37 protein-coding genes and 1 other RNA gene are annotated in these 41,358 nt (G+C 36.2%); 26 read left to right on the top strand and 12 right to left on the bottom strand.

The genetic code is table 11. The features are described 5' to 3' along the window. The first annotated feature begins 22 nt into the window (after positions 1–22). The 15 genes from PHP31_04585 to PHP31_04655 all read left to right on the top strand — a co-directional run bounded on the left by PHP31_04585 (position 23) and on the right by PHP31_04655 (position 16,931). On the top strand, positions 23–856 hold the full coding sequence (locus PHP31_04585; GenBank protein ID MDD3738551.1) for a ParB/RepB/Spo0J family partition protein: 834 nt from the start codon (positions 23–25) through the stop codon (positions 854–856). A 35-nt stretch (positions 857–891) separates the two neighbouring features. Next, a complete protein-coding gene (locus PHP31_04590) occupies positions 892–1,599 on the top strand; it encodes a DUF5683 domain-containing protein (protein ID MDD3738552.1) in 708 nt (235 codons plus the stop codon). A 32-nt stretch (positions 1,600–1,631) separates the two neighbouring features. Beyond that, on the top strand, positions 1,632–2,363 hold the full coding sequence (gene dapB, locus PHP31_04595; GenBank protein ID MDD3738553.1) for a 4-hydroxy-tetrahydrodipicolinate reductase: 732 nt from the start codon (positions 1,632–1,634) through the stop codon (positions 2,361–2,363). A 101-nt stretch (positions 2,364–2,464) separates the two neighbouring features. Continuing rightward, positions 2,465–3,973 (top strand): signal peptidase I, encoded by a 1,509-nt coding sequence (gene lepB / locus PHP31_04600; GenBank protein ID MDD3738554.1) that lies wholly within the window; start codon positions 2,465–2,467, stop codon positions 3,971–3,973. A 34-nt stretch (positions 3,974–4,007) separates the two neighbouring features. Further along, complete coding sequence (locus tag PHP31_04605) at positions 4,008–4,694, top strand: hypothetical protein (protein MDD3738555.1); 687 nt, start codon at positions 4,008–4,010, stop codon at positions 4,692–4,694. Between the two features lie 331 nt (positions 4,695–5,025). Beyond that, entirely contained in the window at positions 5,026–7,755 is a 2,730-nt protein-coding gene (locus PHP31_04610) for a DNA translocase FtsK (protein ID MDD3738556.1), read from the top strand. A 30-nt stretch (positions 7,756–7,785) separates the two neighbouring features. After that, positions 7,786–8,412 carry an outer membrane lipoprotein carrier protein LolA gene (locus PHP31_04615; GenBank protein MDD3738557.1) on the top strand — a complete coding sequence of 209 codons (627 nt, stop codon included), beginning with the start codon at positions 7,786–7,788 and terminating at the stop codon, positions 8,410–8,412. 113 nt (positions 8,413–8,525) lie between these two features. Next, positions 8,526–9,986, top strand: a complete 1,461-nt coding sequence (locus tag PHP31_04620; GenBank protein ID MDD3738558.1) for a S41 family peptidase — start codon at positions 8,526–8,528, stop codon at positions 9,984–9,986. A 25-nt stretch (positions 9,987–10,011) separates the two neighbouring features. After that, the gene (locus tag PHP31_04625; protein MDD3738559.1) at positions 10,012–10,551 is read left to right on the top strand and encodes a CPBP family intramembrane metalloprotease; all 540 of its coding nucleotides are present in this window, start codon (positions 10,012–10,014) and stop codon (positions 10,549–10,551) included. A gap of 366 nt (positions 10,552–10,917) precedes the next feature. Continuing rightward, a complete protein-coding gene (locus tag PHP31_04630; GenBank protein ID MDD3738560.1) occupies positions 10,918–11,958 on the top strand; it encodes an endonuclease/exonuclease/phosphatase family protein in 1,041 nt (346 codons plus the stop codon). A gap of 88 nt (positions 11,959–12,046) precedes the next feature. Further along, positions 12,047–13,345 carry an MATE family efflux transporter gene (locus PHP31_04635; protein MDD3738561.1) on the top strand — a complete coding sequence of 433 codons (1,299 nt, stop codon included), beginning with the start codon at positions 12,047–12,049 and terminating at the stop codon, positions 13,343–13,345. An 898-nt stretch (positions 13,346–14,243) separates the two neighbouring features. Next, complete coding sequence (locus PHP31_04640; GenBank protein MDD3738562.1) at positions 14,244–14,471, top strand: 4Fe-4S binding protein; 228 nt, start codon at positions 14,244–14,246, stop codon at positions 14,469–14,471. Positions 14,472–14,483: 12 nt separating this feature from the next. Further along, positions 14,484–15,566 (top strand): 3-methyl-2-oxobutanoate dehydrogenase subunit VorB, encoded by a 1,083-nt coding sequence (locus PHP31_04645; GenBank protein MDD3738563.1) that lies wholly within the window; start codon positions 14,484–14,486, stop codon positions 15,564–15,566. A 4-nt stretch (positions 15,567–15,570) separates the two neighbouring features. Beyond that, a complete protein-coding gene (locus PHP31_04650; GenBank protein MDD3738564.1) occupies positions 15,571–16,347 on the top strand; it encodes a thiamine pyrophosphate-dependent enzyme in 777 nt (258 codons plus the stop codon). Positions 16,348–16,376: 29 nt separating this feature from the next. Beyond that, entirely contained in the window at positions 16,377–16,931 is a 555-nt protein-coding gene (locus PHP31_04655) for a 2-oxoacid:acceptor oxidoreductase family protein (GenBank protein ID MDD3738565.1), read from the top strand. Positions 16,932–16,988: 57 nt separating this feature from the next. On the opposite strand, the gene PHP31_04660 is transcribed toward PHP31_04655, so the two are convergent. The 4 genes from PHP31_04660 to dapF are packed head-to-tail and all read right to left on the bottom strand — an operon-like array spanning position 16,989 to position 20,361. Continuing rightward, a complete protein-coding gene (locus PHP31_04660) occupies positions 16,989–17,915 on the bottom strand; it encodes a DUF2279 domain-containing protein (GenBank protein MDD3738566.1) in 927 nt (308 codons plus the stop codon). A gap of 25 nt (positions 17,916–17,940) precedes the next feature. Beyond that, on the bottom strand, positions 17,941–19,023 hold the full coding sequence (gene mltG, locus PHP31_04665; protein MDD3738567.1) for an endolytic transglycosylase MltG: 1,083 nt from the start codon (positions 19,021–19,023) through the stop codon (positions 17,941–17,943). A gap of 4 nt (positions 19,024–19,027) precedes the next feature. Then, positions 19,028–19,567, bottom strand: a complete 540-nt coding sequence (locus PHP31_04670) for a GNAT family protein (GenBank protein ID MDD3738568.1) — start codon at positions 19,565–19,567, stop codon at positions 19,028–19,030. Positions 19,568–19,572: 5 nt separating this feature from the next. Beyond that, positions 19,573–20,361 (bottom strand): diaminopimelate epimerase, encoded by a 789-nt coding sequence (dapF, locus tag PHP31_04675; protein ID MDD3738569.1) that lies wholly within the window; start codon positions 20,359–20,361, stop codon positions 19,573–19,575. A 301-nt stretch (positions 20,362–20,662) separates the two neighbouring features. On the opposite strand from dapF, the gene PHP31_04680 reads away from it, so the two are divergent. From PHP31_04680 to PHP31_04695, 4 genes are all read left to right on the top strand, one after another. Continuing rightward, positions 20,663–22,129, top strand: coding sequence for a Do family serine endopeptidase (locus PHP31_04680; protein ID MDD3738570.1), 1,467 nt, complete (start codon positions 20,663–20,665; stop codon positions 22,127–22,129). A gap of 185 nt (positions 22,130–22,314) precedes the next feature. Continuing rightward, complete coding sequence (locus tag PHP31_04685; protein MDD3738571.1) at positions 22,315–23,181, top strand: RNA polymerase sigma factor RpoD/SigA; 867 nt, start codon at positions 22,315–22,317, stop codon at positions 23,179–23,181. A 108-nt stretch (positions 23,182–23,289) separates the two neighbouring features. Beyond that, positions 23,290–24,105: a 2,3,4,5-tetrahydropyridine-2,6-dicarboxylate N-succinyltransferase gene (locus PHP31_04690; protein MDD3738572.1), complete on the top strand. Its 816-nt coding sequence runs from the start codon at positions 23,290–23,292 to the stop codon at positions 24,103–24,105. A gap of 25 nt (positions 24,106–24,130) precedes the next feature. Next, complete coding sequence (locus tag PHP31_04695; protein MDD3738573.1) at positions 24,131–24,697, top strand: L-threonylcarbamoyladenylate synthase; 567 nt, start codon at positions 24,131–24,133, stop codon at positions 24,695–24,697. Positions 24,698–25,375: 678 nt separating this feature from the next. Here the strand turns inward: PHP31_04695 and PHP31_04700 are convergent. From PHP31_04700 to ffs, 6 genes are all read right to left on the bottom strand, one after another. After that, complete coding sequence (locus PHP31_04700) at positions 25,376–26,023, bottom strand: hypothetical protein (GenBank protein MDD3738574.1); 648 nt, start codon at positions 26,021–26,023, stop codon at positions 25,376–25,378. Between the two features lie 77 nt (positions 26,024–26,100). Further along, positions 26,101–27,120 (bottom strand): 23S rRNA (adenine(2503)-C(2))-methyltransferase RlmN, encoded by a 1,020-nt coding sequence (rlmN, locus tag PHP31_04705; protein ID MDD3738575.1) that lies wholly within the window; start codon positions 27,118–27,120, stop codon positions 26,101–26,103. A 120-nt stretch (positions 27,121–27,240) separates the two neighbouring features. Further along, positions 27,241–27,789 (bottom strand): hypothetical protein, encoded by a 549-nt coding sequence (locus PHP31_04710; GenBank protein MDD3738576.1) that lies wholly within the window; start codon positions 27,787–27,789, stop codon positions 27,241–27,243. A 42-nt stretch (positions 27,790–27,831) separates the two neighbouring features. Continuing rightward, positions 27,832–28,446, bottom strand: coding sequence for an L-threonylcarbamoyladenylate synthase (locus PHP31_04715; protein ID MDD3738577.1), 615 nt, complete (start codon positions 28,444–28,446; stop codon positions 27,832–27,834). 7 nt (positions 28,447–28,453) lie between these two features. Next, positions 28,454–29,110 carry a fructose-6-phosphate aldolase gene (fsa, locus tag PHP31_04720; GenBank protein MDD3738578.1) on the bottom strand — a complete coding sequence of 219 codons (657 nt, stop codon included), beginning with the start codon at positions 29,108–29,110 and terminating at the stop codon, positions 28,454–28,456. A gap of 36 nt (positions 29,111–29,146) precedes the next feature. Continuing rightward, positions 29,147–29,246, bottom strand: an RNA gene (gene ffs, locus PHP31_04725) — signal recognition particle sRNA small type. 101 nt (positions 29,247–29,347) lie between these two features. Between ffs and PHP31_04730 the strand changes: the two genes are divergently transcribed. From PHP31_04730 to PHP31_04740, 3 genes are read left to right on the top strand one after another with little or no spacing between them, the layout of a single operon-like run. Then, positions 29,348–29,881 (top strand): DUF4199 domain-containing protein, encoded by a 534-nt coding sequence (locus PHP31_04730; GenBank protein ID MDD3738579.1) that lies wholly within the window; start codon positions 29,348–29,350, stop codon positions 29,879–29,881. Between the two features lie 5 nt (positions 29,882–29,886). Then, positions 29,887–30,828: a glycosyltransferase gene (locus PHP31_04735; GenBank protein MDD3738580.1), complete on the top strand. Its 942-nt coding sequence runs from the start codon at positions 29,887–29,889 to the stop codon at positions 30,826–30,828. A gap of 8 nt (positions 30,829–30,836) precedes the next feature. Next, positions 30,837–31,970, top strand: a complete 1,134-nt coding sequence (locus PHP31_04740) for a glycosyltransferase (protein ID MDD3738581.1) — start codon at positions 30,837–30,839, stop codon at positions 31,968–31,970. 180 nt (positions 31,971–32,150) lie between these two features. Here PHP31_04740 and PHP31_04745 read toward each other — a convergent pair whose 3' ends face one another. Beyond that, positions 32,151–33,371 carry an ABC transporter permease gene (locus PHP31_04745; protein MDD3738582.1) on the bottom strand — a complete coding sequence of 407 codons (1,221 nt, stop codon included), beginning with the start codon at positions 33,369–33,371 and terminating at the stop codon, positions 32,151–32,153. A gap of 76 nt (positions 33,372–33,447) precedes the next feature. Here PHP31_04745 and PHP31_04750 point away from each other — a divergent pair, with 76 nt between their 5' ends. After that, on the top strand, positions 33,448–34,620 hold the full coding sequence (locus PHP31_04750) for a DUF1343 domain-containing protein (protein ID MDD3738583.1): 1,173 nt from the start codon (positions 33,448–33,450) through the stop codon (positions 34,618–34,620). A 93-nt stretch (positions 34,621–34,713) separates the two neighbouring features. On the opposite strand, the gene uvrA is transcribed toward PHP31_04750, so the two are convergent. Beyond that, on the bottom strand, positions 34,714–37,542 hold the full coding sequence (gene uvrA, locus PHP31_04755) for an excinuclease ABC subunit UvrA (GenBank protein MDD3738584.1): 2,829 nt from the start codon (positions 37,540–37,542) through the stop codon (positions 34,714–34,716). 247 nt (positions 37,543–37,789) lie between these two features. On the opposite strand from uvrA, the gene PHP31_04760 reads away from it, so the two are divergent. Genes PHP31_04760 through clpX form a run of 3 tightly spaced genes read left to right on the top strand, consistent with a single transcriptional unit; the run spans position 37,790 to position 41,093 of the window. Further along, a complete protein-coding gene (locus tag PHP31_04760) occupies positions 37,790–39,157 on the top strand; it encodes a trigger factor (GenBank protein MDD3738585.1) in 1,368 nt (455 codons plus the stop codon). A gap of 3 nt (positions 39,158–39,160) precedes the next feature. After that, positions 39,161–39,835, top strand: coding sequence for an ATP-dependent Clp endopeptidase proteolytic subunit ClpP (clpP, locus tag PHP31_04765; GenBank protein ID MDD3738586.1), 675 nt, complete (start codon positions 39,161–39,163; stop codon positions 39,833–39,835). Between the two features lies 1 nt (position 39,836). Then, on the top strand, positions 39,837–41,093 hold the full coding sequence (gene clpX, locus PHP31_04770) for an ATP-dependent Clp protease ATP-binding subunit ClpX (GenBank protein ID MDD3738587.1): 1,257 nt from the start codon (positions 39,837–39,839) through the stop codon (positions 41,091–41,093). Positions 41,094–41,358 lie beyond the last annotated feature (265 nt).

A 41,358-nucleotide genomic window follows, 5' to 3' on the forward strand; every position in this document is an offset into this window, starting at 1 on the left:
ACTTAGAAGTCCCGAAACTGATATTACATCAAAAGACATATCGGGGAATTACGTAGTAGGAGCTATTGCCGAGATAGAGCTGTATAAAATTAGTACAAACCCGTTTCAGCCCCGCGAAAACTTTGAAGATGAAACTCTTACCGAATTAGCCGAGTCTATCAAAAGTCAGGGTATTATACAGCCACTTACCGTTCGGAAAATGGGTTTCGACAAATATCAACTTATTTCGGGCGAAAGAAGATACAGAGCCGCTAAAATGGCAGGATTGGAAACTGTACCGTGTTTTATCAGAGTTGCCAACGATGAGCAAATGTTAGAATGGGCTTTGATTGAAAATATTCAAAGAGAAAACCTTAACGCTATTGAGATTGCTATAAGCTACAATCGACTTATTGAAGAAGTAAACATTACTCAAGAAGAACTTAGCAAAAGAGTTGGTAAAAAAAGAGCTACCGTTACCAATTATTTGCGTTTGCTCAAACTTCCCGCCGAAGTTCAGGCAGCTATCATCAACGATGATATTACCATGGGACACGCCAGAACCCTTATCACCCTTGAGGATCAAAAGCAGCAATTGGAAATTTTAAACGAAATACTAAAAAAACAATTGTCGGTCAGAGAAACCGAAAACTTGGTTAAAAGCATTAAAGAAGGCAAATCTGAGCGAAGCGAAAAAAAGACTAAACCACAAGCCAATAAGCTTTATTCGGATATGGAAGATAAACTGCAGAAACATTTTATGCGCAAAATAAAATTTAGTGCAAAAAGTAAGGGTGGGGGAACTATTAGTATTCCGTTTACTTCCGAAGAAGATTTGAAAAAGTTGCTTAAAGCTCTCGGAATAGAAGAGAAGTAATATCTTTGTACTTTTGCGTACCGATAATTTTTTCAATGAGTAAAATGAAGGGATGTTATTTTTGCCAAAGGTTAAAGTTTATCGTATTAGTTTGTTCAGTTTTATTTACAACTTATTTAAATTCGCAAACTTATTCGGACAGCTTGGTATTAGAGCAACCCCAAGTAATAATAGATACAACCTATAATACTCTTGATGCCGAAACACTTAGCCCACAAAAAACTATAAAACCACATTCGCCGCACAAAGCAACAATTTTGGCAGCGCTTTTACCAGGCTCAGGGCAGATATATAACCAAAAATATTGGAAAGTTCCTATTGTTTACGCAGGTTTTGGTGCTATAACATATTACATAATTAGTCAAACCAAACAGTATAATTCGTTTAAAGATGCCTACGAGTGGTCGGCTTTTACGCAATATACAATTTATCCGCCTTCGCCTAACAATATTTTTACACCTGTACCGGCACCGCCAAACGAATTGGCTAAAAAATACAATGCTAATCAGTTGCTTACAGGCAGAGAATATTACAGACGCAACGTTGAGCTTGGCTACATAGTTGCAGGGTTTTGGTACATTTTAACCATAGTCGATGCCGTTGTTGATGCTCACTTTTTCGACTACGATATCAGCAACGACCTTACTCTAAACGTGAAACCCGCCACTTTTACAGCTCCTTTTGCTCATTCTGTAGATGCATACCAATACCCATTGGGATTGAACGTTACACTTAATTTTTGAAACAAAAAACCTTAACATAAAAACTCGCACAAATGAATATTGCAATTTTAGGATACGGAAAAATGGGAAAAATGATTTCTCAGTACGTCGAAAATGAGACAAATGATACTATTGCTCTAATTATCGACAATACCGACGATTGGAAAAACAAAGGAGCGGAATTGAAAAACTGTGATGTGGCAATAGATTTTTCGGAGCCTGCCGTAGCAATAGATAATATTATTACTTGTTTTAAAAATAATGTTCCAGTTGTGTGCGGAACTACAGGTTGGTACGACAAATTAGAATATGTAAGGCAAATGTGCGAAAAGTACGACGGAAGTTTGGTTTATGCATCTAATTTTAGCATTGGTGTTAATATTTTTAGCGAAATTAATAAACGATTGTCTAAAATTATGGAAAAATACGCTCAATACGAGGTGAAAGTAGCAGAAACTCATCATACAGCTAAGCTCGATAAGCCAAGCGGAACGGCAATAACTTTGGCAAACCAGATAATTGAAAATAACGCGACATACTCCGATTGGGAACTCACCGACGACAACGGCAATACAAAAAAACAACACAGTATTCCTGTAATTTCATATCGCGAAGGCAACGAAGTTGGCACACACGAAATAACTTGGCAAAGTGCCGAAGATTTGATAAGCATAAAACATAAAGCCTTTTCCAGATTGGGTTTTGTAAAAGGAGCCTTGCTTTCGGCAAAATGGATTTTGGATAAAAAAGGCGTTTTTACTGTAAATGACGTAGTTAACTCGTAGAAATAAAGTCTTTGTTTATGTTAAAAATCAATAAATGCATATTAGTTGTAATTAACATTATCGGCTTTTAATTACTTTTACAAAAATTATAAAAAAATATTATGGTACTCGAAATCATTTTAACCCTGATAATTCTGTTCTTTCCGGCTGTAAATTATTGGATATTTAAAGATGGCGGCGTAAAAGGCTACAAATCTCTAATACCAATATACAACTACTTTGCTTGGATACGATTGATAAAAAAACCATTGTGGTGGCTGATTTTTATGTTGATACCGTTCCTAAACATATTCATGGTATTGCTTATGCTTGTCAGCACTGCCGTGTTATACAAAAAATACAAACTTTGGGAACAGGGTTTGGCAGCCATATTTCCACTTATTTATATGCCGTATTTGGGATTATCGAAAAAGGAGAAGTTCCACGATCGCTCTGAATTACCTAAGGTAAAAAAGACAGTCGTCCGCGAATGGGTCGATGCCATCATTTTTGCTGTTGTTGCTGCATCGTTGATACGCATGTTTATTTTCGAAGCATATACAATTCCAACATCCTCAATGGAAAAGTCTTTGCTAGTGGGCGATTTCCTTTTTGTTAGCAAAATGGCATACGGACCTAAAATTCCTAATACGCCAATAGCTTTTCCTTTTGTGCATCACACAATGCCACTAACGAAGACTACCAAGTCATACAGCGAAATTGTGAAGTTCCCGTACTATCGTTTTTTCGATTGCAGAGAAGTTAAAAGAAATGATGCAGTCGTCTTTAATTATCCCGATGGCGATACTGTGGCGCTTAATGCTCAAAATCAGAGTTATTATTCACTTTTAAGGCATTACGGACGTCAGCGTGTTGAAAACGATAAATTTACTTTCGGAAAAATTGTGGCTCGCCCTGTCGATAAAAGAGAAAACTACGTAAAACGATGCATAGCAGTTGCAGGCGATACTTTGCAAATTATCAATCAGCAAGTTTATATCAACGGAAAACTCACCGAAAATCCTAAAAATGTTCAGTATATTCATAAAGTTGTTACTGATGGAAGTCCGTTAAACAGAAGAGTCTTACAAAAATTCGATATAACCGAAGAAGTATTTTCTCACAGCGACGGAAGTTTGCTAATGACACTAACTGACAAGTCTGCCGAAAGTTTGAGAGCATTGCCAACTGTTAAAAGCGTTGAAAAAGTTGTAGATCCGCCAATGTTCGACAACGGCGATATTTTTCCATTCGATAGAAATTTGAATTGGAGCGTCGATAATTACGGTCCTATTTACATACCGCAAAAAGGCATTACAGTTGAGATAAACAAACAAAACTTGCCTTTATATTCTCGAATAATCAAAAATTACGAAAACAACGACCTTAAAGTCGAAGGCGACAATATTTTGATCAACGGCAAAGTTGCTACGACCTACACGTTCAAATACGATTACTATTGGATGATGGGCGATAACAGGCACAATTCAGCCGATTCAAGATTTTGGGGGTTTGTTCCCGAAGACCATGTTGTTGGTAAAGCTTCATTTGTGTGGCTTTCGTTAGATAAAAACAAGAGCCTTTTCCAAGGAAAAATCCGTTGGAGCAAAATGTTTAGAGTTGTTAAATAATAAAAAGAAATAATTTAAAAAAGGAATAAATAATATGATTAAACGGTTTTTATATCTATTAGTCTTTGTTTTAGCAGGCAGTACTTTGTTTGCTCAAACCGATGCAAAACTATTTACAGGTAAAATTAAGTACAATGTTACTTATTTGCAAAACATACCCAACATTATAGGCGGACAGGAATTGCCTAAAGAATTGGAAATGATTATAAAAGGCAATAAAGCTTACATAAAAACCAATTTGCCCGATGGTACAACCGCTTTTTTGATTGACGGCGAAGAATTTGCCATTTATAGATTTTATAACATCGAAAAGAGTAAGGTATACACTAAAGAAACCCTTAAAGACTTCGCTCTTAAATCACCTCCAACTATTATGAAACAAACTAAAACCAAAGTAATTGCCGATCAGTTTTGCAGAGTTGTTACAGTTTATCAGCAAGGAGCAAAGGGCTATCAAGATAATATAGAAGTTTATTATTCAGACGAATTGGGCGAAAATAATTTGTACTTCAATACGCCGCTTATGACCAATAAAGGAATCTACTTAGATTTTATTTACAATTTCTCGGATATTTCGGTGCAATTAGAAGCGACCAAAGTAACTAAAGCCAAAAGAGTTAAAAACAAATATTTTAAAATACCCAAAAAGTACGTCGAAGTCGATAAAGAAGAGCTACGCCGCCTGCAATCGGCGATGTATAGAAAACTTATGAGTAAGTAGCGTGTTTCGGGTTGCGTGTTTCGGGGGAGTTCTGAGTATCGAGTTCCGAGTATTGAGTGTCGCACTCGTAACTCAGGACTCATAACTCAAAACTAACCCGTAACCCGCAACTCCATCAATCACTCATCACCCATCACCCATCACTCATCACTCATCACTCATCACCACCCACCAAAAAATATTTACATTTTAAGATAATAATCCTAAACAAATTCTGTTTCTTATTTTACAAGGTATTAATTAGCAAACAATTTTTTCACAATTCAACTAAAACTTGTATTTTTGTACCGTAAAGATTATCATCATATTGTATTTATTTAATTAAACACAAATGTCAACCACAAAAAATCAGTTGCCGAAAAATGTTTTAAAAAATCCTGTTGTCAAGGAAGCGGATTCTGACGAGGACTTGAAAAATGGCAAACAGACCAAAACAGACGGTAAAAAAACTTCGAGGAAAACTAAAAAAGCCGATAAGTCGGATGATAAGCACGTTAAAAAAAACGAACTCAAAAAATTTAATCCTACAGCTTTAGAAAAATTTTCGCAAATTGTAGGAGTAATTTCCATTGTTATAGCAATATATCTTACCGTAATATGTATTTCGTTCTTAGTCAATTGGTTTAGCAACAGCAACGATATTGTCGGTGCAAACCAGTCTGTTCAAAGTGTGTTAACAGAGCCGATAGAACATACCGAAGGCGCTGAGGCAGAGTTTAAAGCCAATTTAGATACAGGCACTAAAAACGTTGGAGGCAGTTTAGGAGCCTATCTTTCCAATTTTTTCATCAAATCAGGTTTCGGAATAGGATTTTTCTTCATAATACTTTGGTTGTACAGCGTTGGCTTGCAGTTTGCTTTTAAAAACAAATTGATGCCGTTTTTCGGAGGATTTGCCGTCAGCACCTTGCTCATGGCTTGGTTGTCGCTACTGATGGCTTTTGTTTTTGTAAATACAAAATACTCAATTTTGGGTGGTATTGTCGGTTTTGAGATGTACCAATATCTATATTATTTGACGGGCAACATTGGCGTTGTATTGCTACTCACTGTGGTTTTTGTACTGTTTTTAATTATTATTTACAATTTTTCACTAATAACATTTAAAAACAAGCTTAGCAAGGTTAAGGATAAGGTTGTGGACACTACCCAATCCATTGTAGGTAGTGCCAACTTCAAGAAAACCCAAAATCAAGAAACTAATACCGAAGAACCCGACATCGATGACGAAAATGAAGAAGGTAATAATGAAAACGTTTTTGTAAAAAATGAATTCATTTCCGATACTGCAGGAACCGCAGAGCAACCGGAAGATGAAGTTGAGGATGACGAAGTCCCCGAAAACACCTTTTTCAAAGATTCCGACGATGATGACGATATAGCTTGGGATGTAAACCAAAAGTCTAATCAACAAGGAGTTAAAAGTTCTACTGATGTTGATTTTATTATCGAAGATACTACAGGGAAATCAGCTAGTACCGTTCAACCCGATGAAGACATAGATGATGAATTTGAAGAAGAAAATCGCATTGGCAGCATCAACACTCCCTACGACCCGCGTTTGGATTTATCTGACTTTAAATTTCCTACACCCGATTTGCTGAAAGACTACGGCAGCGGTGTCGTTCAAGTTAGCCAAGAAGAATTGGAAGCTAATAAGGATAGAATAGTCGAAACCTTAGGCAATTACGGGATAGGAATCGACAAGATTAGAGCAACCATAGGTCCTACCGTTACCTTATACGAAATAGTTCCGGCTCCCGGTGTAAGAATTTCTAAAATCAAAAACTTAGAAGATGATATTGCTTTAAGTTTGGCAGCTTTAGGAATTAGAATTATTGCGCCTATTCCTGGAAAAGGAACGGTTGGTATTGAAGTGCCTAATCAGAAACCTGAAATTGTAAGTTTAAAAACAGTTGTTTCTTCCGATGCGTTTGTCAATTCGAAATACCAATTACCTATTGCCTTCGGCAAAACAATCGCAAACGAAGATTTTATCGTCGATTTAGCCAAAATGCCGCATATATTGATGGCAGGAGCTACAGGACAAGGTAAATCTGTCGGACTTAATGTTATTATTGCTTCGTTGCTGTTTTGCAAACATCCAGCCGAGCTTAAGTTTGTTATGGTTGACCCCAAAAAGGTTGAATTGCCTTTGTTTACAAAAATAGAGCGTCATTATTTAGCCAAACTTCCCGATTCCGAAGAAGCCATTATTACCGATACTACTAAGGTAGTTTATACCCTAAATTCGCTTAATATAGAAATGGATTCTCGATACGATTTGCTTAGCGATGCCATGGTTAAAGACATAAAACAATATAATGCTAAATTTATTTCTCGTAGGCTTAATCCTAATGACGGACATAGATTTTTGCCTTACATAGTAGTTGTTATCGACGAGTTTGCCGATTTAATTCTAACAGCAGGCAAAGAAATTGAGAAACCTATTACAAGATTGGCACAATTGGCTCGTGCTGTGGGTATTCACCTTGTTATAGCTACACAGCGACCGAGTACCAACATTATTACAGGTATTATAAAAGCCAATTTCCCTGCACGTATTGCTTTCAGGGTTATTTCTTCAACCGATTCTCGTATTATTTTAGATAGCACAGGAGCCGACCAACTAATAGGTAGGGGCGATATGCTTTTCTCGCAAGGTGGCGCTATGCAAAGAATTCAATGTGCATTTATCGATACACCCGAAATAGAAGAGCTTACCGAGTTTATTGGCAGTCAGCGTGGCTATCCGTATGCTATGGCACTACCCGAATACGACGGCGAGAACGGCGATGCAGCGAAAATGTCGTCGGAAAACCTTGACGAAAGAGACGAGTTGTTTGAAGACGCTGCCAGAATTATTGTTAGCACACAACAAGGCTCAGCATCTCTACTGCAACGTAGGCTTAAATTAGGATACAACCGAGCCGGCAGAATTATAGATCAATTGGAAGCCGCAGGTATAGTTGGTCCTTACGAAAGCGGAAAAACAAGAGAAGTTAAAGTTGCTAACGAATTTGCTTTGGAACAGTTTTTGAAAGATTTAGATAGTAAATAGAAATCTACCGGACTGAAAAAACATGTGTATATGAAGAAAATCCTTTTAGCTATTTGTTTGCTACTGACAACTTTTGCGTTTGCTCAAAACGATAAAAAAGCGACTAATCTTATCGACGCTGTGAGCAATAAGTTGCAGAGCATGCAACCTATTGTAGTTGATTTTACTTATAAAATAAGCGGCACTTCATCAACCGAAGATAAAAGCTATTCGGGAACTCTTTACAGCATGGAAAGCATGTACAAACTTTCCATGTCGAACCAAATTATTTATTGCAATGGCGGTAATGTTTGGACGTACTTTGAAGATGTCAACGAAGTTGAAATTTCAGAATTCGACGACAGCTCTCAATCGCTTATGCCATTTGATATAATAAAAAACTACAAAAACGATTACAAAGCACGATTTATAGGTGAGCAAGGAAACACCGCCACCGTTGAATTGTATCCTACCAAAAAGAACAGCTTTTTTATAAAGGCAAATTTAGTTGTTGATGTTCCTAAAAAACTTGTTAAAACTATCACACTCTCCGACCGCGACGGAAACAAATTCGTTTACATGGTAAAAAGCATAAAAACGGATAACAAATTAAACAAAAAACACTTCACCTTCCAATCATCCGATTACCCGGGAGTTGAAGTGATTGATATGAGATAATATTCGGTATTGTCCATACAGATAACGGAACAATAATCGGCACAAAGTATTTTTTTATTGCGAAAAGATTAAATTTGTTGTTGATAAAACTATTGAACAGCTAATAATTAGTTATGGTACATACTAAGATAAAATACTTTTTCTTTCTCTTTCTGTTTCTGTTTCTGTTTATGTGCAGTTTTACTTCTCCAGTATCGGAAGGTTCAAACGATATAAACAAAATCAGCAAAGAGCAAAAAGCGTATGAATTATCCGTAGTTTGGAAAGAGTTGTCATATAATTTTGGCAATATCGATAATTGTCCCGATTTGAATATTGACAGCTTGTATCGAGAGTATCTGCCTTTGATTACGGAAACCGAAAATGATTTCGAGTATTACAAAATGATGCAAAGGTTTATGGCACATTTCAACAACGGACACACGCTTGTATATGGAGTACCCGACCATTTGGTAGAGCATCTTGCGTATCCAATGTTGCAAACATCTTATCAGGACGGACATATAATTGTTGAAAATTTCGGCTCTCGCTACAAAGATGCACTTTCGGTTGGCGATACTATTGTCAGAATTAACGGCTTAAATGCAGTCGATTACTTTTATCAAGAACATGTTCCGTATGTTTGTGCATCAAATCAATCTTATAAAATTCATTATGCAATGTTCGATTTTAACAATACTTGTAATCTGACATGGCGGGACAAAGAATTTTATTTGGAAATCAAAAACGGAGAAAAGATTAAAAAGGTAACTGTTGTTTCCGATTATTATCTCGATAAAAAGAGTGCTAACAATCAGGATACATGGTTTTTTAACGACAATATTAATTTATTTGTAAACGGATTTGAAATAGATACAGTCAATAGCTTTGCCTATATTGATTTACACCGTTGCGATGAGTCTTTTCAGCAAGATTTTGAGCGACATTATCCACAAATTCAAAAATGTGAAAATTTAATTATCGATATTTCCAATAACATTGGCGGTTACAGCAATTACACCGACACCGTTTCAGGTTACCTTATCAATAGTGATAGTATCAAAACCGCCGAATATTTGTATAGGTACAATAATGCTTGGTGGAAATCGTACTATGTTTTTGTTCCTGATGCTGATAAGCAAAAGGAAATTGATATTAGCGAAGATGTTTCATACTATTTAAATCATACTTTTCAATCTTTTAACAACTGTTTTAAATCCAAACTATCGCAAATTAGCATTGGAAAAAATCCCATACCCAAAGATAAACGCTATAAGGGTAATGTTTTTGTTATTATTGGTAAAAACACTGTTTCGGCTGCAGAAACATTTGCAATTCAAGTCTCGCAGCATAAAAACATAGTCTTTTTAGGCGAGAAAACAGCAGGTGCAAACTCGCAACCTTTAAGGTTTACGTTACCTTCGGGACTGAAAGTTATGATAAACGGCGGAAAAGTTTATGATTTCGACCTTAACGATGTCTCTTCAGGTTTCACTCCCTATTATAACGTCAATCTTTCTTCATATTATAAAACCCATTCAAGAAAAATTTTGTTGGAAAATTTGATAGACGTAATAAAAGAACTACACTTGTAAGGTAAATGTACCACAATACCGACTTATGAAACCAAAACGAAAATTAGTCCTTTTGCGAAATAGAATAGAACAGATTACATATAAAAAAACTGTTCTACTTTCTGTGGTATTAGCGGTAATAATAAGTCTTATTTTTATTGGTTTTATTTTATTGGTCAACGTATTTGTTGACATACAATTAGAAAATCTCGTAAAAGAGTTAGATTTTTCCACAAAACGTAAAATTCTTTTTGTTCTAAGTGCCTTGGTTTTGGCTCCAATGGTTGAAACTTTCATATTTCAGCACTTAATATTTCATTTTTTCAAAGAAATTAGAAGAAAAGGCATTCCGATAAGATTTATTGTTATAAGTTCCTTGTTGTTTGGTTTGGCACATCAAGTAACTTGGACATCAGGAGTGTTTTTGGGAATAACTTTCTTTATTCAAAAATTAGCAGTTGGCGTAATATTAGCTATTTGCTATTATTTATTTTATCGCAAAAGAAAACATGCCTTGCTCTCCACTGCCTTAATTCATAGTGTCCATAATTTATTCGTTATTACTGTGATTCTGTGGTTCCAATGATAATTTCCTAATTTTGTAAAACGAACATGACGAAAAAAAACAACATTTTTTATAACATATAAATCAACAATTAATGTTTTCAAAACATCTTTGTAGCAGAAATTTAGTTTAATCTTCAAACTTTACTTTTTTATCTTTTGCTGTAACAATGGAAAGTGTTTGCGTTTGCGGTATATTTTTATTGCTAACTATTTGATGCTAATTAAATTAATCAGATTTTTTGTTCTATGTTAAAAAAAAGATTTATAATTTTGTAAAATAGAATTTATGCACTATTGTTCTCTTGGATAAACTAAGTCTTCTATGAGTTTTTACAAAAACCTTTAAATATATAATTACTTGTTTAATCCTTTAATTTTAAAAACTATGATTTACACATCCATTAAAAGAGTAAGAAACAAAGAGGAAAGAAAGAGAATAGTAGAACGATTGTTGGTTTTGCGTAAGCAGCTTGATGAAGAGATTCCTGAAAAAACAGCTGCTTCATCTTTAATTTTAGCAACGTGGAATATCAGAGAATTTGGTAGCGATAAACGCACGCTCGAAGACTATTTCTACATTGCAGAAATTATTAGCCGTTTCGATCTGATTGCGCTTCAGGAAGTGCTGGGGAATAAAAAAGCACTTGAAAAATTGATGCCTATTTTGGGCAGGAATTGGAGTTACATTGCCACCGATGCTACCGAAGGAACGGCAGGAGGTTCGGAATGTATGGCTTTTTTGTACGATACCAATAAAGTTACTTTTAAAAATGTGGCAGGTGAAATCGTCTTGCCTAAGGATAAACTTTTAAATGGGTTGCAATTTGCTAGAACCCCATTTTCTGTGATGTTTCAGGTGGGTTGGTTTAAGTTTTATTTAACCACTGTGCACATAATTTTTGGAAAATCTACCAAAGTAAACCTCGAACGTCTGGCAGAAATAAAATGTATAGCCGAGTTTTTGACAAAACGTCAAAAGAAAGAAAAAACAAACTATGTTTTATTAGGCGATTTTAATGTTCCAAAAGTTGATGACGATTACATGAAAGCATTGGAAAAAGGGGGATTTTACATACCGAATGCTATTAAAAAACACCCGACAGATTTAGGTGGTACAAAGCACTACGATCAAATAGCTTTTAACCTGAAATTGACTAAAACAATGACTCTTTTCAAAGAAAAGATACAAAAGGCAGGTGCTTTTAATTTTACGAAATCAGTTCACAAACCCGACGACTGGCGTATTTATATGTCAGATTTTGACAAGAAATATGTAGAAGGTAAATCTGATAAAGAAATTAAAAAATACTATCTAAAATATCGTACTTTCAGAATGTCCGACCATTTGCCTTTGTGGGTAGAGTTGAATGTTGATTTTAGCGAGCAGTACTTAAAGGAACTAAAAGAAAGCTGCGAGGATAATTAAATCGCATTTGTAAAATTGTATGTTTAGCACATCAGAAGTAAGATTTTTTTAGCTTTGCAAGCTGAAAAAATACTTTATTGAGCAAAAATTGACGTTAAACAGGCAAATACTAAGGTTAGCAGTCCCAAACATTGTTACCAACATAACCATTCCCATATTGGCAAGTGTTGATATAGGATTAATGGGTCATACCGGTTTCGTAAAATTTATCGGTGCTATTTCCTTAGGTAACATGATATTCAGCTTGTTGTTTTGGATATTTAGCTTTTTGCGTATGGGTACAAGCGGATTTGTTGCTCAATCTTATGGCAAACGCGACTTATCCGAAAGTGTACACATATTGTTGCGCTCGGTAATAATGGGTTTTTCTGCAGGAATTTTACTTATTGCCTTGCAATTTCCTATAGAAGCCTTGTCTTTCAAATTATTAAAAGCATCAGAAGGAGTCGAAGAATTAGCAAAACAATATTTTAGAATTAGAATTTACGCAGCACCAGCCACACTGCTTATTTACGTAGCAACAGGTTGGTTTATTGGTATGCAAAACGCCAAGTTTCCAATGATATTGGCTATAAGCGTAAATAGCTTAAATGTAGTTTTGAGCATAGTTTTTATACGTGTTTTAAACTTAGGTAGCAATGGAGTTGCTTACGCCAATTTGATAAGTCAGTGGTTCGGCTTTCTGTTGATTTTGGTTTTACTGAGACCTTATTTATTTAAACTCAAAAAACACATAAATACTCGTCAGCTGTTTGATAAAAGGAAGTTTATCGCTTTTATTAATGTAAATAGAGATATTTTCATTCGCACTTTGTGCTTAATATCTGTGCTGACCTTTTACACAGCCGAATCAGCACGCATGGGTGATGAACTGCTTGCCGTAAACACGATATTGTTTCAGTTCTTTTACTTCTTCTCATACTTCATCGACGGTTTTGGATATGCAGCCGAAGCATTAGTAGGCAAGCATTACGGAGCAAAAAATAAACTCATGTTAAAAATTACAATAAAACGACTTTTTGTTTGGGGTGTAGGAATAGCTTTAGTCTTTACGCTTGCATATTTTATTTTTTACGACAATATTTTGCATTTGCTCACCGACCAAGAAGAAATTGTACAATTAGCACATAAATACATATTTTGGATATGGTTAGTACCTGCCGTTTCGTTTTCTGCCTTTTTGTGGGACGGCATTTATGTAGGAGCAACCGCATCGGCTCCAATGCGAAACAGCATGATAATCGCTTCCATAGTACTGTTTTTCCCTATTTATTTCATATTTAAAGGCAGTTTAAACAACCATGCACTTTGGTTAGCAATGACTATTTTCTTATTAGCCAGAGGAGTTTTGTTGGGATTGGTTTCGAGGAAATATATTATTGTGTAGATGTTGCGTGGTTTCACGGCTTTTAGCCATTAGCCATTGGCTCTTAGCTATTTGCCGGGTTTAGCCAAAAGCTAACAGCTAACGGCTACTTACTTCCGTCTCCTAACTTCTGACTCCTAACTCGAAATTTCACGGCTTTTAGCCATTAGCCATTGGCTCTTAGCTATTTGCCGGGTTTAGCCAAAAGCTAATAGCAAACGGTAACTCCAATTAAGCTGTTTAGCAATAAACGAACTTCACTCTTTTCGTATTAATTATCTATCATGAGAAGAAATTACAATAGCCAATAATTTTACTTTGAAAAGGACGGCATACATTTCTTCTGAATGTAGTTCGAAATAAATCCTTAGTGAGAACGGGAAGCTCCGAGCTTGCGAGGAGATCACCCGCACGAACTTAGGATTTATGAGAACGCAATTCAGAAATGAAATGTCAGCCTTGATTTTTTGTTACTTTTTTATCAAGAAAAAAGTAAGAAAGAAAGATTAGAACCTTTTGAGTCAATGTTCACAACAAATACCACCAAACAACTAACGGCTACTTACTCCCAACTCCCATCTCCCAACTCCTGACTCATAACTCATAACTCATAACTCATAACTCGAAACTCGGAACACTCATCACCCATCACCCATCACCAAAAGCCAACGGCTAACAGCTAACGGCTAACGGCAACTTAGGCTTACAGAACAAAAAAACCTTTTAAAAAACGAACAATCTTAAGAGAAAAAACAGCCTTTCTCCACTAATTATTGTTAATCAAATATTTAGATAAAACCTCTTATTTATAACTATTCTAAAAACACATATTTAGCTAAAAAAATCTTAAAAAAGAATTATTATTCGACAATTAATGGTTAATTTTGTAGAAAACTTAAAAATTAAAAATTATAATATTATGGCAAAAATTAGAGGAGAAATAGTAGTTGATAAAGAACGCTGTAAAGGCTGTCAGGTATGCGTAGTAAACTGTCCCGAAGGTGTAATAACCATGTCAGTTGAAGTAAACTCAAAAGGATATCATTATGCACAACCATCAACCGATGGGTGCATAGGATGTGCAAATTGTGCAGTTGTATGTCCTGATGGTGCAATTACAGTTTATAGAAAAAAATTTACCGAATAAAAACAAAATAACATGAGAGAATTACATTTAATGAAAGGAAACGAAGCCTTTGCAGAGGCTTTAATCAGAGCTGGCGCAGACGGTTATTTTGGCTATCCCATTACTCCACAATCGGAAGTTATGGAGTACTTGATGGCAGAAAAGCCATACGAACGTACAGGTATGGTTGTGTTACAAGCCGAAAGTGAAATTGCGGCAATTAACATGGTGTACGGCGGTGCTGCATGCGGCAAAAGAGTAGTTACATCATCTTCAAGTCCGGGAATCAGCTTAAAACAAGAAGGAATAACATATATGTGCGGGGCAGAATTGCCTTGTGTTATCATGAATGCCGTTCGTGGAGGTCCAGGTTTAGGAACCATTCAGCCGGCACAGTCCGATTATTTTCAAAGTACTAAAGGTGGTGGACACGGCGACTACAAGCTGTTGGTCTTAGCTCCTGCATCAGTACAAGAAATGGCAGATTTTGCAAAATTAGGTTTTGAATTAGCTTTTAAATACAGAAACCCTGTATTGATTCTATCAGACGGTGCTATAGGTCAGATGATGGAAAAAGTTGAACTTGACCCGCAAGTGCCACGTTGGACTAACGAAGAAATTATTAAAATGCATCCTTGGGCTACTACAGGTAAGCCTCCAACACGAGAAAGAAACATTATTACTTCACTCGATTTGCAATCGGCAACCAATGAAATCCACAACCATCATTTGCAAGCAAAATACCGCAAAATGGAAGAAGAGGAAGTACGTTACGAACTAGTTAACTGCGATGATGCTGAATATATTATCGTTGCTTACGGAACAAGTGCTCGTATTTCCCTTAAAGCTGTTCAGCTTGCCAGAGAAGAAGGAATTAAAGTGGGTTTATTACGTCCGATTACACTTTTCCCATTCCCTAAAAAAATTGTTAGAGAATTGAGAGAAAGAGTAAAAGGATTTTTGAGTGTTGAAATGAGTGCCGGTCAGATGGTCGAAGATATAAGACTTGAAGTTGAAGGTAAAGTTAAAGTTGAACACTTTGGCAGATACGGTGGTATTGTTCACACACCAACAGAGATAGTTGAACAATTAAAATCAAAATTAATAGGAGGTTAATATAATGGCAGAATTTAAACATAATCCAGAAATTACTCAAGAAGAGAATTTAGTATATAAGCGTACCGATTTATTAACACCTGCTACGTTGAGTTATTGTCCGGGCTGCGGTCACGGAACAGCACATAGAATAGTAATGGAGGTTGTTGAAGAAATGGGTATTCAACAAGATACAATAGGTGTTGCTCCTGTAGGCTGTTCGGTGTTGGCATACGAATTTATGGATATTGATATGCAGCAGGCAGCACACGGACGTGCTCCGGCATTGGCTACAGCTATAAAAAGACTTATGCCCGAAAAATTTGTTTTCACCTACCAAGGCGACGGCGACTTAGCAGCTATTGGTACTGCCGAAACAATACATACGGTTAATAGAGGCGAAAACATTACAATTATTTTTATAAATAATGGTATTTACGGAATGACAGGTGGTCAGATGGCTCCTACAACCCTTGCAGGCATGAAGTCTAGTACATCGCCATACGGAAGAGATGTTGAAATTATGGGTAATCCGATTAAAATTACCGAATTGGTTGCTCAATTAGACGGTGCCCTATATGTTACACGTCAATCGGTTCATACAGCAAACGCTGTTAGAAGAGCCAAAAGAGCTATCAGAAAAGCGTTTGAAAATCAAAAATTGAATAAAGGGACTTCTTTTGTCGAAATAGTTTCAAACTGTAACTCAGGTTGGAAAATGACGCCAAATGATGCTAATCAGTGGATGGTTGACAATATGTTTCCTTTTTATCCTATTGGCGATATTAAAGACAACAAGTAAATTATTAATAACAGAAAATATTAAAGATTATGACAGAAGAGTTAATTATAGCAGGTTTTGGTGGTCAAGGCGTTTTATCTATGGGTAAAATCTTGGCTTACTCAGGAGTTATGCAAAATAAAGAGGTAAGTTGGATGCCATCCTACGGACCCGAAATGAGAGGTGGTACGGCTAATGTTACTGTTATTATTAGTGACGAAAGAATCAACTCTCCCATATTGAATCAATATGATACGGTTATTGCTCTGAATCAGCAGTCGTTAGATAAGTTCGAGAGTACAGTAAAACCAGGCGGCGTGCTTTTGTTCGACCCCAATGGTATTACACGTATGCCAACTCGCAAAGATATTAATATCTATTCTATAGAAGCTGCCGAAACAGCAGGCAAGTTAGGAATATCAAAGGTGTTTAACATGGTTGTTTTAGGAGGTTTCTTAAAATTGAAACCGGTTGTTAGTAAGGAGTTTCTCGAAAAAGGTTTGGAAAAATCTTTACCCGAAAGACACCATAAGCTAATACCCGAAAACCTTAAAGCCGTTGATGTTGGTGCCGGCTTAGTTAAAGAATTTCATGTTTTGAAATAAAAGCATGCCTTTATTATGCACGACTTTAGAAAAACCGTCCTTGGGGCGGTTTTTTTATTAAAAATAAAAAGCCGAAAACTTTACGCCATCTTTATCCATAACCACGGCAGGCATTGGAACTTTTATAAAATTAACCAATTTTAAAATTGTATTTAAGGTTTTTGATGAAGTATTTATTTTTTCCAAGTCAACATCGAGAGATAAGACGAACTGACGTTTTCTGTCAAGCATTTTTGGGTCAACATTCAAATTTGGCGGATTTTCGTAACCGCCTAATAAACCTTTTGCACTATAACCAAAAGCAACGTTAAGCCAATCGGGCAGTACGGATTTATTGTTGCAAAACGAGTTAATATTAATCGAAACCCAACTTGTTTGTCCGTTGTAGTCTTTCAGTAAACGAAGTAGTGCATTATTTCCAAGCACATCAGGTCGATGTTGAGCATAAGGAGTTAAATGAGCCGATATTTTAAACTTTATGCGTTGCTCTTCCCAAATCATTTGCTGAAGCCCAAAAGCAGCGGTTCCGGAAGCATTGGCGATAATATCGCCCCACGAAGCACCCCATTCGGCTGAGAGCCCATCAAAAAACTCAATTGTCGACATGGTTAAAAAACTACCTACACAGCTGTAAATAACCGATTTTTTATTATCCAAACCTGTCCATCTGTAACTATTATAAAGCACGTTGCTAATAGCGTAGCTACTTACCAAATGACCGCATTTGTCCATTTGCAACCATTCTTTATTGTCGTTTATGAAATGAAAACTAGTTAACTCGTAATTTTTGTACCATGCGTGGTAGAGCAAAAATGCCGAAGAAGTTCCAACAGTAACAATTGCAGAATTTAATATTATAAATTTCGTTTTGTCAAGTGTACTACTGCAAAGTGTGTCTTCTTTATTAATGTTAGTTTGAGCATAACTGTTTAAACTTAGTATTATTGAAGTTGTTAAAAGCAGAACGACAAACCTACGTACCATTGCAATTGTTTTATGCTATTACTAACTATTGATTAAGGTTAATTTTGTCTAAGGCAGTCCTATACTTGTATGCGTTTTTGTTGTGTTCTTCAATACTTGACGCAAAATTATGGTATCCCGAAAAATCTTCGCGAGCACAAAAGAACATGTAATTGTGTTTGTTATAGTTAAGAACCGCATCAATAGAGCTTATTGACGGAATACATATTGGTCCGGGTGGCAATCCCCAATATCTGTATGTGTTATAAGGCGAATCTATGGTTTTATAAACGTTTAAAACTCTTTTTATAGAAAAATCACCCAAAGCATAAACCAAAGTAGGGTCGGCTTGTAGTAGCCAACCTTGTTTCAGTCTATTAATATACACACCTGCAATATCTGCTTTTTCGGAGTTTTGGTTAGTCTCTTTTTCAACAATAGATGCCAATGTATATGCTTCTTCTTTTGTAAATCTTATTTCTTCTAATTTTGCGGTTCGATTTTCGTTCCAAAAAATATTATTTTCTTTGAGCATTCTTTCAAAAAATGCGTCTGTCGAAATAGTCCAATAAACTTCGTAAGTGTTGGGGATAAACATACACAAAGCGGTATATTTGTTGTATCCGTTTTGTTTCAAGAAGTCTTCGTCGTTAAGTTTATTGATAATACTAATCGAGTCAATTTCAAGCTGCGACGAAATGCTATGTGCAAACTCTTCGGCAGTCCGTATATTATTAAAAATAACATTTATAGGGTCTTGATTTCCCGAGCGCAACTTGCTAATAATGCTTTTGTTGCTCATGTTGCTATTAATAAAGTAGTTTCCTTTTTTAACAGAAGTAGGATATTTAAAGAGTTCGGCGACCATCTCAAAACTGCTGCGGTTTATAATAGTACCGTTTTCGTACAATTTGTTTTTCACGTCGTCCCAAGTGTCGGTTTCGTATATCTTCAGAGCATAAGGTTTATCATCTTGCGTCCAAACATTGGGCTTAAGCAGATATTTATATCCTGTATAAAAGGTGAATGCACACAAAATCAGCAGCATTATGGTAAGAAATGACAAAACTCTGTTTCGTTTGCGTCTTTTCGCCTTTTTTTTATATAGTTTTTGATAGTAGTTTCCCATAATTTTATAATTTTTCGTTTAAAAATAATTGCATAACAACAGTATCGTGTGGTTTTGAGTTAATAATATTCCATTTTTTTAGTAATCCCGATTCGCTGAAACCTACGCTTTTAAATAGGTTTATGCTACTTTCGTTATCCGAAATAATATAGCAGTACATCTGAACAAGATTGAGCACGTCTTTGCAGTACTTTATAGTAATACTAAGAGCTTGCTTTGCAAAACCTTTATTTCGGTATTTTTTGTCGATTAAAATTCCAACACCTACACGACGATTAATCGCATCTAAGTCGTACAAATCGATAGTACCTATTGTTTTTGGAGGCATACCCGTAGCATAAAGGTCTATCATAAAGCGATGCTGTTTTTCTGCAAAAATATCGTTATTGAAGTTGCGAATAAAATCTTCAATTTTGCTCAACGAAACATGAGCAAAGGAGCTGCCGTACTGCCAATTCTCGGTATTGTTTTCCCACTTGTAAATGGTTTTGGCATCTTTAGGTTCCGGCGACCTTAAACGAACAACTTCATCAATTTTGCTCATAATATTCAGATTGAAATTTCACCTTTAAAAACCAATGTAGCACCGCCTGTTAAAAAAATATCGGTGTATCCTTTGTCGGAAATCTTAAAGCTAACCTGCAAACTTCCGCCTTTGGTGTTTACCGTTAGGTTGGTTTTATTTATATAGTTGTACGATGTCAGAGCGGTTGCTACCGCACCTGTTCCACACGAAAGAGTTTCGTCAAAAACGCCTTTTTCGTATGTTCTCACGTTTACTTGACTATTGTTGTCTATTTCGGCAATATTAATATTTGCACCCTTGCTTCCCATTGCAGGATTGTTGTGCATTGAAGAGCCGAATCCTTTTAAATCGAAGTCGTTTATATTTTCAATGTACTTTACAAAATGCTCGGTTCCGGTGTTCAACAAAAAACCATCTTCAACTTTTTTTTCTTTCAAAACATCGTTCATGCTTAATTTTACGACTGCCGTATTGGCATCATTTTCAATTATTTCGGCGAAGTGAGTTCCGTCGTCGGCAATAAATGTACATTTGTCTTTTATTACACCTAACTTTTGAGCAAAAGCCGCAATACATCTACCACCATTGCCACAAAACGTCGCTCTGCTTCCATCAGGATTATAAAATATCATACGAAAATCTGCATCTTTGCTATCTTCAAGTATTAATAAGCCATCAGAGCCTATGCCAAAATGTCGCTCGCATAAAGCATTTATTTGGTGCGAATTTAGTTGTAGCGAAATATTTCTGCCATCTACGATAATAAAATCATTTCCACAACCGTGATACTTATAAAAAACAATCTTATTCACTATTAGTCGGCTTAAATTATGTACAACAATTTAACAAAAATACATAATTTTTTTAAACAAGGTGAATTATTACCGTTTCGATTGAACCGTTAGAAAAAATAGCTTAACAATATTTAACACGCCTGTATGGCTGAATGGTACGTAACTTGCCGAATTGAGTATAATAATTACAATAAAATAAACGTTACAAAAATATTATAATAAATAAATATGAAATTAACATACTGCCCAATATTTAGGAACGGAATTACCTTAAAAGTATGTAAATTTCATAGTGCATTAACTACAAAAACAAGTATATATGAAAAAGTTTCTTAATATTTTAATGATTGCCGTATTAGGAGGATTAATTACCTTAGGTGGTTATTTCTTGATACAAAAAACTTCGGCAAAAAGCAGAACCACAAACCAAACTGATGTTATCCAGTTACCCACAAGTTTTACGGGCTACAGTTCAGGAAGTTTCACTCAGGCTTTGCCCGATTTTGCAGTGGCTGCCGATGTTTCAATTCATGCTGTTGTACACATTAAAACCGAATACGAAAGAAAAAATTCCTTTTATGATGACTTTTTTGGTTTAGGCGAACTTTTTGGGATTAGACCTTACGTAGAAAAAGGTCCTTTAAGAGGTGCGGGCTCAGGTGTTATTATCAGAACCGACGGGTACATTGTTACCAATAATCACGTTGTACAAGATGCCAATAAAATTGAAGTTACTCTTAACGACAAACGTACGTATTCTGCTACAATTGTTGGAACCGACCCTTCAACCGACTTAGCTGTGATAAAAATTGAAGAGGCAAATTTACCTTATTTATCTTATGGCGACTCAGATGCTTTAAAAATTGGCGAGTGGGTGTTGGCTGTCGGAAATCCGTTTAATCTCACAAGTACTGTTACTGCCGGTATTGTTAGTGCTAAAGCCAGAAATATTAACATTTTAGGTTCCGAAGCTGGCACGGCAATAGAATCGTTTATACAAACCGATGCTGCAGTTAACCGTGGCAACAGCGGTGGAGCATTGGTTAATACAAGAGGTGAACTTGTGGGAATTAATGCCGCAATAGCAAGCGGAACAGGTTATTACAGTGGCTATTCATTCGCCATTCCGGTCAATATTGTGAAGAAAGTTGTCGCCGACCTTATTGAATTTAATCGTGTGCAAAGAGGTTATTTGGGAGTTAAAATCAATGATATAGACAGCAAGTTTGCTGAGCAACATAATATTAAAGTCCTGAAAGGTGTTTATGTTGCCGAAGTTATGGACGATGGTCCGGCTGAGGAAGCAGGCATGAAAACAGGCGATATTATTATTTCTATAGGCGAAACCAATGTTAATAGCAGTTCGGAATTGTTAGAGCTTATCGGAAGACATCGTCCCGGCGATAATGTTAAGGTTGGTATTAACCGTAAAGGCAACATCTCGTACTTAACTGTTGAGCTACGCAATAGCGACAATACAACTCAATTAATTTCAAAAGATGAAATAAGCGTAACGCCAAGGTTGGGAATCACAGTCGAAAATGCTTCACAAGAACTGTTAAAAAAACTTAATATTTCTCACGGTGTTCAAATATCCAATATCGAAAGAAATAGCGTAATAGCTAACTCTGGCGTTAAAAAAGGTTTCGTAATAGTAGAGATAGACCGCAAGCCGGTGCGCAGGGTTGAGGATATTGCACGAATACTCGAAGGTAAGAAAGGTGCAATTTTGATGGAGGGAATTTATCCTAACGGAGTTAGAGCATATTATGCTTTTGGTTTATAAAAAAATTGTATCTTTGCCTGATATTTTTAATTTTAGCCTAAGTAGTACATATAGGATAATAAGCTGAAAATCAAGCTCCTACGGCGGTTAGCCGAAATTTTTATAATTGACTTAGCTTGTTACTCATACGCGGGTTAGAAAGGATAATATAATTAATATAACTTACAAATTTTTAATAAAAATAGATGCGTCAGTTAAAAATTACAAAATCAATTACAAATCGCGAGACAGCTTCTTTGGATAAATATCTTCAGGATATAGGTCGTGAAGGACTTATTACAGCCGAAGAGGAGGTTGAACTAGCCAGAAGAATTAAGGCGGGCGATCAGGATGCACTTGATAAACTTACTAGGGCAAACTTACGTTTTGTTGTGTCAGTTGCCAAACAATACCAAAATCAAGGCTTATCGCTACCCGATTTAATTAACGAAGGTAATGTCGGTCTGATAAAAGCCGGACAAAGGTTCGACGAGACGAGAGGTTTTAAATTTATTTCTTACGCAGTGTGGTGGATACGTCAATCGATATTGCAAGCATTAGCCGAACAAGCACGTATAGTTCGTTTGCCGCTTAATCAGGTTGGTTCTTTAAACAAAATTAAAAAAGAAACAGCACGATTGGAGCAAAAATTTGAAAGACTTCCTTCAACTGAAGAAATAGCCGAATCTCTCGAAATTCCTAACTACAAGGTCGATGCAGTAATGAAAATTAGTACTAAGTACATTTCTATGGATGCACCACTTGTTGAAGATGAGGATACCAAATTTATAGATGTCTTTGTTGATGAAGACTCTCCGTACACCGATTCCGGATTGATACAAGAGAGTTTGTCTTTAGAAATTCAGCGTACACTTTCTACGCTTTCGGAAAGAGAACGCGACGTTATTAACTTGTACTACGGTATTGGAGTACCTCATGCCTACACTTTGGAAGAAATAGCAATGAAGTTCGATCTTACCCGTGAAAGAGTTAGACAGATAAAAGAAAAAGCTATCAGAAAGCTGAAAAATAAGAATAATTCAAAATTATTAAAATCTTATTTGGGACAGTAAATTTTTATTTACTAGAAGTCAAAAAGACTGCACAATGCAGTCTTTTTTTTTGTAATTGAAAATTATTTCAGAAAATTATTAAATTTGAAAAAATTTTGTCAAAGGTTTATGGATAACATAAAAAATTTTATAAATAATATTTGGGAGGTAGAAAGCGAACACCAATCGAAAGAGAGCAAAAATATTGTTGCTGATGTTATTGGAATGTTAGACAAAGGCGAGATACGTGTTGCTCAAAAGGTAGGCGGTTTGTGGCAGGTAAACGATTGGATAAAAAAAGCCATACTCTTGTATTTCAAGCAACAAGAGATGACGGTTATTGATAGCGGAGACCTAAAATTTTTTGATAAAATACCTGTAAAGCAAAATTACAAAGATTTGCAGGTTAGGTGTGTTCCGCCTGCGGTAGCGCGTTACGGATCATTTCTTGCACCCGGCGTTATCCTTATGCCTTCTTACGTCAATATTGGAGCCTACGTCGATAGCGGAACAATGGTAGATACATGGGCGACCGTCGGTTCCTGTGCGCAGATAGGGAAAAACGTACATTTGAGCGGTGGTGTTGGTATTGGAGGCGTATTAGAGCCTATTCAAGCAACTCCCGTTATTATTGAAGATAATTGTTTTATAGGCTCAAGATGTATTGTGGTTGAAGGTGCTATTATTAAAGAAGAAGCTGTATTGGGAGCAAATGTTGTTATTACTGCATCTACAAAAATAATTGATGTTACCGGCGAACAACCTGTTGAATATAAGGGCATCGTGCCTCCAAGGTCGGTTGTTATTCCCGGATCTTACAGCAAAAAATTCAATGCCGGTGAGTATAGCGTTTCTTGTGCTTTAATTATTGGCAAAAGAAAAGCAAGCACCGACTTGAAAACATCATTAAACGATGCTTTAAGAGATTTTAATGTAAATGTGTAATATTTTTTTTGTACTTTTACCACAAATGTATTCAGAAGATATAAATAATGCGCTTTATCATCTTAAAAAGGGAGATATAATTTTATATCCTACCGATACTATTTGGGGCATAGGTTGCGATGCTACTAAAAATAATGTGGTAGAAAAAATATTTAAGATTAAAAATCGTGCCGAAACCAAAAGTTTTATTGTTTTGGTGGATTCCTTTCAAATGCTTAAGCAGTACGTTACACACGTTCCCGACATTGCCGAAGAATTATTAAAAAGCTTTAATACGCCCGTTACCGTTATTTATTCAAATGCACGTAAATTAGCTGCCCATGTTATTGCCCCCGACAATACGGTTGCCATACGAATAATAAATGATGATTTTTGCAATCCTTTGATAAAAAAATTCGGAAAGCCAATTGTTTCCACATCAGCAAATATTTCAGGACAATCAACACCATTGGTGTTCAGCCATATCAATCAAACTATAATTGATGAAGTTGATTATGTTGTAGGTAGCAAACGCGATATGTTTGTCAGCATAAAACCATCGACAATAATTCGTCTAAGAGACGACGGAAGCTACGTTATTATTAGAAGATAGAAATAATGATTGGAGGCTAGTGATCAGTGATTGGTGCAGGTTACGAGTTGTGTGTTTCGTGTTTCGTGTTTCGTGTTAGTTCTGAGTTTCAGCGACTATGTTAAGCTTTTTTAGCAATAAATAAACTTCACTCTTTTAGCATAAATAATCTGTTGTGAGAAGAAATTATAAAAGCCAAAAATTTTGCTTTAAAAGGATGGCATACATTTCTTCTGAATGGAGTTCGAAATGAATCCTTAGTGAGAACGGGAAGTTCCGAGCTTGCTCGGAAATCACCCGCACGAACTTAGGATTTATGAGAACGTAATTCAGAAAAGAAATGTCAGCCTTGATTTTTTGGTTCTTTTGTATCAAGACAAAAGAACGTAAGAAAGATTGAAACCATTAAAGCTAAAAATAGCTACACGCGCTTTACAAAAGCGTGCGAGTTAGGGATTTAACAAGTTAATGCTTTCAGAAACAATTACCACAAGATACAATCGTGCGGTAGCGGGGTGCGGGTTACGAGTTTCGAGTTTCGAGTTTCGAGTATTGAGTTTCGAGATTCGAGATTCGAAATTCGAGTGTCCAAACTTCATAATACTCCTAACCCCTAACTCCTGACTCAAAACTAACAACTCACCCACCACCCACCACCCACCACTCACCGTTCACCATTCACCATTCACCATTCACCATTCACCACTCACCACTCAAATTATAATCCTTTGCAAGTTGTTTGGCAACTATATCTGCGTTGTGAATAATAAGCTCAATAGCAGTTTCAATGTATATGTCTTTCTTACTATTTTGCTGAAAGTAATTTTCCACTGAGTTTAACCAATAAAAAATTGGATTTACGTTAAAAATAAGGAAATGCGATTTCGTTTTGTGTGCCACTTTCATGCAATTTTCAAAATCGGAGTTTTCGTACATTGACGACAATTTTTTTATCGAAACATAACTGTCTAATACAAACATTTCGGCAATTTCTTTTATTGCACTTTTGTCGTCGGTGAAATCAATATTGTAAATCTTGTCGCCCGATAAATCGAACCTATGGTCGGGATTGAAGCTATTAATTATTTCGGGATTCAGGGCTTTTATATCATTTATTAACGTACTCGAACCTATATAATTTAGATTATTCTCAGGAGTCAATCGTTTTTTTTCTGCTTGTTCATCAACTTTCAGTACGTAGGTTAATTCATTACTTGGCAATATATCTATTTTATTTTGTATAATATCTACATCATCAACAATGAATAGTGTGGGGACTACTACATTATCGTTTTTCAGAAAGTCAATATCCGTAACTGCTCTGTACAAAAAACCATGCTTTGCCATATGGTCTTTTAACCATTTTATACGTAGAAACGAGTTTAGAATAAAAAACATATAATAGTTTTGCATAACATATAATTTTAAGAATATTCTTTGAGTAACATTTTTGTAGAAAGTAACCCACAAGCGGCGTTAATATCGGTGCCACGTGAGGCTCTTATTGTTGTAACAAACCCTTTTTGTTTTAGTTTGTTTTGAAATTCAAGCAGTCTGTTTTCGTCGGTTGCAGGCAGGTCTGCATCAGGTGTTTGATGAAATCTAATAAGATTAATTTTGCAACTCAACTTGTTGAGCAAACGAGCAATTTCCTTGACGTGAGCGTCTGTATCGTTTAGTTTTCCGAAAACGATGTACTCAAAAGATATGTTTCTGTTTTTGTAATCGTTGAATCTAACGATAGTTTCAACAACATCACTTATAGGATATTTCTTTTGGATAGGCATAAGCGCCGACCTTTCTTCATCGAAAGGCGAGTGCATGCTAACAGCAAGATTATACTTAGTGTTGAGCAAAAAATGTTTCATTTCGGGTATAATACCTACCGTTGAAACGGTTATTTTTTTGTTGCTGATATTGTATGCTTTTTCGTTACTAAAAATATCCGCCGATTTCAATACTTCTGCTGTGTTATCAAAAGGTTCGCCCATACCCATAAAAACAATATTTGTAATAGGATATTCGGCTACAACAACTCTAAATTGATTTATTATTTCGGCACTTGATAAGTTTTTTTGGAACCCTTGTTTGCCGGTGGCACAAAACTTACAGTTCATTTTGCACCCTACTTGTGTTGAAACGCAAAGTGTAGCCCTGTCGCCGTCGGGGATATAAGCTGTTTCTATAAAATAATCATCGGTAGGAAACAAAAATTTTATTGTTCCATCAGATGAAACCATTTTATCTATATAATTTACATTATAAATACTAAAATGTTGCTTCAGAGTTGTGCGATTATTTTTTGAAATGTTCGACATTTGGTCGAAATCGGAAACGCCTTTGTTGTATATCCAGTCAAATATTTGGCTTCCTATATACTTAGGCAAGTCGAGTTTTGCTAACTCCGCACTCAGTTCAACTATATTTTTCCCCAACAAGTCCATTTTATTAATCACCTTTATGATTAATTAGAAACTACACAACGACTCAAACTACAAGCTCAAGTCTTTGTGTAGCTACATAAATTTATTTTTCAACAAAGATACTTTATTTTATTCTAAAATTTACGCTTCTTGTTGTTGTTTTGAAAAGACTTTAATGTTGTTCACAATAAGGTAAAGTCCGCCAAACAGAACCGCGTTATAAACAAGGTCGCCTAAAATACTGTACTTAAAGAAAGGTAATCCGGCAGCGTAACATTGAATAAGTCCGGCGAAGTTATTTGCGTATATAGGCATAACACCCGATGCCCACACTGCAAAGTTGGTAACAAGGAAGAATATTATCGAACCGGTGAGTGAGGCAGCAATGATATTAACCACTTTAACTCTTTTTTGCATCAACAAACCTAAGCCGACAATTAGGGCAAAACCAATGTACACAGAAACCATAACAAAAGGATCGTAAAGACCAATTATTAAGTCGCTTATAAGTAAGGTGGCAAAGGGAATAGCAAAGGCTAATACCTTTCTGTTGAAGTATGTGCCGCCAAACAATGCAATTGCTGCAATTGGAGTGAAGTTGGGCAAAGGTGCAATGAAACGAAATGCAGCTCCAATAATAACCATTATTATAACTGCTAAAAGTGTTGGTTCAAGTTTTATTGTTTTCATGTTTTATTATTTTTTTTACAAAAGTAATAATTATTTTTAAAATTAAAATACAAGTTCACCTTTACCTTGTCTGATAATTTCAAAATCGGTATCGGTGCAATCAACTACGGTAGAAGGAATGTTATCGCCGTAGCCCGAGTCAATGACAATATCGACCAAAGCCGAATATTTTTCGTAAATAAGCGATGGGTCGGTTGTGTACTCAATTATTTCGTCTTCATCTCTTACAGATGTTGACATAATAGGGTTGCCAAGCATATTAACAATTTCAATAGGTACGTTATGGTTAGGAATCCTAATTCCTACAGTTTTTCGTCTGTCCTGAATTGTGCGTGGCACTTCGTTGTTAGCTTTTAAAATAAACGTAAAAGGTCCGGGTAGGTTATTACGCATAAGTTTAAAGGTAGGGTTACTTATCGGAGCAGTGTATTTCGACATATGGCTTAAATCGGAGCATATAAACGAAAAACGCGACTTGCTTTTGTTGATACCTTTAATTTCGCATATTTTATCAATAGCCTTGCTTTGGTAGATATCGCAACCTATAGCGTAAATCGTGTCGGACGGAAAAATGACAATACCTCCATCTCTAAGACATTCGACAACAGTTCTTATTTGTCGCTGACTTGGAGTTTGAGGGTGTATTTTCAGAAGCATACTCATTTTACAGTCCCATTTTTCTAGCGTCGGCAATAAACCTTGCAACGCCGCTATCGGTTAGTGGGTGTTTTAATAGTCCTAATAATGAATTTAAAGGTGTTGTAACTACGTCGGCTCCTATTTCAGCACACTGAATTATGTGTCCTACGTGTCTGATAGAAGCTGCGAGTACTTGTGTATCGAAGCCGTAGTTGCCGTATATGTGTACTATCTGACTAATAAGTTCGAGACCGTCGTGTCCGCTATCGTCGATACGACCTATAAACGGCGATACGTAAGTTGCTCCGGCTTTAGCAGCCATAATAGCTTGTCCGGCTGAAAAAACCAAGGTGCAATTTGTAGGTATTCCTTTATTCGACAAGTAATTTATAGCCTTAATGCCGTCTTTTATCATCGGAATTTTTATAACAATATTTTCGTGTATCTTCGATAATTCTTCGGCTTCGGCAAGCATTCCTTCATATTCGGTAGAAATAACTTCGGCACTGACAGGACCGTTTACTATTTTGCAGATGTTATAGTAATGTTCCATTATTTTTTGTTTACCTGTAATTCCTTCTTTTGCCATAAGCGAAGGATTGGTTGTTACGCCGTCTAATATACCGAGTTCGTTAGCTTCTTTTATCTCGTCGATGTTGGCTGTATCTATAAAAAATAACATAATAACATTTTTTTGAGGATTAATTACTAAATAAAAAAAGGGTAAGCTACTTATATCGCACCGCTACAACCAATTACCCTTGCTGCATTCCTACCCTGGGGGAGTTCATCAGGAGCTGGTCGTATAAGACTTACCCATTGCAAAGATACATTTTTTTTGTAATTGTACAAGTTATTATTAAAATCTTAATAAAAGTTTACTATTTTTGTACAGAATTAATAATAAAAATATAGAAACATGTTTAAACACGCTTTAAGATGGGGAGCTATAATTGGTGTTATCTCCATTTTGTACGTTTTGTTGCTGTACGTAATAGGTATGTCTGCTAACAAACTATTATCAAGACTAGGTTTGTTAATTCTTATCGTTGGTATTGTAATTGCTACAATAAAGTATAGGAATAATGTTTTGGGAGGTGCAATAAGTTTCGGAAAAAGCTTTTCGTACGGTCTTTTAGTTTCGGTAGTTGTTGCGCTAATAAGTTCCGTATTCAGTTATATACTTTATACGTATATAGCGCCTGAAATGTGGCAGGAGTTCGTTGAATTGTCGCAACAACAAGCTTTAGAAAAATTAGAAAATTCGGGTATGGATATTGACGATATTGATGGAGTAATGGAAATGTCCTCAATGTTTGTAAAACCTTTAATTATCAGTATCTCGTCGTTCTTTTCTATTGTAATGTACGGAGGCATTGTATCCTTGATAGCTTCTATTTTTCTTAAGAAAGAAAAGCCCATTTTTGAAAGTGAAGAAAATTTGACAGAATAATACATATGGATATTTCAGTTGTAGTACCCTTGTATAATGAGGAGGAATCGCTTCCTGAGTTAGTCGAGTGGATTGACAGAGTTATGACCGAAAATAATTTTTCGTACGAAGTTGTTATGGTCGACGATGGTAGCAACGATAAGTCGTGGGAAGTTATATGCGAGTTGAGTAAGAAGTTTGAAACTGTTAAGGCTATCAAATTCAGAAGAAATTACGGCAAGTCGGCTGCACTTAATACTGCGTTTGCAAATGTATGCGGCGATGTTGTTATTACTATGGATGCCGATTTGCAAGACAGTCCGGACGAAATCCCCGAACTGTATAAAATGGTTATTGACGAGGACTATGACATTGTTTCGGGCTGGAAACGCAAGCGCTACGATTCTAAACTAACCAAAAACTTGCCTTCCAAAATATACAATTATTTTTCGCGAAAGATGTCGGGAGTAAAGTTGCACGACATGAATTGCGGTCTTAAAGCCTACAAAAACAACGTGGTCAAAAACATTGAAGTATACGGCGATATGCACCGCTATATACCGGTTATAGCCAAATGGGCGGGATTTAACAAGATAGGCGAAAAAGTAGTTACTCACCAGAAAAGAAAGTACGGCAAATCTAAATTCGGTTGGGAAAGGTTTATCAATGGCTTTTTAGACCTGCTTACCATTATGTTTGTTAGCAAATTCGGCAAAAAACCTATGCACTTTTTCGGCGGCTTAGGTGTACTTATATTTTTTATAGGCTTTATTATTGCTACGTACTTAGTTGTTACTCGGCTGTTTTTCGGAGGTTATGGTATGACTACACGACCCTTATTTTATTTTGGCTTATTGGCAATGGTTTTGGGTACTATGTTCTTCCTGACGGGCTTTTTAGCCGAACTGATTTCGCGTAGTAGCTCCGACCGAAATAAGTATTCTATCGACGAGGTGATAAATTTATAATTACAGAATTGGAAACAAAAAAAATAATTATTGTAGGTACTGCACATCCTTATCGCGGCGGTTTGTCGGCTTTTAACCAACGGGTCGCTTACGAGTGTGTTCAGCAAGGATACGATGTGGAGGTTTACACTTTTACATTGCAATATCCTTCGTTTCTTTTTCCGGGGAAAACACAATATACCGATGAAAAACCTACGCACAACCTTACAATTCATCGTAAGATAAATTCCATTAATCCACTAAATTGGATTAAGGTGGGCAAAGAAATTAAAGCGAAAAAAGCCGATAAAGTGATTTTTTGCTATTGGATGGCGTTTTTTGCACCCTGTTTTGGAACTATTGCCAGAAATTGCAAAGCTGAAAACACAGAATGTTTGGGTTTGATACATAATATGATACCTCACGATCCGACCATTTTGGACAAGTTGTTTCCGAAATATTTTGTTAATGCAATGGACGGTTTTATGGCGATGACCAATTCGGTGGTAGACGACATAAATCATTTTGATAAAAAGAATAAACCTAAACGAGTTTCGCCACATCCTGTTTACGACCAGTACGGTAAGCCTATGAATCGTGAAGAAGCCTTGCAGGCACTAAATTTAGATGCTGATTTTCGCTATATTCTGTTCTTTGGCTTTGTGCGTAAATACAAAGGCTTGGATTTACTTTTGAATGCCTTTGCCGATGCTCGACTCAGACAATTTCCCGTTAAACTGATAGTTGCCGGAGAATTTTATGAATCGGAGGAGCCTTATTTAGAAATTATTAGAAAAAATGCTTTAGAAGAAAGCGTTATCTTACATTCCAATTTCATTCCCGATGATAAAGTAAAATTCTATTTTAATTCAGCCGATTTGGTTGCACAAACTTACCATTCAGCTACGCAAAGCGGTGTTTCGCAAATTGCATATAACTTTGAAAAGCCAATGCTTGTAACCGATGTAGGCGGATTAAGCGAAACCGTTCCACATGGTAAAGTAGGTTATGTGGTAAAGACCGATGTAAAAGAGGTGGCTGATGCTTTGGTTGACTATTTTGAAAATAATCGTTTACAAGAGTTTACCGAAAATGTTAAAGTAGAAAAACAACGTTTTTCGTGGTCGACGTTTATTAATGAGCTTTTGGCTGTTGGCTCTTAGCTTTTGGCTGTTGGCTGTTGGCTGTTATGGGGTTTATAAAATTAGAAATTAGAATTAGAATTTCAACTCCTAACTCCAGACTCTCCCGAAACTTCGGGACAGAACTCCCATCACTCGTCACTCGTCACTCATCACTCATCACTCATCACTCATCACTCATCACCATTCACCCACCACCCATCACTCAATCTTTACCGCTTTTGCAGGCGAAATTTTTGTGATAACTCTTGCCGGAATTAGCAACATGAGAATACAAATGACTATGGCAAAAACATTGACTATCAGGAAGTATAAAATATTTATATCGATGGGAACAAAATCAATAGAGTAGGTTTCGCTTGGCAGTTTTAATAATTTAAAATATTTTTGAATAAGACAAAGTCCAATTCCTATAATATTTCCGTAAAAAAGTCCTTTTGCAAGCACGTACATAGCATTGAACAGAAAGATATTTATCGCCGTTTTGTTTTTAGCACCAATAGATTTTAGTATTCCTATAAAGTTGGTTTTTTCTAAGACTAAAATCAAAAAAGTCGAAATCATTGCCATGCTCGAAACAATAGCCATTACGATAATAATTATTATCACGTTGGTATCTAAAAGTTTAAGCCAATCGAAAAGTTCGGGATAAAGGTCTTGAATTCTAACAATTTCTGAGTCGTATTTAACCGCTGTTGTAACTTTTTCGGCAACTTCATCTGTTTTATTTATATCTGTCAAAAAAATATCAACGCCGTTGTACAAATTCTCGTCCCAAGCGTTAAGTTTTTGAATTTGTCTAACATCGGCAATAACGTACAAATCGTCAACTTCGGCAAGTCCCGAATGGTAAATACCTGCTACTTTTAACTTTCTTCCCCTAATTCTTTCGTTTACAAAAAAGTAAATACGAATATCATCGTCTAAGTCAATATGCAACTTGTCGGCAATATTTTTTGAGATGTATATATTGTTGGAGACTGCAGTGTCGGATTGGCTTGTCAGTTCGCCTTTATCCAAATATTTTTTCAGAAATAAATTATCGTTAAAATTAATACCTTTAACTGCAACGCCTTCAATTTGTTCGGAAGTCTTTATTATGCCTGCTTTAACGCAGTACGGTGTTACATTTTTAACTTCGGTTAAACTGTTTATTTCTTCAATATCAACATCACTAATGTCTAAATAGCTTTCTTCAATGTTATTTGAAAACGAATAGGGTAAAATTTTAATATTGGAATTAAAGTCGGTTATTTTGCTTTTAATTTGCTTTTGAAATCCCAAAAGAACAGCTATAGCGATAATCATAACGGCAACGCCAAGAGCAACACTTGTAACGGCAACGTTTATCATAGTTTTTGAATGCTTGCCTTTAAGCGTTTTTCTGTTAATTCTGTTCGAAATGTAAAAAGCTATATTCATATATCAAACTACAAAAGTAAGGTTTTATCGTTCAGAAATAAAATCAAGTTGTATTTTTGTGCAAATTTATATTGTTATGTCAACATTTTGGAGAAAAGTTTTTTTACTTATTTTAATTTTTGTGGGTTTCGCTATACGAACCGAGGCGCAAACCATAACGCCGGGAGCGTATCAGACGGATATATATGTTGCCGAAATCGTAAACAAAAGAGTAGCTTTGGTGGTAAATCAGACTTCTATAATAAACCAAACTCACTTGTTAGATACTTTGCTCAAATTAAATGTAAATGTAACGAAATTGTTCTCGCCGGAGCACGGTATAAGAGGTAGAGCCGCCGACGGCGAACTTGTTGATAACAGCATTGACGAGCGAACAAAAATTCCTATCGTTTCGTTGTACGGAAAAAACAGAAAACCGTCTAAAAAAGACTTACAAGGAGTCGATATAGTTGTTTTCGATTTGCAAGATGTTGGAACTCGTTTTTATACGTACATTTCCACTTTGTCGTACGTTATGGAAGCCTGTGCTGAAAAAAATATAAAGGTAATAGTGTTGGACAGACCCAATCCCAACGGATATTTTATTGATGGTCCCGTTTTGGATAGTAATTTTTCGAGTTTTGTGGGTTTGCATCAGGTGCCTGCCGTTTACGGACTTACAATAGGCGAGTATGCACTTATGGTCAATGGTGAGGGTTGGTTGAGTAATAATCTCAAATGCGATTTGACTGTTATACCATGCTTGAATTACACGCACGATAGTATTTACAAGCTACCGATAAAGCCATCACCAAACCTGCCTACCGAAGAAGCTGTTTTGTTGTATCCGTCTCTTTGTTTTTTCGAAGGCACTGTAGTTAGCGTTGGTAGAGGCACAGAAAAACCTTTTGAAGTGATAGGACATCCCAATTATTCCGATGCTTCGTTTAAGTTTACGCCCAAGCAAATTGACGGCGTAACGGTAAATCCACCACATAAAAATACCGAGTGCAACGGAATTTTATTGTCGGAATACGTAGATGAAATTAAAGCGAACAAGAAAATTAATTTGAGCTTGCTCATCAATATGTATAACGATTTGAATATAGGAGAAAAATTTTTCAATAACTATTTTGATAAGTTAGCTGGCACCGATATTTTGCGAAAACAAATAATTGAAGGAAAAACCGAAGATGAAATTCGCGAATCATGGCAGGAGGATATTGAGAAGTATAAAGATGTTAGGAAGAAGTATTTGATATATGATTAGCCCTTGGCTCTTAGCTATTGGCTATTAGCTATTGGCTATTAGCTATTGGCAAGTTTAGCCAACAGCTAACGGCTAAAAGCCAAAGGCTACCATTTACATTTTCTCTTTCAAAAACTTTCCTGTATATGAATTTTCGCAATTAATAATATCTTCGGGTGTGCCTTCAAACACGACGTAACCGCCGTTTTTACCGCCTTCGGGACCTAAGTCTATAATCCAATCGGAGGATTTTATTATATCGGTATTGTGTTCGATAATCAAAATTGTGTGTCCTTTGCGGATGAGTGCTTCGAAAGATTTAAGCAAAATTTCTATATCGTACCTGTGGAGTCCTGTTGTGGGCTCGTCGAAAATAAAAAGAGTGTTTTCTATGTTGCTATCGGTCAGGTACGACGCTAATTTAAGTCTTTGAGCTTCTCCGCCGGAAAATGTATCTGACGATTGTCCCAACTTCAAATAACCTAATCCAATTTCTTCCAAAGGATTGAGTTTTTTTACAATACGCTGACAAATATCGACAAACGTTTTGGAGTTATTGAAAAAGTCTATGGCTTCTGAAATCGACAATTCAAGCACATCTGAAATATCCAGATTGTTGAATTTAATTTCTAAGGTCTCTTGTTTGTACTTTTTTCCTTTGCATTCGTCGCACACTAATTTAACGTCTGCCATAAACTGCATTCCAATTGTGATATAGCCGTTACCTTCGCACTCTTCGCATCTGCCACCTTTAATATTAAAAGAAAAATGTCCGGGTTTAAAGCCGTTAATTTCGGCGAGTTTTTGTTTGGAAAAAAGCTGTCTTATATCGTCGAAAGCTTTTACAAAAGTAGCCGGATTCGACCGAGACGAACGTCCAAGCAAGTTTTGGTCGATGATTTCCACATGCGAAATTTTATTAATATCGCCGCTGATTTTATCATGTTTACCGCTTTTTTCGCCGCTACCGCCCAATTCTCTTTTGAGAGCAGGATATAGTATATTTTTCACCAAAGTAGTTTTGCCTGAACCGCTGACGCCTGTAATTGTTGTAATAATCGAGAGCGGAATTTTTACGTCTATATTTTTTAGGTTGTTTTCTCTTGCTCCGTTAATCATTATATAGTTTTTCCACTTTCTTCGCGAAGTAGGAACGCTAATATCAAGCTCTTTGTTGAAAAACTTTGCAGTGATACTTTCTTTATTTTTCAGTAAATCTTCATAAATACCTGAAAAAACTATATTACCGCCGTTGACACCGGCTTTAGGACCTATATCCACAATATAATCGGCTTGCCGAATAATATCTTCGTCGTGTTCAACGACAATAACCGTATTGCCAATATCGCGTAGATTTTTTAGTACACCAATAAGTTGCTTTGTGTCGCGAGGATGGAGTCCAACGCTGGGTTCGTCCAATATATACATTGAACCAATTAGCCAACTGCCAAGTGATGTGGCAATATTTATCCTTTGAGTTTCGCCACCCGAAAGCGTACTAGTTAAACGATTAAGATTCAGATACGAAAGACCTACATCGCAGAGCACAGACAGACGATTGATTATTTCTTTTAAAATTAAACCCGATACTTCCTGTTCGTGTTTTGTCAGTTTTATGTTTTTAAAAAACTCCAAAAGTTCGTCTATCGGCATTAGCACCAATTGAGTTATGCTTTTGCCGTTTATTTTAACGTAGTTGGCGTCTTTTCGTAGTCTTGTGCCTTTACAATCAGGACAAATCGTTTTTCCCCTGTATCTGGCAAGCATAACACGATACTGAATTTTATACGTTTGTTCTTTTATGTGCTCAAAAAATTCGTTTAAGCCGCAAAAGTGTTCGTTTCCGTTCCATAAAAGTTCGTATTGCTCGTCGCTTAATTCGCTTATGGGTTTATGCACAGGAAAGTTGAACTTATGAGCATTTATCATTAAAAGATTTTTAAACTCGCTCATTTTTTCGCCTCTCCAGCACATTATAGCTTCTTCGGCAATGCTCAGCGACTTGTTTGGAATAACCAAATCTTCGTCAATTCCTATGGTGTTTCCGAATCCGTTGCAGGTCTGGCAAGCTCCGTAAGGATTGTTGAACGAAAAGAAGTGAGGTGTGGGTTCTATAAAAGTTATTCCGTCTGCTTCAAATTTGTTTGAAAAAGCATGGTCGGTGTAATTGTCTTCGTCTTTAAAAACACGAACAAAACAAGTTCCATTGCCTTCGGTGAAGGCTGTTTCAATAGAGTCAATAATTCTTTTCTCTAAATCCTCGTTGTCATTTTCGTAAACAAATCGGTCGATAAGCAGGTGATAGTTTTTTTTATCAGATTTTTTTTCTTTTATCAAGTCGTTAATTCTGACAATATCATTTCCGTTTACAAGTCGGGTATAACCTTGTTGCAACAGTATTTGCAATTGGTCTTTAAAATCTCTGCTTGTTGCAATTATAATCGGACAAAAAATATAAATAATGGTATTGTCTGCTTGTTCGCTAATAAGCTGAACCACGTCTTTTGTCGTGTGGCGAGTAACTTCCTTGGCGGAAACAGGCGAGTAGGTTTTACCAATTTTAGAATACAAAAGTTTCAGATACTCATATATTTCGGTAGAAGTACCAACAGTAGAACGAGGATTGGAGTTGTTGGTTTTTTGTTCGACGGCAATCGCAGGCGATATTCCCGAAATGTCGTCAACATCAGGTTTTTGCATCTTTCCTAAAAACTGCCTTGCGTACGAGCTCAAACTCTCTATGTATCGGCGCTGACCTTCGGCGTAAAGCGTATCGAAAGCCAACGACGATTTTCCCGAGCCGGAAAGTCCGGTAAATACAACTAATTCATTCCTAGGTATTTTTATTGAAATGTTTTTTAAGTTGTTTACCCTTGCTCCCTTTATTTCTATAAACGAACCCGTATTTGAAACCGACTTGCTGTTCTCTGTTTTTGTTGTCATTAAAATTTTGTTTCAAGTTTGCAAATTTATACAAATTTTTGTGAATAGTGATTAGTGGTTGGTGAGTGGTGAGTGGTGAGTGGTGAGTGGAGAGTGGTGTGTAGTTTTCAATCACCCATCACCCACCACCGACCACCCATCACCGATTACCTACCACTATTTCACCATAAAAACCATTAAAGCTAAAATCAATTTCACAAAATAATAATAAAATATTACCTTTGCAGGCTAAAATAATTATAATTGTATGCAAATAGAAAGAGAAATATTAGATGAGTTAACATCTGTAATTAATTTAACAATATCACCGGAGGATTATGAGCCTGAAGTGATTACAAGAATAAAACACCAACAAAAACAGTTGGCGATGCCCGGGTTCAGAAAAGGTCATGTGCCTTTTGGGATTGCAAAAAAAATGTACGGCGATGCATTTAGAGGCGAAGAAATAAACAGAGTAGCATCGGATAATTTGTTCAAATTTATTGCCGACGAAAAATTAGATATACTCGGAAACCCCATTCCCGTTGAAGATGAGGCTATGTCGTGGAAAGAGGGCGAAGACCTTAAATTAAAATTTAAAATAGGTTTGGCTCCCGAAGTGAATGTCAAGTTCGACGAGAATTTGCCCTTAGATAGTTACAACATCAGCATCGATGACGAAACGCATAGCCAAACAATAGCAAACGTACAAAAACAGCATTCTAAAAAGGAAGATCAAAGTGAAATAACCGACGATACTATTGTTGACGTTATTTTCAAACAAGTTGATGCCGAAGGTAATGAAGTAGAAAACGGTATTTCAAAATATGCCGAAATAGTTTTGTCGGAGCTTAAAACCGACGAAGCCAAAGATGCGTTTAAAAACGCCAAAATCGACGATACAATTAGCATTGCCGATATAGCCGAAATAAACAACAAGGAAAGTTTGGAAAAAATATTAAAAACCGAACTTGATGCTTACGACGAGTTGCCAACATTTTTGGTGGAAATAAAAGAGTGGTTTATAAGAGTCCCTGCCGAACTTAACGAAGAACTGTATAATCGCTTGTTTCCAAATATGGAAATAAAAACTGAGGAAGACTTTAACAATAAAATTAGAGAAAGTTTGACCGAAGAATACCAAAAAGTATCGAACAACTTTTTCTCATCGATGATGCAAGATAAGTTGTTAGATGTAGTTAAATTCGACCTTCCGACTGAGTTTTTAAAAGAATGGATGCTCGAAACCAACGAAAATCTTGATAAAGAAACACTAGAAAAGCAATTTCACTTGTACGAAAACGATATTCGTTGGCAATTGATAGAAAAAGAACTAGCAAAACAAGGCGAAATAAAAGTCTCAAGTGACGAAATAAAAGAAGGCGTTGCTCAAAGCTATTTCGGACCGCAGTGGAAAATGTCGGACAACGAAGAAATGAACAAAAGCATTTTAAATTTTGTTGAAGATAATATAAAAAAGAACCCCGAAATAGGCGATAGAATGGGCAGAATGTTGCTTTTTGATAAAATCAGAGATTACGTCAAGAGCGTTGCAACAATAAACGAGATAGACGTTAATGCCAAAGAGTTTGAAGAAATTGAGAAAAAATATTTTGAAGAAAAAAATAAACAATAAACTATGAACTATTTTGAAGAATTTAAGAAGTATGCTACGCTGCACAGCAAAATCAACGAAAGGCATATTGACAAGTATTTTAGTGTAAATTCAAACTATATTTCTCCAACTATTATTGAGGAACGTAAGTTGAACATTGCGACAATGGATGTTTTTTCCAGATTAATGATGGACAGAATTATCTTTCTTGGAGCCGCAATCGACGATTACGTTGCAAATATAATTCAAGCTCAATTGTTGTTTTTAGAATCGGTTAATTCCGAACAAGACATACAAATATACATCAATAGTCCGGGTGGCTCGGTATATGCGGGCTTGGGAATTTACGATACAATGCAGTACATCAGACCCGATGTTTCAACCGTTTGCACAGGCATGGCAGCTTCAATGGCAGCAGTTTTGTTGTGTGCCGGAGCTAAAGGAAAAAGGTCGGCGTTGCCACACTCACGTATTTTAATACACCAACCTATGGGAGGTGCACAAGGACAGGCATCTGATATAGAAATAACAGCACGCGAAATTCTTAAACTTCGTGATGAACTGTACGAAATTATTGCCAATCACACGGGTCAGACTTTCGATAAAGTTGAAAAAGATTCTGACAGAGATTATTGGATGACTTCGCAAGAAGCAATGGAGTACGGTATGATTGACGAAATATTGGGATTAAAAAAATAAAATGGGAGAACGAAAAGACAGAACTTGCTCGTTTTGCGGTCGTAAGGAAAGAGATGTAGAACTCTTGCTTACCGGCTTTGGCGCTAATATTTGCAACGATTGCATTGATAGTGCTTCTGAAATAGTAAGAGAAAATTTAGGGAGCAAATGTAAGTTCTCCAAATCCGATTTTTTAGAAAAAGAATTGCCCAAACCAATTGATATCAAAAATCATTTAGACAAGTACGTAATTGGGCAAGATACTGCAAAGATGCTGCTTTCGGTGGCGGTTTACAATCATTACAAACGTATAAGGTACGAAAAAACACGCACAGCCGATAGCGTTGAGATTGACAAATCAAACGTAATACTTGTCGGACCTACCGGTACAGGTAAAACCCTTTTGGCTCGAACAATAGCTCGTATGCTCAATGTGCCTTTTTGCATAGTCGATGCTACGGTGCTTACCGAGGCAGGTTACGTTGGCGAAGACGTTGAAAATATTTTAGTCCGATTATTACAAGCAGCAGATTACGACGTACCTGCAGCCGAAAAAGGGATTGTTTTTATTGATGAAATTGATAAAATTGCCAGAAAGCAGGATAATCCTTCAATTACAAGAGATGTATCCGGCGAAGGTGTGCAACAAGCTATGCTCAAACTTTTGGAAGGTGCTGTGGTTAATGTTCCACCACAAGGTGGCAGAAAGCATCCCGAACAAAAGATGATTGAAATTAATACTAAAGACATACTCTTTATTTCGGGCGGTGCCTTTGACGGTATTGATAAAATAATTGCTTCTCGACTTAAGACCAACGTTTTGGGTTTCGGTGCTTCCAAAAAAAATCAAGTTATAGATGTTGATAATATTTATCAGTACGTTTCGTCTGTTGATATTAGAAAATACGGACTTATCCCCGAACTTGTAGGACGCTTTCCGGTTGTTACATATTTGGAGGTTTTAGACAAAGAATCGTTGATTAAAATATTGGTCGAGCCCGAAAATGCCATCATCAAACAATTTATTAAGCTGTTTGAATTGGATAACGTAAAATTAGAATTTACAGACGAAGCCATTGAACATATCGTAGATAAAGCTATTGAGTTTAAAATTGGAGCCAGAGGTCTGAGAGCTATCATAGAAATGCTTTTGGCTAAAGATATGTTTGAGCTGCCTTCGAATAGCAAGGTGAAAAAACTCACCGTAGATAAAAAGTACGTAGCCAAAAGATTTGCCGAAATCAATATAGAGCAATTGGCGATTAGTAACGTGAAATAGTGGTTAGTGATTGGTGATTGGTGATTGGTGAGTGGTGAGTGGTGAGTGGTGAGTGGTGAGTAGTGAGTGGTGAGTAGTGAGTGGTGAGTGGTGTCTTGCAATTATCAATGAGCAGCTGTCTTTAGCTAATGGCTAATAGCCAAGAGCAATATAAATTTTAACATGCAATTTCATTTATCGAGATTTAATTGGCATATTTTTTGAACTTGATATAAGAAATTAGAACAAAATGAAAAAATACGTTTTTATTTGGATATTTGTTTTG

It is taken from the genome of Lentimicrobiaceae bacterium (assembly GCA_028697555.1).
Lineage (GTDB): Bacteria > Bacteroidota > Bacteroidia > Bacteroidales > UBA4417 > UBA4417.

Coding starts and splice junctions, on each gene's coding strand:
- PHP31_04670 (MDD3738568.1), bottom strand. CDS start 19,567: ATGAGCAAAATTGATGAAGTTGTTCGTTTAAGGTCGCCGGAACCTAAA.
- clpP (MDD3738586.1), top strand. CDS start 39,161: ATGAACTATTTTGAAGAATTTAAGAAGTATGCTACGCTGCACAGCAAA.
- lepB (MDD3738554.1), top strand. CDS start 2,465: ATGGTACTCGAAATCATTTTAACCCTGATAATTCTGTTCTTTCCGGCT.
- PHP31_04620 (MDD3738558.1), top strand. CDS start 8,526: ATGGTACATACTAAGATAAAATACTTTTTCTTTCTCTTTCTGTTTCTG.
- PHP31_04625 (MDD3738559.1), top strand. CDS start 10,012: ATGAAACCAAAACGAAAATTAGTCCTTTTGCGAAATAGAATAGAACAG.
- PHP31_04685 (MDD3738571.1), top strand. CDS start 22,315: ATGCGTCAGTTAAAAATTACAAAATCAATTACAAATCGCGAGACAGCT.
- uvrA (MDD3738584.1), bottom strand. CDS start 37,542: ATGACAACAAAAACAGAGAACAGCAAGTCGGTTTCAAATACGGGTTCG.
- PHP31_04640 (MDD3738562.1), top strand. CDS start 14,244: ATGGCAAAAATTAGAGGAGAAATAGTAGTTGATAAAGAACGCTGTAAA.
- PHP31_04715 (MDD3738577.1), bottom strand. CDS start 28,446: ATGCTTCTGAAAATACACCCTCAAACTCCAAGTCAGCGACAAATAAGA.
- PHP31_04710 (MDD3738576.1), bottom strand. CDS start 27,789: ATGAAAACAATAAAACTTGAACCAACACTTTTAGCAGTTATAATAATG.
- fsa (MDD3738578.1), bottom strand. CDS start 29,110: ATGTTATTTTTTATAGATACAGCCAACATCGACGAGATAAAAGAAGCT.
- dapB (MDD3738553.1), top strand. CDS start 1,632: ATGAATATTGCAATTTTAGGATACGGAAAAATGGGAAAAATGATTTCT.
- PHP31_04660 (MDD3738566.1), bottom strand. CDS start 17,915: ATGGTACGTAGGTTTGTCGTTCTGCTTTTAACAACTTCAATAATACTA.
- PHP31_04695 (MDD3738573.1), top strand. CDS start 24,131: ATGTATTCAGAAGATATAAATAATGCGCTTTATCATCTTAAAAAGGGA.
- mltG (MDD3738567.1), bottom strand. CDS start 19,023: ATGGGAAACTACTATCAAAAACTATATAAAAAAAAGGCGAAAAGACGC.
- PHP31_04630 (MDD3738560.1), top strand. CDS start 10,918: ATGATTTACACATCCATTAAAAGAGTAAGAAACAAAGAGGAAAGAAAG.
- clpX (MDD3738587.1), top strand. CDS start 39,837: ATGGGAGAACGAAAAGACAGAACTTGCTCGTTTTGCGGTCGTAAGGAA.
- PHP31_04590 (MDD3738552.1), top strand. CDS start 892: ATGAGTAAAATGAAGGGATGTTATTTTTGCCAAAGGTTAAAGTTTATC.
- PHP31_04690 (MDD3738572.1), top strand. CDS start 23,290: ATGGATAACATAAAAAATTTTATAAATAATATTTGGGAGGTAGAAAGC.
- PHP31_04605 (MDD3738555.1), top strand. CDS start 4,008: ATGATTAAACGGTTTTTATATCTATTAGTCTTTGTTTTAGCAGGCAGT.
- PHP31_04745 (MDD3738582.1), bottom strand. CDS start 33,371: ATGAATATAGCTTTTTACATTTCGAACAGAATTAACAGAAAAACGCTT.
- PHP31_04700 (MDD3738574.1), bottom strand. CDS start 26,023: ATGGCAAAGCATGGTTTTTTGTACAGAGCAGTTACGGATATTGACTTT.
- PHP31_04735 (MDD3738580.1), top strand. CDS start 29,887: ATGGATATTTCAGTTGTAGTACCCTTGTATAATGAGGAGGAATCGCTT.
- PHP31_04655 (MDD3738565.1), top strand. CDS start 16,377: ATGACAGAAGAGTTAATTATAGCAGGTTTTGGTGGTCAAGGCGTTTTA.
- PHP31_04615 (MDD3738557.1), top strand. CDS start 7,786: ATGAAGAAAATCCTTTTAGCTATTTGTTTGCTACTGACAACTTTTGCG.
- PHP31_04730 (MDD3738579.1), top strand. CDS start 29,348: ATGTTTAAACACGCTTTAAGATGGGGAGCTATAATTGGTGTTATCTCC.
- PHP31_04680 (MDD3738570.1), top strand. CDS start 20,663: ATGAAAAAGTTTCTTAATATTTTAATGATTGCCGTATTAGGAGGATTA.
- rlmN (MDD3738575.1), bottom strand. CDS start 27,120: ATGGACTTGTTGGGGAAAAATATAGTTGAACTGAGTGCGGAGTTAGCA.
- PHP31_04645 (MDD3738563.1), top strand. CDS start 14,484: ATGAGAGAATTACATTTAATGAAAGGAAACGAAGCCTTTGCAGAGGCT.
- PHP31_04650 (MDD3738564.1), top strand. CDS start 15,571: ATGGCAGAATTTAAACATAATCCAGAAATTACTCAAGAAGAGAATTTA.
- PHP31_04760 (MDD3738585.1), top strand. CDS start 37,790: ATGCAAATAGAAAGAGAAATATTAGATGAGTTAACATCTGTAATTAAT.
- PHP31_04610 (MDD3738556.1), top strand. CDS start 5,026: ATGTCAACCACAAAAAATCAGTTGCCGAAAAATGTTTTAAAAAATCCT.
- PHP31_04750 (MDD3738583.1), top strand. CDS start 33,448: ATGTCAACATTTTGGAGAAAAGTTTTTTTACTTATTTTAATTTTTGTG.